Origin of the sequence: Nonomuraea aridisoli (genome assembly GCF_003236395.1) — a bacterium.
Lineage (GTDB): Bacteria > Actinomycetota > Actinomycetes > Streptosporangiales > Streptosporangiaceae > Nonomuraea > Nonomuraea aridisoli.
Genome location: NZ_POUD01000037.1, coordinates 1 through 46,836 on the forward strand (window position 1 = coordinate 1; position 46,836 = coordinate 46,836).

Genomic DNA, 46,836 nt, shown 5'->3' on the forward strand with positions numbered 1-46,836 from the left:
CGCCCGCTCCCACCGGCCCGCCGCGCCCGTCGCCGCCCGAGGCCGCGGGCCCGCCGGACGCGTCTCCGTCGTGGGATCCGTCGAACGCCGACAACCAGGGCGCGTCGTGCTGCCCCAGCACCGCATCGAGCGTCACCAGCCGGACGGACTCGCCGCCCAGGCCGGCGATCTCCCGGCGGATCTCGCGGACCAGCCGATCGACCGTCGGCCAGAGCCGCCCGCCCGTGTCGTCCCAGAGCGCCGCCCACCCGGCGGCGCCCAGCTCGGCGTACGCGGCCGCTCTCGCCCGCTCCCACGGACGGGTGCGAACGGCGTCGCGCACACTCCGCCCGGGATCGCCGAACCCCACCAGGGCCTGGAACGCGGGGTCAGCGACCAGAGCCGACACCGTCTCGGCCTCGGACGCCTGGAGTGTCCGGCGCAGCTCGTCGCCGCCGGTCAGCCAGGCGGCGGCCAGAGCGCCGGCCGCCGTTGAGGCCAGCACGGCCACCCGTTCCGGCTCGGCCAGCCCCGCCTCGCGGTACGCCTGCCGCACCGCGGCCTCGGCGTCGCCGCCCGGCCCGGTCGCGAGGGCGACGCCCTCCCACGTCAACGTCTCCATCAGTCGGCCACCACCCGGTAGGAGCCCGGGACGTATTCGCGCTGCCGCACCACGCGATACCAGCCCTTCGGCAGGGAGATCGCCTCGTGCTCCTCGTGCACGAGGCGGCCGCCCTCGGGCAGGTGCAGGAAGCCTCGCGACAGCGTGCCGGGCCCGGGAATCGCGTGGCAGTGCCCGGTCGCCTCGCCGTAGGCCAGCACGAGCCGCCCGCGGGCGTCGCGCGGCTCCGGCCGCACCGAGCTCGGCGCGGACTCATCGGGAATGGGGACGAGCAGGATGTCGCCCTGTCGGTACATCGGCCAACTCCATCGATCGGGGGATGATCGCAAGCTACCGACGCCCACCGACATTTCCCGAGGATGTCCGCGGCGTCGCCCACGAGGGCAGCCAGGCCGGCTCGGGCAGAGGCGCGAGGCTGCCGAAGTAGTCGATGATCGCCCGAAGCCGGGGGTGGGGGTTCGTCCTGGGGAGGATGAGCGACTGCGGGTAGGCGATCGTGGGGTTCGCGATCGGGATGCGGCGCAGGCCGTGGCTCGCCGGCCAGACGAGGCGGTCGCGCGAGCCGACCAGGGTGGCCACGTCCGCGGACTCGGCGAGGGCGTCGAGGAGCGCTTCGACGCCGAAGTTGGGGCCTGCCCCGTCGATGCGCAGGTCGAAGGCGGTGGCGAGCTGGTCGTAGAACTCCGCCCATTCGCTTCGTGGCGCGATCCCCGGCACCCAGATCCGGTGCCGGCGCAGCCGCGCCGGTGTCAGCGTTCGCGCGGAGGCGAGCGGATGGCGCGGGCCGACGAGGAGCTCCAGAGGGAAGTCGAGCACGTGGATCACCTCGACGTCGGGTGGCAGCGTGGCCGGGTCGGTGACAGAGCGGAACGAGGCGTCGACATCGCCTGCTCGGACAGCAGCGACCGCCACCTGCGGGTCGCCGGCTTTCAGGGTCACCACGTCGAGGTCGATCTCGGGATGCGACCGCCAGTAGTCGTGCAGCACGATGGCCTGTCCGCTGCGGAACCCGAGGACGTCGATCCGCAGAGCCCGTGAGCCCGGCCGGACCGCGGCGACGGCGCGCTCGACATCCGCGACGATGCTCCGTGCGTGCGGGAGGAACACCTGGCCGTCGAGCGTGAGCTCGACCCCTCGGGCGGTACGGGTGAACAGGCGGACCTCCAGCTCGCGCTCCAGAGCGGCGATCCGCTTCGAGACCGCCTGCTGTGTCACGCCCAGCTCGTCCGCGGCGTGTTGGAACTGTCCCGACTCGGCCGCCCGGACGAACGATCGCACCGCTTCCGTGTCCATCGCCTCAACCTACTCAGCCCCAACCGATCGTTGTGGCTCGCGGAAATCCGGTTGTTTGATCGCGCTCCGGCGCGGCTGGTGTGATGCAGCGTCCGAACATTCGGTCGTCGCGAAGGAGTCACGTGGGCGTGAGATTGGGGTCCGGCTTCGGGTGGCTGTGGTCGGCCTACGCCGTCAGCACGTACGGCACTTGGATCGCTTTCGGGGCGTTCCCGCTCATCGCGGTCCAGGTCCTGCATGCGCCGGCATTCGCCGTCTCGCTCCTCGACGCCGCCGGACTCGCGGTCGCGGCGCTCGTCGCCGTCCCGCTCGGGCCGTGGATCGAGCATCGGGCCAAGCGGCCGGTGATGATCGTGATGGACCTGGTCCGCTTCCTCGCCATGGCGAGCGTCCCGGTCACGTACCTGCTCGGCCTCCTCTCCTACGGCCAGCTGCTCGTCGTGTCGGTCGTCGCCGGGACCGCGGGCATCGCCTTCACCGCCGCCTCCGGCGCGTACGTGAAACACCTCGTCCGCGGCGATCATCTCCTCGTCGCGAACGGCAGGTTCGAAGGCACGGCGTGGGTGGCGACCGCGGCGGGACCGCCTCTCGGCGGGGCGCTCATCGGACTGGTCGGCCCGGTCGTCACGATCGCGGCGGATGCGGTCAGCTACCTGCTGTCCGCACTCGGCGTGCTCCGCATCCGCGGAAGCGACGTCGCGGCCCCTCGCGACCCGGCCACCAGGTTGCGTGGCGGCGACCTTCTCAACGGCTGGCGGTTCATCCTCCGCGACTGCGTCCTGCGACGGCTGTTCCTCAACTCCGTGACCGTCGGCGGTCTGATCATGGCCACCGCCCCGCTCCTGTCCGTCCTCCTGCTGGGCCAGTACCATTTCCCGGCCTGGCAGTACGGTCTCGCCTTCGGGGTGCCCGCCATCGGCGGCTTCGTCGGCGCCCGCCTCTCGGCGCGCCTCGTCGCCCGGCACGGCCGGCACCGCGTCATGACCGTCTCCGGCTGGCTGCGATCCGTCTTCCCGCTCGGCCTCGCCCTCACCCAGCCGGGCGTCCCCGGGCTGATCACGGTCATCGTCGTCGAGGGCCTGCTGATCACCTGCATGGGCGTCTTCAACCCGATCTACGCGACGGAACGCCTGCAACGCACTCCCGCCGATCGCGCCGCGCAGGTCCTCACCGCGTGGAGTGTCAGCGGCAAACTCGCCCAGGCCGGACTCATGGTGATCTGGGGCGTCCTCGCGACCCTCACCAGCCCGCTCACCGCGATCACCGTCTCCGGCGTTCTCCTGCTCGCCACCCCGCTCCTCCTGCCCCGGCGCACGCACATGCCTGATCCCGCGCCGGCGGAGGACGTCCGCCACGCCCCGCTCCGTTAGGACGGGAAGGATCAGCGGTGGCGGGCGCGGGAGGCGGCGGCGTGGGCGCGGTTGGCGCAGCGGGTGGAGCAGAACTGGCGGCGGCCGGGCCGGCTGCGGTCGACGAAGGCGTCGCGGCACGGGCGGGCCGCGCACAACCGCAGGCGTTCCCAGTCGCCGGCCGCCGCGACGTCCAGCAGCTCCGCCACCGCGCGTACGGCGAGCCGCTCGGCGAGCGCGGCCTGCTCGGGGGCGGCGAGCCGCAGGACCGGGGCGCCGCCCGACTCGGCCACGACCGCGCGCACCGGCAGCTCGGCGGCCCACTGCGCGAGGGTGCGGGTGCGTTCGGCGGGCTCGTCGGCCAGGATCGCGCGCAGCCGCCGACGCACCTCGCGCACCTGCCACAGCGCGTCCGGCCCGTCTGCGCCGGGCTCGTCCAGCTCGGCGCAGAAGCGGCGCAGGGCCTCGGCGTCGGGCAGCCGCTCCGGATCGTCCAGGTACTCGTCCCACGTGTTGGCGAGATCGAGGGCCACGAGACCCGTCTCGGCGTACTGGCGCATCCGCCCACCCCCTGTTACCGTCACGACTATGAACACAATAACTCCTGACAAGAGATTGGTCGTCCTCGACGCCCCCTCGAACCTCGGGCTGCGGCCGCCCGCTCCCGACACGGTCCCCGGCTGCTACAAGGCCCCGTGGGCGCTGCGCGACACGGGCCTGCTCGCCCGGCTCGGCGCGGCCGACGCCGGGGCGCTGGTCCCGCCCCGCTACGTGGCCACGTGGAAGGAGGGCGACGGCGTGCGCAACGGCCCCGCCATCGCCGCCTACGCCCGCGCCCTGGCCGGACGGGTGAGCGCGATCAGGGCGGACGGCGGGTTCCCGATCCTGCTGGGCGGCGACTGCTCGATCATGCTCGGCCCCGCCCTGGCGCTGCGCCGCGAGGGCCGCTACGGCGTGGCGTACCTGGACGCGCACGCCGACTTCCGTCACCTGGGCAACTCCCCGTACGTCGTCTCGGCGGCCGGTGAGGACCTCGCCCTGATCACCGGCCGGGGCGACGACTACCTGACGGACATCGACGGCCTGCGGCCGTACGTCAGGGACGAGGACGTGATCGTGCTCGGCGTCCGCGACGAGGAGGACCTGCGCGACGTGGCGGACAGCGGGCCGGCGTACGTCCCGGGCGCTGACCTTCCGCTCGCCGCCGCCGAGGAGGTGCTCGTACGCGACGACCTCGACGGGTTCTGGATCCACGTCGACGCCGACGTGCTCGACCCGTCGGTGCTGCCGGCCGTCGACAGCCCCACCCCGGGCGGCCTCGACGCGGACGGGCTGACCGCGCTGCTGCGCGGGCTGCTCGCCCTGCCGGGCGCCGCCGGCCTGCACCTCACGATCTACGACCCCGACCTCGACGAGGACGGCGCCCAGGCGGCCCTGCTGTCCGACCTCCTGGTGTCCGCCCTCACCTGAGCCCCCGGGCGCACGGTCAGCGGAAGACGCCGCTGTAGGCGTTGAGCGCGGGCTGGCCGCCGAGGTGGGCGTACAGGACGTTGGAGTCCTTGGGGATGTCGCCGCGGCGGACGAGGTCGATGAGCGCGGCCATCGACTTCCCCTCGTACACGGGATCGATGATCATGCCTTCCAGCCGCCCGGTGAGCCGGATGGCGTCGAGAGTGGACCGCACGGGGATGCCGTAGGCGTCGCCGGCCCACCCCTCCAGCACCGTGATCTCGTCGTCGCGCAACTCCCGGCCGAGGCCGATGAGCTCGGCCGTGGCACGGGCGATCTTCTCCACCTGGGCGCGGGTCTCGGCGAGCTTGGCCGAGGCGTCGATGCCGAGCACGCGGCGCGGCCGGTCCTGTCCCGCGAAGCCGGCGATCATGCCCGCCTGGGTGCTGCCGGTGACGCTGCACACCACGACGGTGTCGAAGAAGACGCCGAGCTCGCGTTCCTGCCGCCGCACCTCGTAGGCCCAGTTGGCGAAGCCGAGACCGCCGAGGCGGTGGTCGGAGGCTCCGGCGGGGATCGCGTACGGCCGCCCGCCGGCCGCGGTGACGCTGTGCAGGGCTTCGTGCCAGCTGTCCTTGAAGCCGATGCCGAAGCCGGCCTCGACCAGCCGGACGTCGGCGCCCATGATGCGTGACAGCAGGATGTTGCCGACCTTGTCGTTGACCGCGTCGGGCCAGTCGACCCAGCTCTCCTGCACGAGGACGGCCTTCAGCCCGAGCCTGGCGGCGACCGCGGCCACCTGCCGGGTGTGGTTGGACTGCACGCCGCCGATGGTGACCAGGGTGTCGGCGCCCTGGGCGAGGGCGTCGGGGATGAGGTACTCCAGCTTGCGCGTCTTGTTCCCCCCGAACGCCAGCCCGCTGTTGCAGTCTTCGCGCTTGGCCCACACGCGCGCCCCGCCGAGGTGGTGGCTGAGGCGGTCGAGCGGGTGCACGGGGCTGGGGCCGAAGAGCAGCGGGCAGCGCTCGAAGTCGTCGATGGACATGTACGCCTCCTTGGGTGGGTCGGCGTTCCCCGCGTCGAGGGGGAGCCAGAGTCTGCGTACCCTGAGGCGGGTGAGAGGCGACATCTCCGATCCGGAGTTGCTGCGCGCCGCGCAGGACGGCGACGTGGCCGCGCTGGGCGCACTGCTGGAGCGACACCGGGCCGGCATGCGGGCGGTGGCGCTGAGCGTGCTGGGCAACGTGCCCGACGTGGAGGACGCCGTGCAGGAGGCGTCACTGATCGCCCTGCGGCGCGTCGGCGACGTGCGGCGGCCGGAGTCCTGCGGCGCGTGGCTGCGCATGATCGTGCGCAACGTGTGCCGCGCCCACCTGCGCTCGGCGGCCGGCACGACGCCGGTCCCTGATCTGGCGACGCTCGCCGCGGCTACGGGCCCCGAGCAGGTCATCGACGAGCACGCGATGCGCGACTGGCTCTGGCGGGCGATCGACGAGCTGTCCCCCACCCTGCGCATGACGGTGATGTTGCGGCATTTCAGCCCCCGCACCCCCTCCTACGAGCAGATCGCCGCCCTGTGCGGCGTGCCGGTGGGCACGGTGCGCAGCAGGCTCAGCCAGGCCAGGGGCAGACTGGCCGAGGCGATGGCCGCGACCGCGGACTCGGCGCACGACGACGCGCTCGCGCGGTCCCGGGCGAGCGCGCTGGAGGCGGCGGAGACCTTGGCCGCCGCCGAGCAGGGACGGTTCGCGGAGCTGGCGGCCGAGCGGTGGACGCCCGACGTCGCCTACTACTCCGGACGGCAGCGGGTGGGCGACCGGGACTTCCTGATCCGGGGCATGGCGGACGACCTGGAGGCGGGCGTGCGCCAGCGCTTCGTGACCGCCGTCGCCGGCCGCGACACCGCCATCTGGGAGATGGACCTGGTCAACCCGCCGGACGACCCGCACCACTGCCCTCCGGCGGTCGCCTGGCTGATGTCCATGAAGGACGGCCGCATGCACGAGCTGCGGCTGTTCCACGCCGGCTGAAAGTGGCGCGGATCACCTCGCCCCCATCGAACTTCTCCGCCGTCTCCGCATCTTGTGGGCGTCCAATGACCACCCACAGGGAGATCTCGATGGAGAAAGACATGTTGTCCCCCGGCGCCCACGACGTCGTCGTGGACGGCCTGACCCAGCGCTACCACGTGCACGGCTCCGGCCCGGTCTGCGTGGCCATGCCCGGCGGGCCCGGCGTCGGCTGGGAGTCCCTGCGCATGCCGGCCACGGAGGAGCTTCTCACCATGGTGTACGTCGAGCCGCTGGGCACCGGCGGCTCGCAACGCCTGCCGTCGCATCCGGACGGCTACAGCCGTGACCGCTACACGAGAAGCCTGATCGGCCTGCTCGACCGGCTGGAGCTGCCCCGGGTGCTGCTGCTCGGGCACTCGCACGGCGGTTTCGTCGCCCAGCGTCTCGCGCTGCGCCACCCCGACCGGCTCAGCGCTCTGGTGTTGTACGAGAGCGCCCCGGTCACCGGCCCCGAGCACATGGCCGAGGCCGGTGCCCGGGTCGAGGAGTTCCTGCGCCGCAACGAGGGGCAGCCGGAGCTCCCCACGGTGCTCGCCGGGCTCCAGGCCACCGGGACCGCCACCGACGACGAGAAGATCACCGCAGGGCTGCGTGACATGCTGCCGATCTTCTTCGCGGACTACTGGGAGCGCGAGGCCGAGTTCCGGCGGCTGCGCGAGACGATCTCCTGCACCTACATCTCGTCCCTCGACGAGAACCTGGAGCCCGACGTCATCGACGACCGGGACGCCCTCCCGTCGCTCACCGTGCCCACCCTGGTCGTGGTCGGCCGCCACGACGTGCAGTGCGGCCCGCGGTGGGCGCGGGAACTCCACGCCCTGATCCCAGGGTCACGGCTGGTCGTGCTGGAGAACAGCGCGCACCTGGGCCACCTGGAGGAGCCCGCCGCGTTCGCGGACGCGCTGCGGGCCTTCGTCCGGTCGGTCCCCGCGTAGGCGCCGGCGTCAGGACGACCCTCCGTAGCGGGTGGCGATCGCGGCGGCGCGGTCGCGCAGGGAGTCGCGCAACCACTGCGGGGCCAGGGCTTCGGCGTCCGTGGCGAGCTGCCACAGCGCCCATTCGGCGTGTCTCTGATCCTGGAAGGTGACCTCCAGCCGCAGCCGGCCGTCCGGGTCGACTTCTTCGGCGCGGACGGCCAGCGCGGTGCCCACCAGCTCCTCGCGCCGCGCCGGGTCCACCCGTGCCAGCACGGTGACCTGGTCGCCGCCGGTCCGGAACCGGGTACTGCGTTCCTGCCAGGCCCGGTCCAGATCGACCCGGTCCGGTCGCTGCGCGGGTTCGGCGAGCTCCTGGGCCGCCAGGATCCGCGACAGCCGGTAGGTGCGGTCCTCGCCGGACCTCGTGGCCAGCAGGTAGCCCCGGTCGCGTACGGTGACCAGGCCGATCGGGTCCACCGTGCGCCACATCGGGGTCCGGTCCACGGCCGCGTAGTGGATCCGCAGCTTGTGTCCGGCGAACACCGCCCGCAGGACCTCGGCCGCCACGGCGTCAGGCACCTCCTCGTCGACCAGCCGGCGCGAGAGGAGGTCGGTCTCCGGGTCGATGAGCAGCCGCTCGGCAGCACCGGCCGCGGTCTCCCGATGGCTTTCGGGCAGCGCGTCGACCACCTTGAGCATCGCCGAGGCGAGCGCCGAGCCGAGGCCGAACGCCTGCGCGCCGCGCCGCGATCCGGCGACCAGCAGGGCGAGGGCCTCGTCGTGGTTCAGCCCGGTGAGCTCGGTCCGGAACCCGGGCAACAACGCGAAACCGCCGTGCCGGCCGCGTTCGGCGTAGACCGGGACGCCGGCCGCGGACAACGCCTCGATGTCGCGCAGCACGGTGCGGGTGGACACCTCCAGCTCGCGGGCCAGCGTGGCCGCGGACAGCCGGCCGTGCCGCCGCAGCAGCAACACCAGCGAGACCAGCCGGTCGGCGCGCATACCGAGAACTTAACCGAGATATACGACAGAGGATGTCGTGATTCGTTGGGAGGCTCATCGACGCGACCCGAAGACGGACGTGACGAACAGAACGGAGCTGATGTGGCAATGGAGCGAACGGCGGTCAACCCGTGGGCGTGGTCGGTGGAGCTGGGCTACCACCAGGGCGAGATCGTCTCCGGGCACACCCGGACGTTGTACTGCGCCGGGCAGACCGCGATGAGCGGCGAGGGCAAGCCCCAGCATGCCGGTGACATGGCGGCGCAGCTGGCGCTGAGCCTCGACAACCTGGAGGCCGTGCTGGGCGAGGCCGGCATGTCCCTGGCGGACCTCGTCCGGCTCAACGTCTACACCACCGACGTCGATCGGCTCTTCGAGCACTACGGCGTGCTGGCGTCACGGCTGGGCGCCGCCGGGGTGGCGCCGCCCACCACGATGCTCGGGGTGACCCGGCTGGCGATCCCCGACCTGATGGTCGAGCTCGAGGGGACCGCCGTCGCGTGACGCGCCGGCGTCACGACTGACCGGGCATCACGTAGGGGCTCGTGCTGGTGTGGCCGGCGGCGTTCGTGGCGGTGATCGCCGTCCACGGCGCCGACGGCGTGTACGGCGCCCAGGCCGACTCCAGCCGCCCGCCCGCGTGCCACTCCTGCGCCACGGCCGCGTCGCCGAAACGGAGCGTGCCGCCGCGCAGGTTGTAGCCCTCGACGAGGACGCCGGGCCGGCCGTTCATCTCCTTGGGATAGGCGTTGACGATGATCGGCTGCTGCCATCCCTGCGCGATGCCGTCGGCCAGCGTCGGCGCGCCGGAGCGGTCCCGGCAGGTGAAGAACGGCTCCCACCCGTACGAGATGATCTTCGTGGAGTACGGTGCCACGGCCATGACCTGCTGGTCGAGCCGGGCCTTGGTGGTGCGCCCGCGCAGCGGCAGCGGGTCCACCCGCCCGCACTCCCCCGCCACCGGGGTGGGCTCGAAGCCCTCGACGTTCGCCCACAGCTCCACCCCGTCGGGCACCCGCCGGGCGGCCGCCGCCATGAACTCGCGCGTGGAGCCGTAGTAACCCTGCTCGTAGGTCACCTGGCCGACGACCGGCGCCAGCCGGGGCGCCACCACGGCGCCCGTCTCGTGCTCGCCGTGCACCGGCACCTTGCCCGTGCCCCGCCCGTCCTGCACGGCGACGGCCATGGGCAGGCCCGCCCGCGTCGAGGCGATGTCGGCGAGCCCCTCCTCCGTCTGCTCCGGCGGGAACCCGCGACCGCGCCGGCCGTCGATGTACGGGCTGACCACGAGCTTCTTGCCGGGCAGCGCGGCGGCCACGACCTCGTGCTGGGCCGCGTAGAGGGCGATGATCGGATCGGTGTCGGAGCGCGCCCGCATGGCCAGCTCGAACGACTGGTACACCCCGCCGAACGCCGTCATCGCCTGGAACCGCTGCCGGTAGTCGGCCAGCACCCGCGCGGTGAAGGCGTTGAGCGCGTCGATGTGGTCGAGGTCGGGCTCCCACGGCTTGCCCTCCCGCTGCGGCGCCGCGGGCAGCCCGGGGAAGACCGTCATGCCGTACGCGCTCGCCTCGGTCATGAGGTGGCCGATCCCGTCGCCGTCGGTGGAGACGATCACCAGGTCGTGCTCGGGGTCGGTGCAGGAGGCGGCCAGCGACAGCCGGTAGAAGATCCGCTCCCCCACCACGACCCGACGGTCGAGCCCGGGGCAGCGCAGCATGCCCTTCCCGAACTCCTCGCTGGTCGTGTACGAGTAGACCTGGCGAACCCGGGTGCCCGGCACCTCGGCGCACGGCCGGCCGTCGATCACGCAGTCGGGATCGGACCCGACGGCGAACCTGGGGCCGAACGTGATGAGCGTGTCGCCGCCGATGCCGCGGATGCTCTCGACCATGCTCCGGGTGACGCACCGGTCGGCGCGCGGGATCACCCAGTAGCCGGTGACCGCGTAAGGGGCCGTGACGCGGGTGTCGCGGGGCGGGCACCCGTCGCCGGGCGGCTCTTCCGGATCGTCGGGGACGACCACGGCTCCGACCATGACGACCACCAACGCGACTGCCGAAACGATCCACAGGATCCGGTGCACGCACGCCCCTTCCACGCCACCACCACCCTACGTACCACGGCCCCGATGCGAGCGGCTGTGAGCTGATCGCGCAGAATAGGCCGCCTGGGGGTGAAACATCGTGCACATCGATCTCAGCGGAAAGACGGCCCTGGTCACCGGCTCCACCCAGGGCATCGGGGCGGCCATCGCCACCGGCCTGGCCAGGGCGGGCGCCCGCGTCGGCGTCAACGGCCGCGGTGAGGCCTCGGTCGCGACGGCCATCGAACGGATGGGGCCCGGGCTCGACCTGGTGGCCGCGCCCGGCGACGTCGCGACGGCGGAGGGCTGCGAGCAGGTTCTGCGGATGTTGCCGGACGTCGACATCCTGGTCAACAACCTGGGCATCTTCGGGGCCACGCCGGCGCTGGAGATCAGCGACGCGGAGTGGCGGCGCTATTTCGAGGTCAACGTGCTGGCCGCGGTGCGCCTGACCCGCGCGTACCTGCCCGCCATGAAGGAACGCGGCTGGGGGCGGATCCAGTACATCGCCAGCGACTCCGCCGTCGTCGTCCCGGCCGAGATGATCCACTACGGCATGACCAAGACGGCGCTGCTGGCCGTCTCCCGGGGGTTCGCCAAGGAGGCGGCCGGCACCGGGGTGACGGTCAACTCCGTGATCGCCGGGCCGACGCACACCGGCGGCGTGGAGGAGTTCGTCTACCAGCTGGTGGACCGCGCGCTGCCGTGGGAGGAGGCGCAGCGGGCGTTCATGCGCGTGCACCGGCCGCAGTCGCTGCTCCAGCGCCTCATCGAGCCCGAGGAGATCGCGAACATGGTGGTCTATCTCAGCTCGCCGTTCGCCTCCGCGACGACGGGCGGCGCGGTGCGCGTGGACGGCGGCTACGTGGACGCGATCCTGCCCTAGGGCCGGCCGGCCCGGTCAGTCGGCGAGCAGATCGAGGTTGACGGCCGCCCAGAACAGAATCACGGCCACGAACGCCACTTTCAGCAAACTGCCGATACCGCGCCAGAAGTCGCCGCGGGCTCCGGGGAGCGCCGCGACGGCCTTCGCGAGATTGGCGACGGCGCCCTGCCATTTGCCGTAGAGATCGATCGCGCGTTGCAACTGCCGGCCGACGATGATGAACGCGAACGCGATAATGATCAGAATCATGACGCCACGGTCTCCGCCCACCAGACAAAGGTAAGCGGAGGGTCAGACCATGGCCAGAAAATCGCCGCGATCAGCGAAACCGGCGCTTTCCATTAACAACTAAAACCGAAGATATCCCTCCAATTAGGCGAATATCGCGATATCGGATATTACGCTCGCTTAATTGCATTATCACTTGCCGACGTTCGACCGGGCGGCGGCGCGGACGAGTGCGGAGCGTTCCTTGGCACCGATGACGTCCGCCGCGACGAGCCGGTCGGCGACCTCGGTCACGTGCCGGACGAACCGGCCGTGGTTCGGCCACTCCTCCGTGTCGAGGATGTGGTCGTTGACCGTGCAGGTGCCGGCCAGCGCACGGTTCGGCAGCCCGCTGTCGATCCCGCCGACCACCACGGTCGGCCGGGTGTCCGGCTCGGCGCAGATCGGCATCGCGAGCGGCCCGCCGACGACGGGCAGCTCGACCGACGTTCTCGCGAGGTCGACGGTGAGCACGGTGCCCGGCGCGGGATGCAGGGTGAACTCGTGGTCGGTCGAGAAGATCATCAGCCCGATCCGCGACCCCGCGGGGATGACCTGGTCGTCCGGCTGCAACGGCACGGTCAGCTCGACGAACTCGCCGGGCTTGAGAGGTTCGCCGTCCCGCAGCGAACGGGCGTTCTGCGGGTCGGCCCAGCCGCGGGTGATGACGCTGGTCGTCGAGCCGCGGGTGCTGGACTCGCAGCCCGCGCCACTCGTCCACGGCAACCGGACCAGCGCGACCGACAGGTTCGCCGCCGGCTTGCTCGCGGCCAGCCGGATCCGGACCTGGGCGGTGCCGGAGATGTGCACGGGCGCGCTGAGCTCCGGGGTGACGTAGAGCAGCCGGTTCTCCGACGCCTGGGTGGCCAGGGTGCCCACGTTGCAGGCGAGGTCACCGGCGTCGACGAGTTGCTCGGTGCCGCCGTCCGCCAGTGCCAGCGAGGTCAGGCCGCCGGTGGTGGCTCCGCCCTGCTGCAACGTCAGTCCGACCGGCGCAGCCTCGGGATTCGGATAGTCGGCGTACGGCGTGAGCCGGCTCTCCCCGGTCTCGTTGCGCACGATCCAGGCCCGGGGATCGTTCTCGACGCCGTTCTGCTGCTCGTAGAGATAGCGGGTGAACCACCGGTTGCGCAGGTCCAGCGGCGGCGCGCCGCCGTGCCCGCCCTGGTGGAAGTACGCCTGCGCCGGTGTGCCCTGCGCCTTCAGCGCGTCGAGGATCCGGACACTGTGCTCCGGCACCACGTTCCAGTCGTTGAAGGCGTGCGCCATCAGAGTGGGCGCCCGGACGCCGCGCACCGCGTTGAGGAGGTCGCGCCCCGCCCAGAAGTCGTTGTAGTCACCGGTCGCCCGGTCCTGGTGCCGGTTCATCAGGTCGACGCGGACGTGCTGGGCGCAGTATTCCCGGCGGTCCGGATAGCCGCTGCTGATGTAGTCGAAGAGGTAGTCGATGTCCTCGCCGAGCCAGCCGCCGGGGTGCCGGACCAGCCCGTTCGAGCGGTAGTAGTGGTAGTAGGAGGTGTTCGGCGCGATCGGGACGATCGCCTCCAGCCCCTCGACCCCGGTCGTGGCCGCCGCGAGGGGAAGCGTCCCGTTGTACGACGTGCCGGTCATCCCGACCTTGCCGGTGGACCAGTCCGTCGCCGAGACCTCCTCGCCGCCGACGACGCTCGTGTAGCCCTTCGCCCGGCCGTTCAGCCAGTCGACGATCGCCTTCGGCGCCAGCGACTCGTTGGCGCCGCCCACCGTCGGGCAGCCCTCGGACAGGCCGGTGCCGGGCGAGTCGGAGTGCACCACCGCGAAACCGCGCGGCACCCAGGTGCCGACCTCACTGGTCGACACGGCGGTCCGGTCCGGCCTGAACGCGATCGGCGGCGGCGAGGTCCGGGGCGGAGGCTCCTGGCCGAGCTCGGTGTTGACGTTCCAGAAGTACTGCCGCTGGGTCGAGGCCGTTCCGGCGTAGTAAGGGCTGGTCTCGTAGATCACCGGCACCTTCAGCCCGTCGGCGGTCGGCCCCGGCCTGGTGACGTCCACGTGCATGCGGTCGAGCCGGCCGTCACCGTCGGAGTCGAACTCCGTCTCGACCCATAATCGCTGCCGGATCCAGCTGCCGGGATCGGCGAACTCGGGCACGATCTGGGCCTGTCCGTCGGCGAAGACCGGCCCCGGGAGCGGGTCGGCGGTGGCCGGTGCGGCGGTCGCGGCGGCGGTGAGCGTCACCAGCGCCGGCACGACCAGCAGAGCGGAGATCCCCAGGCGTGGTGTTCCTCGCGTCATCGTGAATCACTCCATGTCAGCGCGGCGGCCGACGGAGCACCTGGTCCGACGGCATCGAAGACACCGCGGTGCGCCTCGTGGCCGGGCTGGATCTCCGTCTGGTCAGCCGACCCTATCCGCGGCGCAGATCGGGATCATTCGACATCTGACGGAACTTCGGCGGGCGGGATTCGACCGCCGTAGCGGCCGGCCTCAGGTCAGCCGCGCCGCCAGCCAGTCGAAGGCGCGTTCCTGCCGGGGCACGTCGAAGCTGTGCGGCACGTCGGCGAAGACGGCCGTGTACGCCTCGGGCGCGTCCCGGTAGCGCTCCTCGATCACGGCGTGCGCCCGGCGCATCCCCGCCTCGGGGAACAACGCGTCGCTCAGCGCGTACTGCACCATGAGCGGCGCGGGCGCGCGCGAGGCGACCAGGTCGGGCCAGTCGCCCAGCCGCGGCAGCCCCGGCGGGTAGAGCATCCAGGTGTGCCGGTGCACGTGCGTGCCGATCAGGTCGCGGTACGACGACATCATGGCGGCCACCACGACGGCCCTGATCTCGGGGTCGAACGCGCCGAGCAGGCCCGCCCGCAGGCCGCCGCCCGACAGCCCGGCGCAGCCGACCGGGCCCACGTCGGGCCGCGAGCGCAGGTAGGCCGCCGCCGCCAGGTCCTCGCCGGCCACCACGCCCGCGAACGACGTGCCGAGCGCCGCGCAGTGCTTGGCCACGACGTGCTCGTGCTCGCGGGCGGCGGCGTCGTACCGGTCGGGCTCGCTGCCGGGGCCGTCGGGGACGTCCAGCGGGAAGCGGCGGCTGCCCCAGGCGAGCACGTCGTGGGCGAGCACGGCGAAGCCGCGCCGGGCCAGCGCCCCGGCGAAGGAGCGCCCGCCGTAGACGGCCTCCCTGAGCCTGCGCACCTCCGGAGACGGCCCCTCCGGACCGTCGGCGATCTTCTCCTTGCCGGCCCACTTCATCCCGGAGTGGCAGTGCAGCGCGACCACGCCGGGCAGCGGCCCGTCCGCGTCGCGGGGCCGCAGCAGGTACGCCCGCGTGCGCGGCCCGAACCCGACCGTCCACGACAGCTCCTCCCCCCGCAGGTCGCCGTCGGTCCAGGTGCGCTCGACCCGCACGTCCCGCGCGGTCAGGTCGAGCACGCCCATGGCCTCCCGCGCGGCCGCGCGCAGCTCGGCCCCCGGCAACGACGGGGGCGGCCCGAACTGCGCCGCGGCGACCCGGGCCAGCTCAGCGAACACGCGTGCCGTCGTCGGCCAGGTGGACGGGAGCCCCGGTGCGGGCCGAGACGTTGGCCGCGTGGCCGGTCAGCACGCTGCGGATGCCGTCGCGGTAGCCCGCCTGCCGGGCCAGCGGGTCGTCGCCCGGGCCGCGGAAGACGTCGTTCAGCAGCAGCCGGTCGCCGCCGCCGTGCCCGCCGGCGCCGCTCTCGATGGGCACCTCCTCCGGCGGGCTCCAGTGGCGGCGCAGCGTGAGCCGCTCCCATGAGCCGGTCGCGTGCTCCTTGGCGGCCGCGCTCGGGTCGATGGCGGCGTGCGGCGGCGTCCACTCGCGCTCGACCACGTCGAGCTCCAGCCGGCCCGCGGTGCCGTTGAACGCCACCCGGTAGCCCTCCCACGGCGCGTGCGCGTGCAGCGAGTACGTCAGGATCGCCCGGTTGCCGTAACGCACCAGCACCGACATGTTGTCGTCGATGTCGATGCCCTCGCCGAAGACGTCCTGGTCGCGGATGTAGCCGTCCTCGTGCTCGGCGTCCAGGTAGAGGCGCCTGAGCCGGGCGTCCTGCGAGATGTCGAGGATGAACGGGTCGCTGCCCAGGCCCGGCGCGCCCTGGCCGCGCGCGGGCCGCTCGTCCAGGCCGCGCCGCCGCGCGTTCTCTGCGCCGTAGAAGCGCAGGTCGGTCTGGGCGAACACGAGCTCCGGCGCCGCGCCCAGCCACCAGTTGACCAGGTCGAAGTGGTGGGTGGACTTGTGCACGAGCAGGCCGCCGGAGTTGGCGCGCTCGCGGTGCCAGCGGCGGAAGTAGTCGGCGCCGTGGATGGTGTCGAGCGTCCACTCGAAGTGCACCGACGTCACCTCGCCGATCGCGCCCTCCATCAGCAGGCGGCGCACGGCCGAGTTGCGCGGCGAGTAGCGGTAGTTGAAGGTGACGATCAGCTTGCCGGCGGCGCGCTCGGCCGCCGCGGCGATGGCCGCGCAGCCCTCGGCGTCGGTCGTGAGCGGTTTCTCCACGATGACGTCGCGGCCGGCGTCGAGCGCCGCGCACACGTAGCGCGCGTGCGCGGCGTCGACGGTGGTGACGATGACCGCGTCGGCGAGCTCGAGCACCTTGTCGAACTCCTCGGGCGCGAAGCAGGGCACCTCGCCGCCGATCCGCTCGGCGTAGTAGGCCATGCGGGTCCGGTTCGTGTCGCACAGGGCGACGATGGTGCCGGCGTCGTGCCACTCTCCGAGCAGCGCGTCGACGTACATCTGCGCGCGGTGCCCGAGCCCGACGAACGCGTACTTCATGTCTCTCCTCTCGACGTCATCCCGCGATCGAGGCGTTGGCCTCGGCGATGAGCTTCTGCGCCGCGTCGTCGGGGGTCATACGGCCGAACATGACCTCCTCGGAGTAGCGGGTCAGGATGTCCTCCATGGCGCTGGCGCCCTTCGGCGGGGCCGCGGGCGGGTCCTTCAGCTCGCTCCTGACCTCGTCGAGGAAGGCGAGGGTCTTCTGGTCGGCCTCCGGCAGCTTGTCGCGGACCGCCGCCAGCACCTTGGCGTTGGCCGGCAGGCCGCGGTCGCTGAGGATGATCTCGCCCGCCTCCGGGTCGTTGATCATGAAGTCGATGAACTTGGCGGCCTCGGCCGCGTGCTCCGACTTCGACGAGGCGGCCAGGAACATCGCCGGCTGCATGAACATGCCGCCGGTCGTGGCGCCCTCCAGCTTCGGCATCCGCAGCAGTTCGAGGTTCTGCCCCGAGGCGCTCGCCGCCGCGCCGAGCTGGTTGCTCCACCACATGCCCATCGCGCCGGTGTTGGTGCCGAGCAGCGACTGGTCGACGCTGGTCGCGCCGACCTCGGCGCTCTTGGCGGCGTCGGGCGAGCCCTTGGTCTCGATCAGCTTCTGCATGATGGCCCACCATTCCTTGATGGTCTGGGGGGACATCGCGAGCTGGTTGCCCTGGTAGAAGGACTCGCCCTTCTGCGCGGCGTAGATCTCCAGGTACGCCGGGTTCCAGCTGAGCTGCGTGCCGGTGACCTTGCCGTCGCTCCCCGCGGTGATCTTGGAAGCCAGGTCGACGTAGTCGTCCCAGGTCCACGTGGTGTCATCGGGCAGCTTCTGCCCGCTGCTCTCGACCAGGGCGGGGTTGACCATCAGCGAGAAGGCGTTGGCGCCGTTCGGGATGGCGTACTGCTTGCCGTCGATGGCGCCGGTGGCCAGCAGCTTGGCGTCGATGTCGGCGGCGTTGACCGAGCTGGACAGGTCGGCCAGGGTGCCGCGGTCGGCGTATTCGCGCAGCGCGCGGATCTCCAGCTGGATGACGTCGGGGGCGTCACTGGCCGCGACCTTCGTCGACAGTGATTCGTAGTAGCTGTCGAAGTCGGAGAACTCGCCCTCGACCTTGATGGTCGGGTTCTTCGCCTCGAACTTGGCGATGGCCTCTTCGGTCATCTTCTGCCGGGCGTCGCTGCCCCAGTAGGAGAACCGCAGCGTGACCGTGCCGCCGGCGCTTTCGCCGCCGTCGCCTCCGCCGCCACAGGCCGCGGTGACCGCCAGCAGAGCGGCGGCGAGTAATGCCGCGGACCACTTTCTCTTGCCTGAGCTCACGGCTTGACCTCCTGTAGGGGGTTTCAGTTGGGGGGATGAGCTACTTCAGGCCCGTGGTGGAGATACCACGGATCAGGTATTTCTGGCCGGCCAGGAAGAACCCGAAGATGGGGCCCAGCGCGATGATCGACATGGCGAACATGGGCCCCCACGAGGAGTCGCTACTGGCGTCCAAGAACGTGCGCAACGCTACCGGCACGGTGAAGTTGTCGGGATTGTTGAGGTACAGCAGCTGGCTGAGGAAGTCGTTCCACGTCCAGATGAACGTGAAGATCGCCGTCGTGGCCAGCGCGGGCAGGCACAGCGGCATGACGACCCTGATGAAGATCCGCCAGTAGCCGGCCCCGTCGATCTCCGCCGCCTCGTCCAGCTCGCGGGGCAGCGTCCGGATGAACTGCACCATGAGGAAGATGAAGAACGCGTCGGTGGCCAGCACCTTCGGCATGACGAGCGGCCAGATCGTGTTGATCAGGTCGAGCTTCGAGAACATGATGTACTGCGGCACGATCGTCACGTGGTACGGCAGCATGATCCCGCCCAGCATGAGCGTGAACCACAGTTTCTTCAGCGGGAACTCCAGCCGCGCGAACGCGTAGGCCGCCAGCGAGCAGGCCACCAGGTTCGCGATCACCGACAGCCCGGTGACGACCGCCGAGTTCCACAGGTAGTAGCCGAAGGGGTGCTTGAGCGCCGTCCAGCCATCGGTGTAGTTCTCCAGCGTGACCTCGCTCGGCCACAGCCCCGGCTGCCGGAAGATGAGATCCTCCGGCTTGAACGAGCTGGAGATCATCCAGAGCAGCGGATAGAGCATGACCAGGCCGAAGCCGATCAGCAGCGCGTGCCTGACGATCCGGCCGCCCCTGAACGGGCGGAACAGGAACGGGATCGGCCTACTTGGTGTCGCCATAGAAGACCCAATACTTGGAAGCGAGGAAATTCACCCCGGTGAGCCCGGCGATGATCAGCATCAGGACCCAGGCCATCGCTGCCGCGTAGCCCATGTCGTAGTCCCTGAACCCTTGCAGGTAGAGGTAGAGCGTGTAGAAGAGCGTGGAGTCGGCCGGGCCGCCGCTGCCGTTGCTGACGATGAACGACTGCGTGAACGACTGGAACGACTTGATGAGCTCCAGCACCAGGTTGAAGAAGATGATCGGCGTCAGCAGCGGCAGCGTGATCGAGCGGAACTGCCGCAGCGGCCCGGCGCCGTCGACCGCGGCGGCCTCGTAGTAGCTGCTCGGGATCTGCCGCAGGCCCGCCAGGAAGATGATCATCGGGGCGCCGAACGTCCACACGTGCAGGAGGATCAGCGTGCCGAGCGCGTAGTCGGGGTGGGCGACCCAGCCGGTGCCCTGGATGCCGAAGACCGCCAGCACCGCGTTGACCAGCCCGTCGGCGCCGAACACCTTGCGCCACAGGATCGCGATCGCGACGCTGCCGCCCAGCAGGGAGGGCAGGTAGAAGATCGAGCGGTAGAACGACAGGCCGCGCAGCCCCCGGTCGAGCACCAGGGCCAGCGCGAGCGCGAAGGCCAGCTGCATCGGCACCGAGACGACCACGTAGACCGTGGTCACCCAGAGGGAGTTGAGGAACCTCGGATCCTCGGTGAACATCCTGACGTAGTTGTCCCAGCCGATCCACTGGGCCTCTTCGAGGAGGCTGTAGTCGGTGAACGACAGGTAGAGCGAGGCGACGATCGGGCCGATCGTGATGACGAGCAGGCCGGCGAACCAGGGCGCCAGGAAGAGGTAGGCGGCTCGCGCCTCGCGGCGGGAACGTTTGGTGGAGCGGTGGCCGCCGCGTGCGGGTTCGGTCACCGCGTCCCGGGGCTTCACCGCCACCGAGTCAGCCATGACGGAACTCATTCGTCATCACGGACCTTCCGGCGAGATGTGAATGGATAGCGCTTTCCTATAGCCGTCCGGAAAGTTCCGTCAACCCTTTGCAGGCGTTACATAGCCGTTACCGATATATCGCCGACACGTTTTCGCAGATCAACGACGTGGGCGGCTGATAAGTCAGATAAATTTCGTCCGCGTTTAGTACAACCGTTTGCAGCAGCACGTCACCGTGGAGCCGCAGTGGAGTCTCGGACGACCAGGCGCGTCTCCAGCGAGGTGGTCGCGCTCACCTCCTGGATGAGCAGATCCACCGCCAGCCGCCCGGCGGCGGCCGTCGGCATGGCGACCGTGGTCAGCTTCGGGCGGTTCAGCCGTCCGGGCACGATGTCGTCGATCCCCACCACGCTGACGTCCTCCGGCACGCCCAGCCCGAGCTCGCCGAGTCCCTCGATGAGCCCGATGGCCACCAGGTCGTTGTAGGCCAGCACGCCGGTCACGCCGGAGTCGCGCACCCGCCGCGCCGCCGCGAACCCGCCGCGCTCGGTGGGCGCGTTGGGGCCGACGACGACCAGCTCCACGCCCGGCACCTGCTCGGCGGCCGTACGGATCTCGGCGCTCGTCCACGAGCCGGCCGGTCCCGACACCAGGGCCACGCGGGTGTGCCCGAGCCCGGCCAGGTGCTCGACCGCGAGCTTCGCGCCGTGGCCGACGTCCATCAGCACCGTGGCCGCGCCGCGCAGCCGCCTGTTGATGACCACGAACGGCACCCGCTCGGCCAGCCGTTCCAGCGCCTTGTTGGACGAGCGCGGGCTGCACAGCACCACGCCGTCCACCTGCTTGGAGAACGCCTGCACGAGCTCCTCCTCGGCGGCCGGCTCCTCGTCGGTGTCGGCCACGAACAGGTGGTAGTCGCGCTGGCGGGCGGCCGCGTGGGCGGCCTTGATCAGCGGCGGGAAGAACGGGTTGGCGATGTCCGCCACGATGAGACCGAGGTTGTGCGTACGCCCGGTCGTGAGCGCCCGCGCCGCCCGGTTGGGCCGGTAGCCGAGCTCCTCGGCCACCGCCAGGACCCTGGTGCGGGTGGCGGCGTTCACCATGTGGGGAGCGGAGAACGTCCGGGACACAGTGGACACATGCACGCCGGAGGCCCGGGCCACATCACGAATCGTCACTGTCACAGTCGCCCACCATAACGCAACCGCTTGCAGAGTCCCGGTCCGGCGTGAAAGCGCTTGCCACCCGGCCTCGCTTCTGACCTCTCCGGGAACCCCCAGCTAGACGGCCGGTGAGGAAATCACCTCTTGACGGCCCGCCCCTCCTGACACAAAGGTTTAGTGCAACTGTTTGCAGTCTTGAAGGAGCCTCCCACGGTGAGCAGAGTCCTCGTCACCGGAAGCGCCGGACGCCTCGGCCGCAGCGTGGTCACCACTCTCGCGGCGGCCGGGCACGAGGTCATCGGTGTCGACCGCGCCCCGGGCACCCCCGCCGAGGCCGCCGTCGCCTTCCCGGCCGACCTGACCGACACGGGTGAGGCGTTCGAGGTGATGGCGAGGTTCCGGCCCGAGTCGGTGATCCACCTGGCCGCCATCGCGACGCCGTTCAGCGCCCCGGAATCGGTCATCTTCAAGGTCAACACGCGGCTCGCGTTCAACGTGTGCGAGGCGTCGGTGGCCCTGGGGGTGGCGGGCGTGGTGGTGGCCAGCAGCCCCACGGTCATCGGGTACGGCGCGCCGGGCGGCTGGGCGCCGTCGTACCTGCCGATCGACGAGGAGCACCCGGTCCGGCCGTGGAACGCCTACAACCTGTCCAAGGTGGTGGCCGAGCAGACCATGAAGGCGTTCGCCGCGGCGGGGAGCACCCGCATGGCGGCGGTGCGGCCGTGCTTCGTCATCCCGCCCGAGGAGTGGGCGGGGGCGCCCACGCAGTCGGGTCACACCGTGCGCGAGCGGCTCGACCGGCCGGAGCTGGGCGGGGTGTCGCTGTTCAACTACATCGACGCCCGCGACGCCGCCGAGCTGATCGCCGTGCTCGCCGAGGCCCTGCCCGACGTGCCGAACGGCGAGGTGTTCTTCGCCGGCGCGGCCGACGCGCTGGCCAGGAAACCCCTGGCCGACCTGCTCCCCCAGGTCGTGCCCGGCACCGAGCCGTTCGCGGCCGGGCTCACCGGCACCCTGCCGGCCTTCTCGACCGCCAAGGCGACGCGCCTGCTCGGCTGGCGACCCCGGCACAGCTGGCGCTCCGAACTCAAGGATGAGAGCGAATGAATCTCAGCGGTGTGCTGTTCTTCCCCGTGACCCCGTTCGACGCGGGCGGCGCGCTGGCCGGCGACGTGCTGGCCGAGCACGTCCGGCGGGGCATGGAGCACGGTCCGGGCGGCGTGTTCGCGGCGTGCGGCACGGGCGAGTTCTCGGCCCTGTCGGAGGCGGAGCACGCGCGGGCCGTCCGGGTGGCCGCCGAGGCGGTGGGCGGCCGGGTCCCGGTGTTCGCGGGCGCGGGCGGGCCGCTGGGGACGGCGCTGAACCAGGCGCGGGCCGCGCGCGAGGCGGGCGCCGACGGGCTGCTGCTGATGCCGCCGTACCTGGCGCAGGGGCCGGGCCACGGGCTCACGGAGTACGTGCGCGCGATCGCCGCCGAGCTGCCGGTGATCGTCTACCAGCGCGGCTCGGTGGTGCTCGACCCGGACGCCGCCGTGGAGCTGGCCGGCCTGCCGGGGGTCATCGGGCTCAAGGACGGCGTGGGCGACATCGACCGCGTGCAGCGGATCGTGCTGGAGGTGCGCGAGCGGTACCCGGACTTCCTGTTCTTCAACGGCCTCCCGACGGCCGAGCTGACCATGCCGGCCTACCGGGGCATCGGCGTGCGGCTGTACTCGAGCGCGGTCTTCGCGTTCGCCCCCGAGATCGCGCTGGCGTACCTGAACGGCGACGAGCGGCTGCTGACGGAGTTCTACGCCCCGCTCGTCCGCCTGCGCGCCAAGGTCCCCGGCTACGCGGTCTCGCTGGTCAAGGCGGGCGTCCGGCTGCGCGGCCTCGACGTGGGCAGCGTCCGGCCCCCGCTGGCCGAGCTCACCGACGAGCACCTGGCGGAGCTGGAGGCGCTGATCAAGACCGGCCTGGAACTGGTCTCATGATCGTCGATCTGCGGACTGAGTTGCGCACGGCCGCGCTGCCCCGGCCGTGGGGTCCCGACGTGCCGTACAACCACGTGGTCGTCACGCACGTCACGCTCAAGGACGGCCGCGTCGGTACGGGTTTCGCGTGGACGCCGCAGATCGGCGCGCACGCCGTACGGGCGCTGCTCGACCACGACCTGCGCGCGGCGCTGATCGGCCTGCCCGCGCACCCCGAGGTGGTGTGGGACCGGCTCTGGCGGCACGTGCGCGAGGCCGGCCCCGGCGGCCTCACCACGATCGCGCTGGCCGGGATCGACCTCGCGCTGTGGGACCTGCGCTGCGGCGAGCAGGGCCTGGCCGACGCTCTGGGGCGGCGGCGCGACGAGGTGCCGGTCTACGGCAGCGGCGTCAACCTGCACTACTCGCTGGACGAGCTGGTCGAGCAGGCCCGGCGCTGGGTGGCCGCCGGTTTCCGCGGTGTCAAGATCAAGGTGGGCCGGCCCGACCTGGCGCAGGACGTCGAGCGGGTGGCCGCGGTGCGCGAGGTGATCGGGCCCGACCGGCTGCTGATGATCGACGCGAACCAGCGGTGGGACCTGCACCGGGCGCGGCGGGCGATCGCCGCGCTGCGCGCGTTCGACCCGCACTGGATCGAGGAGCCGCTGCCGGCCGACGACGTGGCCGCGCACGTGGAGCTGCGCCGCTCGATCGACGTGCCGGTCGCGGTCGGCGAGAACGTCTACACCGCCTACGGCTTCCGCGACCTGCTCGCGGCGGGCGCGTGCGACGTGGTGCAGCCGAACGTCGTGCGGGTCGGCGGCATCACGCCGTTCCTGCGGATCGCCGAGCTGGCCAGGACGTACGACGTGCCGGTCTACCCGCACCTGCTGAGCGAGGTGTCGGGCCAGCTGGCCCTGGCCCTGCCGCTGCCGGTCATGGTCGAGGACGTGGAGGACGCCTCGTTCGCCCGGCTGGGGCTGCTGGCGGAGCCGTACCCGGTGGAGGTCGCCGGAGGCGTGCTGCGCGCGGGCGGGCACGCCGGGCTCGGGCTGCGGTGGTCGTGATGGCGCCGGTGAAGGTCGTGCTGGCGGGCGCGCAGGGCCACGGGCAGCACCATTTACGCAACCTGCGCAGGCTCACCGGCCTCGGCGTGGCCGAGCTGGCCGGGATCTGCGACCTGCGCCCGGTGGAGGTGGACTTCGCCGCGCCGTTGCAGTCGTCCGACCTGGGCGAGCTGGTCGAGAAGACCGGCGCGCAGGTCACGATCGTCTGCACGCCGATCCACACGCACGCCGACCTCGCGGTGGCGGCGCTGCGGGCCGGCTCCCACGTGCTGCTGGAGAAGCCGCCCGCGGCCACGCCCGAGGCGCACCGCAGGATCGCCGAGGCGGCGGCGGAGACCGGGCGGGCCTGCCAGGTCGGGTTCCAGTCGCTGGGCTCGGCGGCCGTCCCGGCGCTGCGCGAGCTGATCGCCGGTGGGAGCCTGGGGAAGGTGCGCGGCATCGGCGGCGCGGGCGCATGGGTGCGGCCCTCGGCCTACTTCACCCGCTCGCCGTGGGCGGGCCGGCGCCGCCTCGACGGCGTGGACGTCGTGGACGGCGCCCTGACCAACCCGTTCGCGCACGCCGTCGCCACCGCGCTCGCGCTGGCCGACGGCCCCATTACGGAGATCGAGACCGAGCTCTACCACGCCTTCCCGATCGAGTCGGACGACACCTCATGCGTGCGGATCCGGCTGGCGGACGGGCTCGTGATCACGATCGCGGTGACGCTCTGCGCCAAGGAGCGGCACGAGCCGTACCTCGTCGTGCACGGCGAGCGGGGCACGGCCACGCTCGTCTACACCGAGGACCGGCTGACGGTCGAGCTCGCCGACGGCTCGCGCACGACCACCGTGCACGAGCGCACCGACCTGCTGGAGAACCTGATCGACCACGTCCGCACGGGCGCGGACCTGCTGGTCCCGCTGGCGGCCACCGAGACGTTCACCCAGGTGCTGGACGCCGTGCGGCTGGCCCCCGAGCCGGTGCCGATCCCCGAGCGGCACCAGGTCGTCGAGCAGGACGCCGCCGGCGAGGTCGTGGGCCGGCTGCTGCCCGGCGTGGCCGAGCTGACCGCGCGCAGCGCGCGGGAGCTGGCCCTCTACTCCGAGCTGGGCGCGCCGTGGACGCGGGTGGAGCTGCTGGTGGCGGGTGCGCCGGTGGCGGCGTACGAGTGGCGTCCCGACCTGCCGGCGACCGACTCGCCGCGGCCGTACCTGCACGACGTGCGCACGCTCGGCGGCGTGGCGGTCACCGAGGTCCGGCCGCCCGACCACGTGCACCACCTGGGCGCCGGGGTGGCGATCGCCGACCTCGGCGGCGTGAACTTCTGGGGCGGCCGCACGTACGTCAAGGACCGGGGGCCGACCTGGCTGGACGACCACGGCATGCAGCGGCACGTGGCCTTCACCCGGCTGGCGGACGACGGCTTCACCGAGCACCTGGAGTGGCTCGGCCCCGGCGGCCGGCCGATCGCCCGCGAGGAGCGCACGGTCGTGGCGCGCCCGTTCGGCGAGGCGTGGGCGCTGGACTTCGCGTTCACGCTGACGAACCTCACCGGCGCTCCCCTGACCGTCCGGAGCTCGGCCACCAAGGGGCGGCCGGGCGCCGGTTACGGCGGCTTCTTCTGGCGCGCCCCCGGCACCTCGACCGACCGCGTCACGCTCCCCGGGGACGAGCGGGCCGTGCACGGCAGCCGGGGACCGTGGGTGGCGATGTCCGGGACCACGCCGCGGGGGCGGGACTGGACGCTCGTCTTCGTCCAGGCCGACGGCGACCCGTGGTTCGTCCGGGCGGCGGAGTATCCGGGGGTCGGGCAGGCGCTGGCGTGGGACGCTCCGCTGGTCGTGGAGACCACGCTGACCAGGCGCGTCGTCACGGTCGTGGCGGACGGGCGGCTGGGCGAGGAGGAGGTTTCCGCCCTGGCGGCCAACGTGAGACTCTAAATCGGCATAAATCGTAAAATAATAGGGGTCGCGTTGATCGTCTACGGCGGTGACTACAACCCGGAGCAGTGGCCGGAGGAGACCTGGGCCGACGACGTCCGGCTGATGCGCGAGGCCGGCGTCACCCACGTCAGCCTCGGCATCTTCTCCTGGTCGCTGCTGGAGCCGGACGAGGGCGTGTACACCTTCGACTGGCTCGACCGCGTCATGGACCTGCTGGCCGGCGGCGGCGTCAAGGTCTTCCTGGCGACGCCGACCGCCTCCCCGCCGCCGTGGTTCGGCCACCGTTACCCCGAGGCGCTGCCCGTCGACGCCGACGGCCGCCGGTTGTGGCACGGCAGCAGGCAGGCGTTCTGCCCCAGCTCGCCGATCTACCGCGACAAGGCGCTGGCCATCGCCGAGCGGCTCGGCCGCCGCTACGCCGGTCACCCGGCGCTGGCGATGTGGCACGTGCACAACGAGTACGGCTGCCACAACGCCCGCTGCCACTGCGACGCCTCCGCCGCCGCCTTCCGCGCCTGGCTGATCGACCGCTACGGCACGCTCGACGCGCTCAACGACGCCTGGGGCACCGCGTTCTGGTCCCAGCGCTACGGCGACTGGGAGCAGATCCTGCCGCCCCGGATCACCCCCAGCTTCACCAACCCGGCCCAGCAGCTCGACTTCCGCCGGTTCAGCTCCGACGCGCTGCTGGCCCTCTACCGCGCCGAACGCGACCTGCTGCGCGAGCTCGCGCCCGGCGTCCCGGCGACCACGAACTTCATGGGCGGCTCCCACTGGGACATCGACTACTGGTCGTTCGCCCAGGAGGTGGACGTCGTCTCCACCGACCACTACCTGGTCGGCGCGGACCCGGAGTCCCACGTCGACCTGGCCTTCGCCGCCGACCTCACCCGCTCGCTCGGGCGCGGCCGGCCGTGGCTGCTCATGGAGCACTCGACCAGCGCGGTCAACTGGCAGGGCCTCAACCGCGCCAAGCGGCCGGGCGAGATGCACCGCAACTCCGTGCAGCACCTGGCCAGGGGCGCCGACGGGATCATGTTCTTCCAGTGGCGGGCGTCGCGGGCCGGGGCCGAGAAGTGGCACTCGGCGATGGTGCCGCACGCGGGCACCGGCACCAAGGTCTGGCGTGAGGTCGTCGCCCTCGGCGAGCTGCTGCGCGAGGCGTCCGACGTGGCGGGCAGCACGGTCGAGGCGGACGTGGCGATCCTGCTCGACTGGTCGAGTCTCTGGGCCCAGGACCACCCGGCCCAGCCCACCGACCTGCTCAAGCCGGTCGAGGAGATCAAGCGCTGGCACGCCGAGCTGTGGCGGCGCGGCGTCACCTGCGACCTGGCCCACCCCGAGTCCGACCTGTCCGGCTACCGCCTGGTGCTGGTGCCCGCGCTCTACCTGGTCAGCGACGCGGGCGCGGCGAACCTCGAACGCTTCGTCGAGGGCGGCGGCGTCGCGCTCGTCGGGCCGTACAGCGGGATCGTGGACGAGCACGACCGGGTCCGGCTGGGCGGCTACCCGGGTGTCTGGCGCGACCTGCTCGGGGTGACGGTCGAGGAGTTCTTCCCGCTGGAGGCGGGCGAGACGGTCCCGCTCGCGGGCGGCGGCGCCGGCACGGTGTGGAGCGAGGTCGCCCACGCCACCACCGCCGCCGTCCTGGACGCGTACGCCACCGGCGAGCCGGCCTGGACCCGCGGCGAGGCCGGCCGGGGCGCGGCCCACTACCTGACGACGCTCCCCGCCGACGAGGCACTGGCGCGGGTGCTGGCCGCGGTCTGCGCGGAGGCGGGCGTGGCCACCACCGACACGCCGGGCGTCGAGCTGGTACGCCGCTCCCACCCCGACGGCCGCTCGTTCCTGTTCGCCGTCAACCACACCGACGCCGACGCGACCGTCAAGGCGACCGGCACGATCCTCGACGGCACCCCGGTGGACGGCCGCCTGGCCGTCCCCGCGGGCACGGCAAGAATCGTCCGCGAACGACGCTGATCACAACACGCTGGACAGGAACGCCTTCGTGCGGGGGTGCTTGGAGGCGGCGAGCAGGTCGGCCGGGGGGCCCTGTTCGACGACCACGCCCTCGTCGAAGAAGGTCAGGGTGTCGCCGACCTCGCGGGCGAAGCCGATCTCGTGGGTCACCACGACCATGGTCATGCCGTCGAGGGCGAGCTTCTTCATCACCTCCAGCACCTCGTCCACGAGCTCCGGGTCGAGTGCGGAGGTCGGCTCGTCGAAGAGCATGAGCGTGGGGCTCATGGCCAGCGCCCTGGCGATCGCGACCCGCTGCTGCTGCCCGCCGGACAGCTGGTGCGGGCGTTTGTGCGCGTGGTCGGCCAGCCCCACCCGGGCCAGGTGTTCCATGGCCAGCTCGCGGGCCTGGTCGCCGGGCATCCCCGCGACGTGGATCGGCGCGCAGGCGACGTTGTCGAGGGCGCTCTGGTGGGCGAAGAGGTTGAACCGCTGGAAGACCATGCCGATCTTCGTCCGGAACTCCGCGAACCGTTTCGGCGTCCAGGGGTGGTACTTCCCGTCGCGCAGCGTGTGGCCGACCTCCTCCCCCAGCACCCGCAGGCTGCCGCCGAGCACCGGCTCCAACCCGTTCACGCAGCGCAGGAACGTGGACTTGCCCGACCCCGACGGGCCGATGACGCAGCTCACCTCGCCGGGAGCGACGCTGAAGTCGACACCGCGCAGCACCTCGGTGTCGCCGTAGCTCATGCGCACGCCGCGGGCGAGCACGACGGGTTCGCCGGTCATCGGGTCACCTCCGGCTTCGGCTGGCGGGGCAGCACCCGGGCGGCCAGGCCGCCGCCGCGCACCAGCCGCACGGCGTCGGAGCCGAAGCGCCGCTCCAGCCTGCCCTGCAGGAACGTGGCGACGGCGGTCATCAGCATGTACCACAGGCTCGCCACGATCAGCAGCTCCATGATCAGGTTGTTGGCCTTGTAGATCTGGCTGGCATTGGTCATCAGGTCGTGCCCGGCGACGACGTAGACCAGCGAGGTGGTCTTCAGCATCGAGATGAACTCGTTGCCGGTGGGCGGGATGATGATCCGCAGCGCCTGCGGCAGCACGATCACCCGCATGCGCTTGCCGGGCGTCATGCCCAGCGCGTACGCGGCCTCGGTCTGACCCCGGTCGACGGCCTGGATGCCGGCGCGCACGGTCTCGGCGAAGTACGCCGCGAGGTTCAGCCCGAGCCCGAGCATCGCCGAGGTGAACCCGGTCATCACCTGGTTGGTGTCCCACTTGAGCCCGATCATGGTGAACGGGATCTTCAGGATCAGCTCGGGGAACAGGAACGCCAGGTTGTACCAGAAGATGAGCTGCACCAGCACGGGCGTGCCGCGGAAGAACCAGATGTAGAGCGTGGCCAGCCACTGCAGCACCGGGTTGTGCGACAGCCGCATGACGGCCAGGAACACGCCGAGCACCAGGCCGAGCACGGTGGCCAGGATCGAGATCTCGATGGTGACCACGATCCCGCTGAGGATCAGCGGGTCGAACAGGTAGTGCAGGACCGCGCCCCAGTCGAGCCGGGGGTTGGCCACGACGAGGCCGACCAGCCAGCCGCACACCGCCAGCGCGATCAGCCCGGCCAGCCACCGCCCCCAGTGCCACGTCCGCGCGACCGGGACCGCCTCTCCGGACGGGCCGATGATCGGTTCGGTGCGCATCACTCGCCGCCGTTGATGACCGGAGCCTCGATCGCCAGCTCCTCCAGGCCCCAGGCGGCGAGGATCTTGCCGTACTCGCCGCTGTCGATGAGCGCGGCGAGCGCGTCGTGGACGGCGTCGATCAGCGCCTTGTTGTCGGGACGCAGCGCGATGCCCCACAGCGCCTCGGTGCCGTCGATGGGCAGCGCCTCCGTCTCCGTCTTGGGGTCGGCGGCCTTGTACGCGGCGACCACGTAGTCGGTGATGTTGGCCTGCGCGCGACCGTTGGTGACCTGGAGCAGCGCCTCCTGGTCACCGGCGAACTTGAGGATGTCCAGGCCCTTCTCGCCGTTCTTCTCGCACGTGGCGTGGGTCTCCTCGGCCAGCGCCAGCGAGGAGCCGTTGTCGACCACGGAGACCGTCCTGCCGCACAGGTCGGCGGGGGTCTTGATGCCGTCGGGGTTGCCCTTCGCGATCACCATCCCGGCGCCCGCGTTGAGGTAGTCGACGAAGGTGACCTTCGTGCGCCGCTCGGCGGTGTCGGTGACCGACGACATGAGGATGTCGTAGCGGCCGGTGATGATGCCGGGGATCTGGGAGTTGAACTCCTCGTCCGTGATGTGCAGCGGGACGCCGAGCTTCCTGGCGAGGGCGCGGCCCAGCGACGGGTCGAGCCCGATCGCGGTCGTGCCGTCGGAGCCGATCATGTTCATCGGCGGGTAGCCGAGCGAGGTGGTCATCTTCAGGCCCTCGGACCTGATGTCGGCGGGCAGCCTGGCGTTCAGCGCGGGGTCGGCCGCGATCGCGTTGATCACCGCGGCGGCCTTGTCCTCGGCCGGCGCCTGGACCTGCGCGGCCGGCCGCGCGCTCTGGCTCGCGGGGGCGGCCGGGTCGGCGGTGAGCGGCTGGGCGCCGCACGCCGTACCGGCCAGACCGGCGAGCAGCACGGGGATGACGATCCGGATCTTCAAGGTGGGGGGTCTCCTTAGGGGATCGTGTCAGATCGTTTCAGGGGAATCGCTGCCAGCGGATCTCGCCGCCGACGACGGTGGCCAGGACCTTGGTGCGGGCGATGGCGTCGAGGTCGGACGCGAAGGGGTCGGTGTCCACGGCGACGAGGTCGGCGAGCCGCCCGGGGGTGAGCAGGCCCTTGCGGCTCTCCTCCCCCGCCGCGTACGCCGCGCCGAGGGTGTGCGCGCGCAGCGCCTCGCCGACGCTGAGCCGCTGCTCCGGCTGCCAGCCGCCGGGCGGCGTGCCGTCCGGCCTGGTCCGGGTCACCGCGGCGTGCAGCGCGGCGAACGGGTTCGGGTGCTCGACCGGCGCGTCGGAGCCGAAGGCCAGCGGGACGCCCGCGTTCAGCATCGTGCGCCAGGCGTAGGAGGCGAGGTCCTGCCCGGCGAGCAGGGCCGCCACCAGGTCCATGTCGCTGGTGCAGTGGACCGGCTGCATGGAGGCGACGACGCCGAGCCGGGCCATCCTGGTGATGTCCTCGCGGCGGACGTGCTGCGCGTGCTCGATGCGGAACCGCAGGCCCGGGGGCAGCCCGGCCTCCTCGTAGGCGTCCACGACCAGCCGGTTGGCCCGGTCGCCGATGGCGTGCGTGGCCACCGCGATCCCGGCGCCGGCGGCGGTGCGGATCAGCTTCACCAGCTCGTCGTACGGCGTGACGGCGATGCCGTGGTTGCCCTCGTCGCCGGCGAACCCCTCGATCATGTGGCAGGTGTGCGAGCCGAGCGCCCCGTCGCTGAACAGCTTCACCGGGCCGGTGCGGAACCAGTCGTCGCCCTCACCGGTGCGGCGGCCCTCCTCGACGGCGGCCTCCAGGTGCTCGGCCGGGATCGCCTTGTGCACCCGCAGCTTCAGCTCGCCGGCGTCGTGCAGTCGCAGGTAGGCGGCGCGGCAGTCCTCGCCGTCGATGTCGTGCACGCTGGTCAGGCCGAGCGCCAGCAGGTCCTCCTGGGCGGCGCGCAGCTCGTCCACCAGGTCGCCCGCCGTCATCAGGTCGCGCAGCGGGTACGACGCCGACTCACGCAGGATGCCGGTCGGCTCGCCGTGCTCGTCGCGGACGATCTGGCCGCCCACCGGGTCCGGGGTGGCGCTGTCGACGCCGACCATGCGCAGCGCGAGCGAGTTGGCCCACACGGTGTGGCCGTCCACGCTCGGCAGCGCGGCGGGCCGGTCCGGGCAGACCGAGTCGAGCGCGTGCCGGTCCGGCTGCACCGGCCGCTCCCACTGGTTGCTGTTCCACCGCCCGCCGAAGAGCCAGGCCCCGGGTGACAGGCGGGCGGCGTGGGCGGCGATCGCGGCCAGCGCCTCCTCCAGCGAACGGGCGTGGCGCAGGTCGACCTGGCTGCGTTCGCGGGCGTAGTTGGCGGTGTGGATGTGGGCGTCGTACAGGCCGGGGATGACGGCGGCGCCGTCGAGGTCCACCAGCTCGGCACCGGCGCCGGTGGCGGCGCGCACCTCGGCCTCGGTGCCGACCGCGATGATCTCCTCGCCGTCCGCGGCCAGCGCCTCGGCCGGCGGGCGGGCGGGGTCACCGGTGTGGATGCGGGCGTTCCTGAAGACGCGGATGGTCATGCGGGCCTTTCCCTCGAACGGTGGCATCACTGTAAAGCGCCTCACACTAAAGTCTGAAGCGGGTGATATACGACATTCCATGCTCCTGAGGTGAAGGAATTCTTATGCTCAAGCCGGAACACCTGAGGACGCTGACCGAGGTGATCCGGCGCGGCTCCTTCGCCGCCGCCGCCAACCGGCTCGGCTACACCGCCTCCGCGGTCTCCCAGCAGATGGCCGTGCTGGAGCGGAAGACCGGGGTGCGGCTGTTCCACCGCTCGGCCCGCAGGGTGCTGCCGACCAGCGCGGCCGAGGTGATGGCGCGGCACGCCGCGATCGTCCTGGCCGACATGGACCGGATGCTCGCCGCCGTGGAGCGGACGCACCGCGACGCCGAGCAGGAGATCAGGCTCGGGGTCTTCCCCAGCTTCGGCCTGAACGTGCTGCCCGGCCTGCTGCGCCGGATGGAGCCGGAGGACCGCGCGGGCTTCAGGGTGTCGGTGGCCGAGCCGTCGCAGCTCATCCCCGGTCTCGGCGTCGGCGGCGAGCTGGACGCGGCGATCGTCTACCAGGTGGGCGACTCCGGCCTGTCCTGGCCGTCGTCGGTGCGGCGGCGGTGGCTGGCCGAGGACCCGTTCAAGGTCGTGCTGCCCCGTTCGTGGCCCAGCCTGGCGCCGTACGAGGTGGGGCAGCTCGTGGACCTGCCGTGGATCATGCACCACCCGGCCAGCAGCGACGCGTCCGTCCTGGACGGCGTCTTCGCCCGCTGGGACCTGCACCCGCGCGTGGTCGGCCACTCCGACGACCTCAGCGCGACGCTGGCGATGGTCGGCGCGTCGCTGGGCGCGGCGCTCGTCCCCGAGCTGGCGTTGCGCGGCCGGCCGGATGACGTCGTCGTGGCCGACGTGCCGTGGCTGAACGTCAGCCGCAACATCTTCGCGCTCTACCTGCCCGACCGCGAGACCGCCCGGCTACGCCTGCTGTTCGACGGCCTGTTCGGCGGCACGGTCGGCGGCACGGTCGACGGCACGGTCGACGGCAGGGTCGGCGCCTGACCGGGTGGACTTGAGCAGCCGCAGCGCGCCGCGCGACAGGGCCACCAGGATGTCGGCGGCCTCGCCGAGGTCGGGGTAGCGGCCCTCCAGGTGGCCCATCGCGAGCGCGTTGGTGGCGGCGTTGATGCCGTCGGCGATCATCTCCAGGCGGCGCCGGTCGCGTTCGTCGTCGGCGGTGTAGCCGAGCGCGGCCAGGTCGGCGGCGTGGTGCTCGCGGTAGGCCGCCGCCGTCTCGGCCGCGAACTCGCGCAGCGAGGACGACGGGTCGTGCCGGGCCCTCAGCTGGATGCGCAGCAGCTCGGGATGCCGGCAGATGGCCTCCAGCGGGATGCGGAACGTCTCGCGGTGGCGTTCGAGGTCGTCGGGGTGCTCGCGAGCCTGGCGCCGCGCCTCGCGCATCTCCTCGCGCAGCCGTGCGCCGCCCTCCTGGGCGAGCACCCTGAGCAGTTCCTGCCGGTCCTTGAAGTGCACGTAGAAACTGGACTGCGCGATGCCGGCGGCCTTGGCGACCTTGACCGTCGTCAGGCCCGCCTCGCCCTCGGCGTCGAGGATGGCCAGCGCGGCGCGGATGAGCTTGCGCCGGGTCTGGTCCTTGGCCTCGCTCCTGCTGAGCTGTGTGCTGGTCACGGCAGTGCTCTCCCTCCATCGACCCCCGGAGCAGAACGCCTCCGGGAACGTGGCGGAGGCGCTGACGGGCCTACGTTCGCTTCCTGGAGGCCGCCACAACCATGTCTACGCCACCGCGAGTCCGGCACGGCTCCGATCCGCGTCAAGCTCCGCGAAGTCGACCACCCGGACTCACCTCAGCCCGCCATCGGTATGACCTTGCTGCACGGTACCCCATCGCCGTAGTCCGGCGCCTTCGAGCGGGAAGCGGCACTCCAGCACCTGTCCAGGCTGCGGTCGCCGGGCTGCCCGGCCGGGCACGTGCGGCGACCGGCGAGGGCAGGACTCCTGATCTCCGCCGGACGCCCGGTGCCGACGGAGCATTCATCTTCGCGACGCCCGCTGCTCATCAGAACGATCTATGTTCCGGATGCCCCCCGAACCGGCACATGAGGAAGCAGGCATGTTCCTGAACCGAGCCATCACCACCGTGTCAGCGACCGCGATCGTCTTGGCGGCCCTCTCGGCGCCCGAGGTGACGGCCAACGCCGCCACCGCCACGTTCGCCGCCGTGGCGGACACGTACGTCGACAACAGTGCGACAGGCACCAACTACGGCGCCTCCGGCCAGCTCGGCGTCGACAATTCACCGATCAAGCGCATGTTCCTGCGCTTCACTGTGTCCGGCGTCTCCGGCACGGTCAGCTCGGTCAAACTGCGCGTCCACACCGACAACGTCAGCGGCGCCGAGAGCGGCAGCGGCGGCACCTTCCGCGCCATGAGCAACACCACCTGGTCCGAGACCGGCACCACGTGGAACAACCAGCCGGCCATCGACGGTGCGACGCTCGGCTCGATCGGCGCCGTGACCGCCAACTCCTGGTACGAGATCGACGTGACGTCGTACGTCAAGGGCAACGGCACCTACAGCATCGGCGTCACCTCCACCAGCACCGACGGCGCCGACTACGACTCCCGGGAGAGCGGGAGCTCGACCGCGCCCCAGCTCGTGGTCACGACCGGCACCACCACGCCTCCCCCGGCCGGCGACGTGCTGGTGGGCGCGGGCGACATCGCCGACTCCGGCTCCGGCGACAGCGCCACCGCCGCGCTGCTCGACAACATCCCCGGCACCGTGTTCACCCTGGGTGACAACGTCTACAGCAACGGCACCGCCTCCGAGTTCGCCAACTACTACGCCCCGACCTGGGGACGGCACAAGGCGCGCACCCGGCCGGTGCCCGGCAACCACGACTACAACACCTCGGGCGCGAGCGGCTACTACGGCTACTTCGGCTCGTCGGCCGGCGACCCGGTCAAGGGCTACTACTCCTACAACATCGGCAGCAACTGGCACGTCATCGTGCTGAACTCCAACTGCTCGGCCGTGAGCTGCGCCAGCGGCTCGGCGCAGGTCAACTGGCTGCGCTCCGACCTGGCCGCCAACAACCGGCCGTGCACCGTCGCCATGTGGCACCACCCGCGCTACACCTCGGGCGCCAACCATGCGCCCAACACCTCGGTCGCGCCGTTCGTGCAGGCGCTGTACGAAGCCGACGCCGACCTCATCCTGACCGGCCACAACCACCAGTACGAGCGCTTCGCCCCGATCAACCCCTCCAACCAGCGGGACGACGCGAGGGGCATGAGGCACTTCGTGATCGGCTCCGGCGGCGCCGGCCACTACGGGTTCGGCACGATCCTGCCCAACAGCGAGGCCCGCAACAGCGACACCTACGGCGTGCTCAAGCTCACCCTGAGCGCGAGCAGCTACACCTGGCAGTTCGTCCCGCAGGCCGGCAAGACCTACACCGACAGCGGCACGACAAACTGCCACTGACATGTACCTGACCACTCTCGACCGGGGCGGGGTGCGTACCCTCGGCCGGGTCAGCGGCACCGTGCTCGCTCTGGGCACGGTCAGCCTCATCACGGACGTCTCGGCCGAGATGGTGACGGCGATCCTGCCTCTGTACCTCGTCGCCGGGCTGCAGTTCAGCCCGGCGGCGTACGGGGTGATCGACGGCGTCTACACCGGCGCCACCGTGCTGCTGCGTCTGGCCGGCGGCTACATCGCCGACCGGATCTCCCGGCTGAAGGCCGTCGCGGGCGCCGGGTACGCGATGTCCGCCCTGGCCAAGCTCGGCCTGCTGGCGGCCGGGGCCTCCGGGCCGCTGATCGGGCTCGCGCTCACCGTCGACAGGGCGGGCAAGGGTCTGCGGACCGCGCCACGCGACGCGTTGATCACCTTGGCGACACCGGCCGAGCACCTTGGCCGGGCGTTCGGGGTGCACAGGACCATGGACGCGGCCGGCGCCTTCCTCGGACCGCTGGTGGCGCTGGGCGTGCTGGCGCTGTCTGGGCAGACGTACGAGCCGGTGTTCGTGGCGAGCTTCTGCGTGGCGGCGCTCGGCGTGCTGGTCCTGGTGCTGTTCGTGCCCAGCGACCGGGCGCCCCGCCCCGGCGTCACCCGTACTCCCGGCTCCGGCCTCGCCCGGGCTCTCGGCTCCGGCCTCGCCCGGGCTCCCGGCTCCGGCGTCGCCCGGGCTCCGGGCGAGGCGGCGGAGGCGCGGGCCGGCCGGGTGACGCTGCGCGCGGCCGCGCGGCTGGCGCGCGGGCGGCTGCTGCCCGCCGCCTGCGTACTCGGCCTGGTGACCATCGGCGACGGGTTCGTCTACCTCGTGCTGCAACGGCGGGCCGAGCTGGGGCTCGGCTGGTTCCCGTTGCTGGCGGTCGGCACCAGCCTCGCCTACCTGGCGTTGTCCGCGCCGCTCGGCAGGCTCGCCGACCGGATAGGCAGGTCCACGGTCGTGCTCGGCGGGATGGCCGCGCTGGCCGGCGTGTACCTGCTGCTCTGGAGCCCACTCGGCGGGCCGCCCCTCATGGTGCTCGTGGCGGCCCTGTACGGGGTCTTCTACGCGGCCACGGACGGCGTCCTCATGGCCGTGGCGGGCACGGTCTTCCCCGCCGAGCTCCGGGCGACCGGGATGGCGCTGGTCCAGAGCGGGCAGGCGGCGGCGTACGTCGTCTCGTCGGTGCTGTTCGGCCTGGCCTGGCAGGCGTGGGGCACCGGTGTGGCGTGCCTGGCCGCGGCAGTGGTTGCCGTCCTCGCCCTTCCCCTCATGGCCGTCCTTCTGCGGAGGCGCGTGTGAGTTCTCTCAGCCGACGGGCACGGTTGCTCGTCACCATCGTGGCGGCGGTGCTCCTGGCCGGTTTCGCGACCGGGTACGCGGTGCTCGGCCGGCACCACCCCCGGCAGGCGAGCACCGGACCGGTGCCGGGCCCGGCTCTGATGGTGCTGTCCAACGGCCAGCTGTCCACGGTGGCCGCGGCCGATCCCCGCGGCCCGCGCGAGGTGACGGAGGTGGCGTGCGACCGCGTCCACGCAGCCGCCGCGACCGTCGCCTGCCTGGAGCCGGTGGGCGCGCTCAGCGCCACCCGCCTGGTCGTCATGGACCAGCGGTTGCACGAGCGCCAGAGGGTGCCGCTCACCGGCTTCCCGAACCGGCTGCGCGTGTCGCCCAGCGGCCGGATGGTCGCCTGGACCCTGTTCCTGGACGGCCACTCCTACGCCACGACCGGGTTCGCCACGCAGGCGGGCGTCCTGGACACGCGGACAGGGAAGCTCGTGACCTCCCTGGAGGACTTCGCGATCACACGGGACGGGCGGCCGTACCGGAACGTGGACGCCAACTACTGGGGCATCACCTTCGCCGCCGACGACAACCGCTTCTACGCCACCCTCTCCACCGACGGCCACCGCTACCTCGTGGAGGGCGACCTCGCGGCGAAGACCGTGCGGACGGTGCGCGACAACGTCGAATGCCCCTCTCTGTCGCCGGACGGCACCAGGATCGCCTACAAGTCCGCCGTGGACGGCGACCCCGCCAAGGGCTGGAGGCTGTCGGTCCTCGACCTGGCCTCAGGCACGATCAACCCCACAGCCGAGACGCGCAGCGTCGACGACCAGGCCGTCTGGCTCGACGACCGGACCCTCGCCTACGCCCTGCAGACCAGTGACGGCACGAACGACACCTGGTCCGTGGCCGCCGACGGCACCGGCGCGCCGCGCCTGCTCGTACCGGGCGCCAACTCGCCGTCCCCGCTTCGGCGCTGACCGCGGGCGGACCAGCGGCGGCTGCCCGGCCGGACGGTGAGGCGGTCGGCGTCGGGCACGAGCCGGGCGAGCAGCTGACAGCCGCCCAACATCTTGGCCTGCGGCACTTGTGCGGTTTTTCACCGATAGTACTATCGGTGAAATTGCTCTCGGGGGATCTACCGGGAGGAGGCGTAGATGCGACGCTGGAAGACCGCAGCCGCCCTGCTGGTCGCCGCGACCGTGATGGCGGCGTGCAGCGGGCAACGTCCGGTCGAGAATCCGCAGGCCAGCACGGCGCGCGGCGCTACGGGACCGACTCAGGGCGGACGCCTGGTGTACGGGCTCAGCGCCGACGGCAACGGATTCAACCCGATCACCGACCAGTTCGCCGTCCAGAGCTACAGCATGACCACCCCGATCATCGAACCCCTGGTGAGCGTGGACGCGGGCGGCGACTGGAAGCCGTACCTGGCCGAGTCGCTCACCCCCAACGAGACGTACGACGAGTGGACGATCAAGGTCAGGTCGGGCATCTCCTTCTCCGACGGCACCGCGCTGACCGGTGAGATCGTCAAGAGCAACCTGGAGGCGCAGAAGGCCTCGCCGCTCACCGCGGCGGCGCTGGCGCCGGTGACCGCGATCGAGCTGGCCGACCCGATGACCGTACGCGTCCAGCTGCGTCAGCCGTGGGTCGCCTTCCCCTACCAGCTGTCCGCCCAGATCGGCATGATCGTGCCGCCGTCCTCGCTGGCCGACCCCAAGGCGGCCAGCCTCAAGCCGGTGGGCACCGGGCCGTTCATCTTCAAGGAGTACGTGCCGGACAACCGCATGGTCGTCACGCGCAACCCCGGCTACTGGCGCAAGGGCCTGCCGTACCTGGACGAGATCGAGTTCCGCATCCTGCCCGACAGCCAGACCCGGGCGCAGACCCTCGAATCCGGCGGCATCGACGCCATGGGCACCAACCGCGACGAGGACGTCACCAAGTTCGGCGCCCTGAAGGACGCCTACACCGTGCACCGCGCGGAGGGCATGTCGGTGGCCGAGTACGTCTTCCTGCTCAACACCGCCGCGGCGCCGCTCGACGACGTGCGGGTCCGCAGGGCGCTGGCCCACGCCCTCGACCGCGACACCATCATCAAGACCCTGCGCGGCGGCCTCAACGAGCCGGCCGACGGGCCGTGGTCGAAGGACTCCGAGTGGTACGTCGACGGCGGCTATCCCGGCTACGACCTGGCCAAAGCCACCGCACTCGTCCAGGAGGTCGAGGCGGCCAAGGGCCCGATCCGCTTCGAGACGATCTCCACCCCCGACCCCAACACCATGCAGCTCGTCGAGCTGTGCCAGGACATGTGGCGCAAGGCCGGCATCGAGGTGTCGATCCGGCAGGCCGACCAGGCCGACCTGATCAACCGGGCGCTCACCGGCGACTTCCGCGCCACCGTGTGGACGTCGTTCTCCGCCGCCGACCCCGACGGCGAGTACAACGCGCTGCACCAGGCGTTCTCCCGGCCGCTCGGCGAGATCTCGCTCAACCCCACCAGGCTCAAGGACAAGGAGCTGAGCGACGCCCTCGACGCCGGCCGGATCACCCCGGACGAGGCCGCGCGCAAGGAGGCGTACGCGACCGTGCAGCGGCGGCTGCGCGATCAGATGCCGATCCTGTTCATCGACCACCTCAACACCGGGTCCGTGATCGCCAAGAGCAAGGTGCGCGGCATCGGCGAGCACACGCTGCCCGACGGTGAGAAGGGCCGGCCGCTGACCGGCTCGCCGATCCCGTACCACCCGTTCGCCCAGGTCTGGGTCACCGAACGATGATCATCCTGCACCGGCTGGTCCGGCTCGTGGTGGTGCTGCTCGTGGTGACCTTCCTGTCGTACGCCCTGCTCAACCTGCTGCCCGGCGACCCGGTCACGCAGATCCTGGGCATGTCGGCGACGGAGGAGAGCCGCGAGCAGCTCCGCCGGGAGCTGGGGCTGGACCAGCCCCTCGTCGTGCGCTACCTCGACTGGCTCGGCGGGCTCCTCACCGGCGACTTCGGCGAGTCGTACATCACCCGGATGTCCGTCGGCGCCGAGCTGGCCGAACGCCTGCCGGTCACCCTGGAGCTGCTGATCGCCGCGGAGATCGTCGCGCTGGGCCTGGCCGTGCCGCTGGGCGTGGCCGCCGCCCGCCGCGCCGGCCGCGGCCTGGACCAGGCGCTCACCGCGCTCAGCTTCGCGCTGCTGTCGACCCCCGTGTTCGTGCTCGGCGTGCTGCTGATCCTGATCTTCGCGGTGACCTGGAACGTGCTGCCCGCGACCGGCTGGACCTCGCTCTCCGTCGACCTCGGCTGGAACCTCACCTCGGTCATCCTGCCCGCGGTCACGCTCGGCTGCGGCCAGCTCGCGGTGTACGCGCGGCTGCTGCGCACCGACCTGATCGCGACCCTCCAGGAGGACTACATCGTCCTGGCCCGCGCCCGCGGCCTGTCGCCCCGCCGCATCATGTGGCGGCACGCGCTGCGCCCGTCCGCGATCAGCCTGATCACCGCGATCGGGCTCAACATGGGCGCGCTCATCGGCGGCACTGTGATCATCGAGACGCTCTTCGGCCTGCCGGGCATCGGGCGGCTCATCGTCGACTCCATCTTTTCCCGCGACTACCTGACGGTGCAGGGAGGCGTCGTGCTCATCTCGGTCGGCTACGTGGTGGTCAACTTCGCGGTGGACGTCGTGTACGCCGCCGTCGATCCCAGGATCCGGCGTGCGTAGGCGGCTCGGGATCGGCTTCTGGCTCGCCGTCGGCTGGATCGGGGTGGTGCTGCTCGCCGCCCTCCTGGCCGACCTGCTGCCGCTGTACCGCTATGACGAGACGCTGGCCGGGCCGCCGCAGACGGGGCCGAGCTGGGAGCACCCGCTCGGCACCGACGGCCTCGGCCGCGACGTGCTGAGCCGGATCGTGTACGGCGCCCGCGTCTCGCTCGGCGTCGGCGTCGGCGCCGTCCTGCTCGGCCTGCTCATCGGCGCCCCGCTCGGCATCCTGGCCGGTTACCGGCGGCGGGCCGCCGACGCGATCATCATGGCGGTCAACGACGTGGCGCTGGCGTTCCCCGCGCTGGTGTTCGCCCTCGCCGTGGTGGCCTTCGCCGGGGCCAGCCTGCGCAACGTGCTCATCGTGCTCGCGGTGCTCGGGGTGCCGGCGTGGGTCCGGCTCGTCCGGGGCGCCACCCTCTCCTTCGCCGAACGGGAGTTCGTGCTGGCCGCACGTGTGCTCGGCACCCGCGACCGGCGCATCCTGTGGCGGGAGATCGTGCCGAACGTCGCGATGCCGGCGGCGTCGTACGCGTTCATCGGCATGGCCGTGGTCGTCGTCGCCGAGGGCAGCCTGGCCTTCCTCGGCCTGTCGGTGCAGGCGCCCACGCCCACCTGGGGCGGCCTGATCAACGAGGGCCGCACGCTCATGGAGACCGCGCCGCACGTCGTGCTCGTGCCCTCGGTCGTCATGTTCCTGACCGTGCTCTCGTTCAACCTGGTGGGCGATCGGCTGCGCGCGCTGACCGACGTACGGGAGAGCGGCCTGGAGCCGGTGCGCCAGGTGACCGTCTCCCCGATGCCGGTGGCCGAGCACCAGGTCCGCGACACGCTGCTGCAGGCCGAGGACGTGCGCACCCACTTCGTCACCCCGCGCGGCCTGGTCAAGGCCGTGGACGGCGTCTCCTTCACCCTCGAACGCGGCAGGACCCTGGCCATCGTCGGCGAGTCCGGGTCGGGCAAGTCGATGCTGATCCGCTCGATCCTCGGCCTGCTGCCCGGCAGCGCCGTCAGGGGCGGCAAGGTCTACCTGTCGGGCGAGGACCTGACCGCGCGCACCCCCGCCGAGATGCGCTCGGTGCTCGGGCCCCGGCTCGGCACCGTGTTCCAGGACCCGATGACCGCGCTGAACCCGGTGCGCACCATCGGCACGCAGGTCACCGAGCCGCTGCGGGTGCACCTCGGCCTGGGCCGCAAGGAGGCCCGCGCCGAGGCCGTGCGGCTGCTGGCCTCGGTGGGCATCCCCGATCCCGTGCGCATGTTGGGCCGCTACCCGCACCAGCTGTCGGGCGGCATGCGGCAGCGGGTGACGATCGCGATGGCGCTGTCGTGCGGGCCCGACGTGCTCTTCGCCGACGAACCGACGACCGCGCTGGACGTCACCATCCAGGACCAGGTGCTGCGGCTGCTGCACCGGCTGCGCGAGGAGCACCACATGGCCGTGGTGCTGGTCAGTCACGACCTGTCCGTGGTGGCCCGCTGGGCGGACGAGGTCATCGTCATGTACGCCGGCAAGGTCGTCGAACGCGGGCCGGCCGCCGAGGTGTTCCGCCGGCCGCGGATGCCGTACACGCAGGCGCTGCTCCAGGCGGCGCCCCGGCTGAGCGACCCGGTGCACCACCGGCTGCGGGAGATCCCCGGCCGGCCGCCGGACCTCGTCGACCTGCCGCCGGGCTGCTCGTTCCGGCCGCGGTGCGCGTACGCGCGGGACCGGTGCGGGCAGGAGGCCCCGCCGCTGGTCAACGGCAGCGGCCACCAGTACGCCTGCTGGTACCCGCGTCCCATCGAGACGGCCATCGCGGAAGGGGCTGAGAGCAGTGGCAGGTAGCGGGAAGGCCCACCTGCGTCCCCGTGACGAGGTGCTGCTGCGGGTGGAGGATCTGGTCGTGGAGTTCCCCGCGGGCCGCGGCCGCACCGTGCGCGCGGTCTCCGGGGTGAGCTTCGACCTGGCGCGCGGCGAGACGCTCGGCATCGTCGGCGAGTCGGGCTGCGGCAAGTCGAGCGCGGCGCGGGCGCTCGTCCAGCTCCCGCCGCCCCGCTCGGGCTCGGTACGGCTCGACGGCCGCGAGCTGACCACGCTGCGCGGGGAGGCGCTGCGCCGCACCCGCCGGCAGCTCCAGATGATCTTCCAGGACCCGATCTCCTCCCTCAACCCCCGCCGCCGCGTCCGCGAGATCGTCGGCGAGGGCCCCCGCGTGTGGAACCTGCCCGGCGACCGCGTGGACGAGGTGCTGGAGGCGGTCGGCCTCGACCCCGCGACCGCCGCGGTACGCCGGCCGCACGAGTTCTCCGGCGGGCAGTGCCAGCGCATCTCGATCGCCCGGGCGCTGATCCTCGACCCGGAGGTGGTGATCTGCGACGAGCCGGTCTCCGCGCTGGACGTCTCCGTGCAGGCCCAGATCCTCGGCCTGCTGGAGGACCTCAAGGCGCGTTACCGGCTCACGCTCGTCTTCATCGCCCACGACCTGGCCGTGGTCAAGAACGTCAGCGACCGCATCATGGTGATGTATCTGGGCAAGGTGTGCGAGCTGGCGCCGAGCGCCGACCTGATCAGCCGGCCCGCGCACCCGTACACGCGGGCCCTGATCGCCTCGATCCCCGACGGCGGGCTCGACCTGCCGCCGTCCGACACCCTGATCAGCGGCGAGCCGCCGTCGCCGGTCGACCCTCCGTCGGGCTGCCGGTTCCGTACGCGCTGCCCGCGGGCGCGGGAGCGGTGCGCCGCCGAGGAGCCGCAGATCCGGCAGGTGGGCGAGGACCACTGGCTGGCCTGCCATTTTCCGGCGCTGCCGGACCCAGAACCACCCGTTGAAGACAGCAACAAGGAGTGACCGCCAGCATGGCCATCGATTTCACCCTCGCCCCGGAGCACGAAGAGATCCGCAAGCGGGTCCGCGCCTTCATCCAGGGCACCGTCGCCCCCGCCATGGAGGAGGTCGGGGAGGGCGACCGCGAGGCGTACCTCAAGACCATCTTCGGCCTGCGCAAGCAGGCCAGGGCCGAGGGCCTGTGGCTGCCGCACATGCCGAAGGAGTGGGGCGGCATGGGCCTCGGCCACGTCGAGCTGGCCATGGTGCAGTCGGAGGCGGCCAAGACCCGCATCGGGCCGTGGGTGCTCAACTGCCAGGCTCCCGACGAGGGCAACATGCACACGCTGCTGCACTGGGCGACGGACGAGCAGAAGGAGAAGTACCTGCGTCCCCTCCTGGAGGGGACGAAGTCGTCCTGCTTCGCCATGACCGAGCCCGAGGTGGCGGGCTCCGACCCCACCCTGATCCGCACGGAGGCCGTCCGCGACGGCGACGAGTGGATCATCAACGGCCACAAGTGGTTCATCTCCAACGCCCGCCGCGCGAGCTTCGCCATCCTCATCGCGCGGACGGAGAAGGACGTGCCGGAGGGCTCGCGCGGCGCCAACACCGCCTTCCTCGTGGACCTGCCCTCGCAGGGCTGGAACGACGTCCGCGAGGTCGAGACGATGCACGGCTCCACCGGCCACAGCGAGATCGTCATCAAGGACCTGCGCCTGCCCGACAGCCAGGTGCTCGGCGGCCGGGGCAACGGCCACCGCCTCGGGCAGTACCGGCTCGGCCCGGCCCGCCTGGCCCACTGCATGCGGTGGATCTCACAGGCGGAGACGGCGCTCGACATGATGGTCGACCGGGCGCTCAACCGCTACAGCCACGGCTCGCTGCTGGCCGAGAAGCAGGGCATCCAGTGGCTGATCGCCGACTCGGCGATGGAGCTCTACCAGTGCAAGCTGATGGTGCTGCACGCCGCTTCCAAGATCGACAAGGGCGAGGACTTCCGCACGGAGGTCTCGATGGCCAAGCACTTCGTCGCCAACAGCCTCAACCGGATCGTGGACCGGGCGATCCAGGTGCACGGCGCCCTCGGCTACTCGACGGACACGCCGCTGGCGAACATGTTCCAGCACGCCCGCTGGGCCCGCTTCGCCGACGGCGCCGACGAGATCCACCAGATGCGCATCGCCGAGCGCACGATCGCCGCCTACCGCGCCACCGGCTCCACCAGCTCCGCCACCGGCGACCTGCCCCTGTAGCCAGAGCCGCGTCCCCCGGCCGGCGCGGCGCCGGGGGACGCCGGCCGCGAGGGCTCAGGCGGCGATCGGCGACCAGAGGTCGTCGATCGCGCGTTCCGCCGCCGCGAGGCTCTGCTCGGCCAGCGGGATCAGGGGCGTCATGGCCGGGGTCGTCCTGGCGAGGGTGAGCTCGGCCTCGATGAAGCGCGGCTCCAGGCCGGTGATCGCCAGCCCGTGCGGGAACCATGGGAGGGCGTGGTCCCATCCTTCGCGGGGCGCGCCCGGGCCGTAGCCGCCGCCCCGGGTGGCGAGCACGACGAACTCGCGCCCGCCGAGCCGCCCCTCCTGGGTCTCGGGGTCGAAGGCCAGGCCGGGGGCGATGAGGTGGTCGACCCAGGCCTTCACACTGCTCGGCGCGCCGTAGTTGTACAGCGGCAGGCCCAGCACGATCGTGTCGGCCGCCTTCACCTCCTCGACCAGCACCTGGGTGAGCTTCCAGGACTCGGCCTGGGCCGGCGTGTGCTGCTCGGGCGGCAGCAGCCGGGCCAGGCCGCCGGCCTCGTCGAGGTGGGGAAGAGGGTCGGCGCCCAGGTCGCGGTAGGCGACGGTGCCGTCGGGGTGCGCCGCGCGCCAGGCGGCCACGGCCCGGGCGGTGAGCCGGCGGCTGACCGAGTGGCCGCCCTGGATGCTCGCGTCGATATGCAGCAGGTGAGGCATGCTGTTTAGTCCTTCATGAATCGTTTGTGTTGCACCAATGATTAGCGGCACGGGGATAGAACGTCAACTCGGTTAGGCTTGTTCCATGACGTCGCTGCCCGTGGTCAACCAGCCGGTGCACCGGTCGGGCGCGCTGCTCGACCACCTCGCGCGTCGCATCCGCACGCGCAGCGAGGCGGTGCTCGCGCCGCTCGGCCTGCGGCCTCGCCACCTCATCGCGCTGACGGTGCTGCGGGCCCGGGGAGGCATCACCCAGCAGGCGCTCAGCACCACCCTCGAGATGGACGGCACCAACGTCGTCAGCCTGCTCAACGAGCTCGAGGCCGAGGGGCTCATCGAACGGCGGCGCTCGCCCGAGGACCGCCGCCGCCATGTCGTCGAGCTCACGCAGGCCGGCGTGGAGCGGCTCGCGAAGGCCGAGTTCGTGCTCGCCGCGGTCGAGGACGAGGTGCTCGCCGCGCTCGACGACAACCACCGCGAGCAGCTCTACCACCTGCTCGTGCAGGCGGTCGAGGGCCACGGCACGATCTGCCCGCCCGACGACGAGCCGGCCACCTGACGCGCCGGCGCGCCCGCGGTCAGACGGGCGTCCGGGGCGCGGGCAGCGGCACGATCTCGCGCTCGTAGTAGGTCCGGAGGTCCTCGCCCATCGCGAACAACTTGTCCAGCTCGCCGCGGCAGGCGTCGATCACCTCGGGGTCGTCGATCCGCCGCGCCCCGCTGTGGGCGCCGCGGGAGTCGTACGTCACCTCGTACATGACCGTCGTGCCCAGCACCACGAGCTCCGGCAGGCGGCGGCTGCCCTCCAGGTCGAGCACCTCGGCGGCGTCGAGGACGCGCACCTGCTCGGCGCTCCCCCCGCGCAGCGCCAGGACGTGCATCTCCCACCGCAGGTAGGGCGTGACCGGCCGCTCGACGACACGGATGCGCCGGCACGGAAAGCGGCGCACCGGGCGGCCGTCGCCGATCAGCTTGACGGACCGGTCCCAGTCGCTCTCCCGCGCCGGCGCCCGGCTCTCGTGAAAGCCCTGGACCCGCTCCAGCTTCCAGAAAACGCCGTCGATTTTCCGGAACTCCGGCCAGAAATCGTCGAGATATTCCTCCGCACTCAGCAAGACACCTGATATCTCGTGAATGCGCTCCAGCATAAGGAATGTCCCTCGTCGGCCACGGACGGCCCGCATCTCGGCCGCCTATTTTCGCAGGTCAACCACTACCTATCACCGAAAAGCCACCATTGTCGAGCCACCTGCGGCCGCGCCGGGCGAATATCGCCGAGCCCGAGCGCGGATTTCTCCATGCCCCCGGCTCCCCGCTTTCCCGTTCCCCGGGGAGAACGACCGGCAGAACACGCCAACCCCGATTCAAACCCCGGAAC

At 71.9% G+C, this 46,836-nt stretch carries 42 protein-coding genes and 1 pseudogene; 21 read left to right on the forward strand and 22 right to left on the reverse strand.

All coding sequences use genetic code 11. The annotated features are described in order from the left end of the window. From C1J01_RS11805 to C1J01_RS11815, 3 genes and pseudogenes are all read right to left on the reverse strand, one after another. Positions 1-601 (reverse strand): annotated as a pseudogene (locus C1J01_RS11805) (hypothetical protein); the annotation flags it as partial. Next, positions 601-897 carry a DUF8820 family protein gene (locus tag C1J01_RS11810; protein WP_111178983.1) on the reverse strand — a complete coding sequence of 99 codons (297 nt, stop codon included), beginning with the start codon at positions 895-897 and terminating at the stop codon, positions 601-603. The gene C1J01_RS11810 and the pseudogene C1J01_RS11805, both read right to left, overlap by 1 nt. Positions 898-931: 34 nt before the next feature. Then, entirely contained in the window at positions 932-1,894 is a 963-nt protein-coding gene (locus C1J01_RS11815) for a LysR family transcriptional regulator (RefSeq protein ID WP_111178984.1), read from the reverse strand. A gap of 128 nt (positions 1,895-2,022) precedes the next feature. Between C1J01_RS11815 and C1J01_RS11820 the strand changes: the two genes are divergently transcribed. Beyond that, positions 2,023-3,264 (forward strand): MFS transporter, encoded by a 1,242-nt coding sequence (locus C1J01_RS11820; RefSeq protein WP_235854388.1) that lies wholly within the window; start codon positions 2,023-2,025, stop codon positions 3,262-3,264. 11 nt (positions 3,265-3,275) lie between these two features. On the opposite strand, the gene C1J01_RS11825 is transcribed toward C1J01_RS11820, so the two are convergent. Beyond that, entirely contained in the window at positions 3,276-3,803 is a 528-nt protein-coding gene (locus C1J01_RS11825; protein WP_111178986.1) for a CGNR zinc finger domain-containing protein, read from the reverse strand. A 28-nt stretch (positions 3,804-3,831) separates the two neighbouring features. On the opposite strand from C1J01_RS11825, the gene C1J01_RS11830 reads away from it, so the two are divergent. Next, positions 3,832-4,713, forward strand: coding sequence for an arginase family protein (locus C1J01_RS11830; protein ID WP_111178987.1), 882 nt, complete (start codon positions 3,832-3,834; stop codon positions 4,711-4,713). Positions 4,714-4,729: 16 nt separating this feature from the next. Here the strand turns inward: C1J01_RS11830 and C1J01_RS11835 are convergent, their stop codons facing one another. Continuing rightward, positions 4,730-5,737: a 1-aminocyclopropane-1-carboxylate deaminase gene (locus C1J01_RS11835; protein WP_111178988.1), complete on the reverse strand. Its 1,008-nt coding sequence runs from the start codon at positions 5,735-5,737 to the stop codon at positions 4,730-4,732. 70 nt (positions 5,738-5,807) lie between these two features. Between C1J01_RS11835 and C1J01_RS11840 the strand changes: the two genes are divergently transcribed. Together C1J01_RS11840 and C1J01_RS11845 are read left to right on the forward strand one after the other, a co-directional pair. Continuing rightward, a complete protein-coding gene (locus C1J01_RS11840) occupies positions 5,808-6,722 on the forward strand; it encodes an RNA polymerase sigma factor (protein ID WP_220039860.1) in 915 nt (304 codons plus the stop codon). Between the two features lie 89 nt (positions 6,723-6,811). Next, a complete protein-coding gene (locus C1J01_RS11845) occupies positions 6,812-7,699 on the forward strand; it encodes an alpha/beta fold hydrolase (protein ID WP_111179023.1) in 888 nt (295 codons plus the stop codon). Positions 7,700-7,708: 9 nt separating this feature from the next. On the opposite strand, the gene C1J01_RS11850 is transcribed toward C1J01_RS11845, so the two are convergent. Further along, positions 7,709-8,683: a helix-turn-helix transcriptional regulator gene (locus C1J01_RS11850; protein ID WP_111178990.1), complete on the reverse strand. Its 975-nt coding sequence runs from the start codon at positions 8,681-8,683 to the stop codon at positions 7,709-7,711. Between the two features lie 108 nt (positions 8,684-8,791). Here C1J01_RS11850 and C1J01_RS11855 point away from each other — a divergent pair, with 108 nt between their 5' ends. After that, positions 8,792-9,187 carry a RidA family protein gene (locus C1J01_RS11855; RefSeq protein ID WP_111178991.1) on the forward strand — a complete coding sequence of 132 codons (396 nt, stop codon included), beginning with the start codon at positions 8,792-8,794 and terminating at the stop codon, positions 9,185-9,187. Between the two features lie 10 nt (positions 9,188-9,197). Here C1J01_RS11855 and C1J01_RS11860 read toward each other — a convergent pair whose 3' ends face one another. Further along, a complete protein-coding gene (locus C1J01_RS11860) occupies positions 9,198-10,769 on the reverse strand; it encodes a DUF4434 domain-containing protein (RefSeq protein WP_111178992.1) in 1,572 nt (523 codons plus the stop codon). A gap of 100 nt (positions 10,770-10,869) precedes the next feature. On the opposite strand from C1J01_RS11860, the gene C1J01_RS11865 reads away from it, so the two are divergent. Beyond that, the gene (locus C1J01_RS11865) at positions 10,870-11,655 is read left to right on the forward strand and encodes an SDR family NAD(P)-dependent oxidoreductase (RefSeq protein WP_111178993.1); all 786 of its coding nucleotides are present in this window, start codon (positions 10,870-10,872) and stop codon (positions 11,653-11,655) included. A gap of 15 nt (positions 11,656-11,670) precedes the next feature. On the opposite strand, the gene C1J01_RS11870 is transcribed toward C1J01_RS11865, so the two are convergent. The 8 genes from C1J01_RS11870 to C1J01_RS11905 all read right to left on the reverse strand — a co-directional run bounded on the left by C1J01_RS11870 (position 11,671) and on the right by C1J01_RS11905 (position 21,015). Next, on the reverse strand, positions 11,671-11,904 hold the full coding sequence (locus C1J01_RS11870) for a hypothetical protein (protein WP_111178994.1): 234 nt from the start codon (positions 11,902-11,904) through the stop codon (positions 11,671-11,673). A gap of 171 nt (positions 11,905-12,075) precedes the next feature. Continuing rightward, positions 12,076-14,196 carry a Xaa-Pro dipeptidyl-peptidase gene (locus tag C1J01_RS11875; RefSeq protein WP_111178995.1) on the reverse strand — a complete coding sequence of 707 codons (2,121 nt, stop codon included), beginning with the start codon at positions 14,194-14,196 and terminating at the stop codon, positions 12,076-12,078. Between the two features lie 192 nt (positions 14,197-14,388). Then, positions 14,389-15,426 carry a dienelactone hydrolase family protein gene (locus tag C1J01_RS11880; protein WP_111178996.1) on the reverse strand — a complete coding sequence of 346 codons (1,038 nt, stop codon included), beginning with the start codon at positions 15,424-15,426 and terminating at the stop codon, positions 14,389-14,391. Beyond that, positions 15,416-16,696, reverse strand: a complete 1,281-nt coding sequence (locus C1J01_RS11885) for a Gfo/Idh/MocA family protein (protein WP_111178997.1) — start codon at positions 16,694-16,696, stop codon at positions 15,416-15,418. The genes C1J01_RS11880 and C1J01_RS11885 overlap by 11 nt, the downstream gene beginning before the upstream one ends. Positions 16,697-16,712: 16 nt before the next feature. Then, positions 16,713-17,999 carry an extracellular solute-binding protein gene (locus tag C1J01_RS11890; RefSeq protein ID WP_111178998.1) on the reverse strand — a complete coding sequence of 429 codons (1,287 nt, stop codon included), beginning with the start codon at positions 17,997-17,999 and terminating at the stop codon, positions 16,713-16,715. Positions 18,000-18,039: 40 nt separating this feature from the next. Beyond that, positions 18,040-18,906, reverse strand: coding sequence for a carbohydrate ABC transporter permease (locus tag C1J01_RS11895; protein ID WP_111178999.1), 867 nt, complete (start codon positions 18,904-18,906; stop codon positions 18,040-18,042). Further along, entirely contained in the window at positions 18,890-19,849 is a 960-nt protein-coding gene (locus C1J01_RS11900; protein ID WP_111179000.1) for a carbohydrate ABC transporter permease, read from the reverse strand. The genes C1J01_RS11895 and C1J01_RS11900 overlap by 17 nt, the downstream gene beginning before the upstream one ends. A gap of 212 nt (positions 19,850-20,061) precedes the next feature. Beyond that, positions 20,062-21,015, reverse strand: coding sequence for a LacI family DNA-binding transcriptional regulator (locus tag C1J01_RS11905; protein WP_111179001.1), 954 nt, complete (start codon positions 21,013-21,015; stop codon positions 20,062-20,064). A 192-nt stretch (positions 21,016-21,207) separates the two neighbouring features. Here C1J01_RS11905 and C1J01_RS11910 point away from each other — a divergent pair, with 192 nt between their 5' ends. From C1J01_RS11910 to C1J01_RS11930, 5 genes are read left to right on the forward strand one after another with little or no spacing between them, the layout of a single operon-like run. Further along, a complete protein-coding gene (locus C1J01_RS11910; protein ID WP_111179002.1) occupies positions 21,208-22,101 on the forward strand; it encodes an NAD-dependent epimerase/dehydratase family protein in 894 nt (297 codons plus the stop codon). Beyond that, positions 22,098-22,967: a 5-dehydro-4-deoxyglucarate dehydratase gene (locus tag C1J01_RS11915; protein ID WP_111179003.1), complete on the forward strand. Its 870-nt coding sequence runs from the start codon at positions 22,098-22,100 to the stop codon at positions 22,965-22,967. Before C1J01_RS11910 ends, C1J01_RS11915 begins: the two co-directional genes overlap by 4 nt. Beyond that, positions 22,964-24,013: a mandelate racemase/muconate lactonizing enzyme family protein gene (locus tag C1J01_RS11920; protein ID WP_111179004.1), complete on the forward strand. Its 1,050-nt coding sequence runs from the start codon at positions 22,964-22,966 to the stop codon at positions 24,011-24,013. Before C1J01_RS11915 ends, C1J01_RS11920 begins: the two co-directional genes overlap by 4 nt. After that, on the forward strand, positions 24,013-25,935 hold the full coding sequence (locus C1J01_RS53455) for a DUF6807 family protein (protein ID WP_111179005.1): 1,923 nt from the start codon (positions 24,013-24,015) through the stop codon (positions 25,933-25,935). Before C1J01_RS11920 ends, C1J01_RS53455 begins: the two co-directional genes overlap by 1 nt. Before the next feature lie 33 nt (positions 25,936-25,968). Beyond that, positions 25,969-27,918, forward strand: a complete 1,950-nt coding sequence (locus C1J01_RS11930) for a beta-galactosidase (protein WP_235854389.1) — start codon at positions 25,969-25,971, stop codon at positions 27,916-27,918. On the opposite strand, the gene C1J01_RS11935 is transcribed toward C1J01_RS11930, so the two are convergent. From C1J01_RS11935 to C1J01_RS11950, 4 genes are read right to left on the reverse strand one after another with little or no spacing between them, the layout of a single operon-like run. Continuing rightward, positions 27,919-28,686, reverse strand: a complete 768-nt coding sequence (locus C1J01_RS11935) for an amino acid ABC transporter ATP-binding protein (RefSeq protein WP_111179007.1) — start codon at positions 28,684-28,686, stop codon at positions 27,919-27,921. It lies immediately after the preceding gene. Next, a complete protein-coding gene (locus C1J01_RS11940; RefSeq protein WP_111179008.1) occupies positions 28,683-29,606 on the reverse strand; it encodes an amino acid ABC transporter permease in 924 nt (307 codons plus the stop codon). Before C1J01_RS11940 ends, C1J01_RS11935 begins: the two co-directional genes overlap by 4 nt. Beyond that, the gene (locus tag C1J01_RS11945; protein ID WP_111179009.1) at positions 29,606-30,556 is read right to left on the reverse strand and encodes an ABC transporter substrate-binding protein; all 951 of its coding nucleotides are present in this window, start codon (positions 30,554-30,556) and stop codon (positions 29,606-29,608) included. Before C1J01_RS11945 ends, C1J01_RS11940 begins: the two co-directional genes overlap by 1 nt. 37 nt (positions 30,557-30,593) lie before the next feature. Beyond that, complete coding sequence (locus C1J01_RS11950) at positions 30,594-32,165, reverse strand: amidohydrolase (RefSeq protein ID WP_111179010.1); 1,572 nt, start codon at positions 32,163-32,165, stop codon at positions 30,594-30,596. A gap of 104 nt (positions 32,166-32,269) precedes the next feature. On the opposite strand from C1J01_RS11950, the gene C1J01_RS11955 reads away from it, so the two are divergent. Then, positions 32,270-33,199: a LysR family transcriptional regulator gene (locus C1J01_RS11955; protein ID WP_111179011.1), complete on the forward strand. Its 930-nt coding sequence runs from the start codon at positions 32,270-32,272 to the stop codon at positions 33,197-33,199. Here C1J01_RS11955 and C1J01_RS11960 read toward each other — a convergent pair. Continuing rightward, positions 33,116-33,826: a TetR family transcriptional regulator gene (locus C1J01_RS11960; protein WP_181448707.1), complete on the reverse strand. Its 711-nt coding sequence runs from the start codon at positions 33,824-33,826 to the stop codon at positions 33,116-33,118. The two genes, C1J01_RS11955 and C1J01_RS11960, sit on opposite strands and share 84 nt — an antisense overlap. A gap of 442 nt (positions 33,827-34,268) precedes the next feature. Here C1J01_RS11960 and C1J01_RS11965 point away from each other — a divergent pair, with 442 nt between their 5' ends. The 8 genes from C1J01_RS11965 (at position 34,269) to C1J01_RS12000 (ending at position 44,762) form a co-directional block, all read left to right on the forward strand. Beyond that, complete coding sequence (locus tag C1J01_RS11965) at positions 34,269-35,645, forward strand: CBM96 family carbohydrate-binding protein (RefSeq protein ID WP_111179013.1); 1,377 nt, start codon at positions 34,269-34,271, stop codon at positions 35,643-35,645. Between the two features lies 1 nt (position 35,646). Next, positions 35,647-36,957, forward strand: a complete 1,311-nt coding sequence (locus C1J01_RS11970) for an MFS transporter (protein ID WP_111179014.1) — start codon at positions 35,647-35,649, stop codon at positions 36,955-36,957. Then, positions 36,954-37,922: a TolB-like translocation protein gene (locus tag C1J01_RS11975; RefSeq protein WP_111179015.1), complete on the forward strand. Its 969-nt coding sequence runs from the start codon at positions 36,954-36,956 to the stop codon at positions 37,920-37,922. The genes C1J01_RS11970 and C1J01_RS11975 overlap by 4 nt, the downstream gene beginning before the upstream one ends. Positions 37,923-38,099: 177 nt before the next feature. After that, on the forward strand, positions 38,100-39,725 hold the full coding sequence (locus tag C1J01_RS11980) for an ABC transporter substrate-binding protein (RefSeq protein ID WP_111179016.1): 1,626 nt from the start codon (positions 38,100-38,102) through the stop codon (positions 39,723-39,725). Continuing rightward, positions 39,722-40,660, forward strand: coding sequence for an ABC transporter permease (locus tag C1J01_RS11985; RefSeq protein ID WP_111179017.1), 939 nt, complete (start codon positions 39,722-39,724; stop codon positions 40,658-40,660). Before C1J01_RS11980 ends, C1J01_RS11985 begins: the two co-directional genes overlap by 4 nt. Next, positions 40,653-42,527 (forward strand): dipeptide/oligopeptide/nickel ABC transporter permease/ATP-binding protein, encoded by a 1,875-nt coding sequence (locus C1J01_RS11990; protein ID WP_111179018.1) that lies wholly within the window; start codon positions 40,653-40,655, stop codon positions 42,525-42,527. Before C1J01_RS11985 ends, C1J01_RS11990 begins: the two co-directional genes overlap by 8 nt. Continuing rightward, positions 42,517-43,530 carry an ABC transporter ATP-binding protein gene (locus tag C1J01_RS11995; protein ID WP_111179019.1) on the forward strand — a complete coding sequence of 338 codons (1,014 nt, stop codon included), beginning with the start codon at positions 42,517-42,519 and terminating at the stop codon, positions 43,528-43,530. The genes C1J01_RS11990 and C1J01_RS11995 overlap by 11 nt, the downstream gene beginning before the upstream one ends. 8 nt (positions 43,531-43,538) lie before the next feature. Further along, on the forward strand, positions 43,539-44,762 hold the full coding sequence (locus C1J01_RS12000; RefSeq protein WP_111179024.1) for an acyl-CoA dehydrogenase family protein: 1,224 nt from the start codon (positions 43,539-43,541) through the stop codon (positions 44,760-44,762). A 54-nt stretch (positions 44,763-44,816) separates the two neighbouring features. On the opposite strand, the gene C1J01_RS12005 is transcribed toward C1J01_RS12000, so the two are convergent. Continuing rightward, on the reverse strand, positions 44,817-45,458 hold the full coding sequence (locus C1J01_RS12005) for an FMN-dependent NADH-azoreductase (protein ID WP_111179020.1): 642 nt from the start codon (positions 45,456-45,458) through the stop codon (positions 44,817-44,819). Between the two features lie 85 nt (positions 45,459-45,543). Between C1J01_RS12005 and C1J01_RS12010 the strand changes: the two genes are divergently transcribed. Continuing rightward, on the forward strand, positions 45,544-46,017 hold the full coding sequence (locus C1J01_RS12010; RefSeq protein ID WP_111179021.1) for a MarR family winged helix-turn-helix transcriptional regulator: 474 nt from the start codon (positions 45,544-45,546) through the stop codon (positions 46,015-46,017). A 19-nt stretch (positions 46,018-46,036) separates the two neighbouring features. Here C1J01_RS12010 and C1J01_RS12015 read toward each other — a convergent pair whose 3' ends face one another. Further along, positions 46,037-46,573 carry a DUF6879 family protein gene (locus C1J01_RS12015; protein WP_111179022.1) on the reverse strand — a complete coding sequence of 179 codons (537 nt, stop codon included), beginning with the start codon at positions 46,571-46,573 and terminating at the stop codon, positions 46,037-46,039. Positions 46,574-46,836 lie beyond the last annotated feature (263 nt).

What these genes read in the sequence shown, in the direction of transcription:
- C1J01_RS11810 (WP_111178983.1), bottom strand. Translation starts at nt 897, where the DNA reads ATGTACCGACAGGGCGACATCCTGCTCGTCCCCATTCCCGATGAGTCC.
- C1J01_RS11815 (WP_111178984.1), bottom strand. Translation starts at nt 1,894, where the DNA reads ATGGACACGGAAGCGGTGCGATCGTTCGTCCGGGCGGCCGAGTCGGGA.
- C1J01_RS11825 (WP_111178986.1), bottom strand. Translation starts at nt 3,803, where the DNA reads ATGCGCCAGTACGCCGAGACGGGTCTCGTGGCCCTCGATCTCGCCAAC.
- C1J01_RS11830 (WP_111178987.1), top strand. Translation starts at nt 3,832, where the DNA reads ATGAACACAATAACTCCTGACAAGAGATTGGTCGTCCTCGACGCCCCC.
- C1J01_RS11835 (WP_111178988.1), bottom strand. Translation starts at nt 5,737, where the DNA reads ATGTCCATCGACGACTTCGAGCGCTGCCCGCTGCTCTTCGGCCCCAGC.
- C1J01_RS11845 (WP_111179023.1), top strand. Translation starts at nt 6,812, where the DNA reads ATGGAGAAAGACATGTTGTCCCCCGGCGCCCACGACGTCGTCGTGGAC.
- C1J01_RS11850 (WP_111178990.1), bottom strand. Translation starts at nt 8,683, where the DNA reads ATGCGCGCCGACCGGCTGGTCTCGCTGGTGTTGCTGCTGCGGCGGCAC.
- C1J01_RS11855 (WP_111178991.1), top strand. Translation starts at nt 8,792, where the DNA reads ATGGAGCGAACGGCGGTCAACCCGTGGGCGTGGTCGGTGGAGCTGGGC.
- C1J01_RS11870 (WP_111178994.1), bottom strand. Translation starts at nt 11,904, where the DNA reads ATGATTCTGATCATTATCGCGTTCGCGTTCATCATCGTCGGCCGGCAG.
- C1J01_RS11875 (WP_111178995.1), bottom strand. Translation starts at nt 14,196, where the DNA reads ATGACGCGAGGAACACCACGCCTGGGGATCTCCGCTCTGCTGGTCGTG.
- C1J01_RS11885 (WP_111178997.1), bottom strand. Translation starts at nt 16,696, where the DNA reads ATGAAGTACGCGTTCGTCGGGCTCGGGCACCGCGCGCAGATGTACGTC.
- C1J01_RS11895 (WP_111178999.1), bottom strand. Translation starts at nt 18,906, where the DNA reads ATGGCGACACCAAGTAGGCCGATCCCGTTCCTGTTCCGCCCGTTCAGG.
- C1J01_RS11900 (WP_111179000.1), bottom strand. Translation starts at nt 19,849, where the DNA reads ATGGCTGACTCGGTGGCGGTGAAGCCCCGGGACGCGGTGACCGAACCC.
- C1J01_RS11915 (WP_111179003.1), top strand. Translation starts at nt 22,098, where the DNA reads ATGAATCTCAGCGGTGTGCTGTTCTTCCCCGTGACCCCGTTCGACGCG.
- C1J01_RS11920 (WP_111179004.1), top strand. Translation starts at nt 22,964, where the DNA reads ATGATCGTCGATCTGCGGACTGAGTTGCGCACGGCCGCGCTGCCCCGG.
- C1J01_RS53455 (WP_111179005.1), top strand. Translation starts at nt 24,013, where the DNA reads ATGGCGCCGGTGAAGGTCGTGCTGGCGGGCGCGCAGGGCCACGGGCAG.
- C1J01_RS11935 (WP_111179007.1), bottom strand. Translation starts at nt 28,686, where the DNA reads ATGACCGGCGAACCCGTCGTGCTCGCCCGCGGCGTGCGCATGAGCTAC.
- C1J01_RS11940 (WP_111179008.1), bottom strand. Translation starts at nt 29,606, where the DNA reads ATGCGCACCGAACCGATCATCGGCCCGTCCGGAGAGGCGGTCCCGGTC.
- C1J01_RS11950 (WP_111179010.1), bottom strand. Translation starts at nt 32,165, where the DNA reads ATGACCATCCGCGTCTTCAGGAACGCCCGCATCCACACCGGTGACCCC.
- C1J01_RS11955 (WP_111179011.1), top strand. Translation starts at nt 32,270, where the DNA reads ATGCTCAAGCCGGAACACCTGAGGACGCTGACCGAGGTGATCCGGCGC.
- C1J01_RS11965 (WP_111179013.1), top strand. Translation starts at nt 34,269, where the DNA reads ATGTTCCTGAACCGAGCCATCACCACCGTGTCAGCGACCGCGATCGTC.
- C1J01_RS11970 (WP_111179014.1), top strand. Translation starts at nt 35,647, where the DNA reads ATGTACCTGACCACTCTCGACCGGGGCGGGGTGCGTACCCTCGGCCGG.
- C1J01_RS11980 (WP_111179016.1), top strand. Translation starts at nt 38,100, where the DNA reads ATGCGACGCTGGAAGACCGCAGCCGCCCTGCTGGTCGCCGCGACCGTG.
- C1J01_RS11985 (WP_111179017.1), top strand. Translation starts at nt 39,722, where the DNA reads ATGATCATCCTGCACCGGCTGGTCCGGCTCGTGGTGGTGCTGCTCGTG.
- C1J01_RS12000 (WP_111179024.1), top strand. Translation starts at nt 43,539, where the DNA reads ATGGCCATCGATTTCACCCTCGCCCCGGAGCACGAAGAGATCCGCAAG.
- C1J01_RS12005 (WP_111179020.1), bottom strand. Translation starts at nt 45,458, where the DNA reads ATGCCTCACCTGCTGCATATCGACGCGAGCATCCAGGGCGGCCACTCG.
- C1J01_RS12010 (WP_111179021.1), top strand. Translation starts at nt 45,544, where the DNA reads ATGACGTCGCTGCCCGTGGTCAACCAGCCGGTGCACCGGTCGGGCGCG.